Genomic DNA, 53,164 nt, shown 5'->3' with positions numbered 1-53,164 from the left:
ACGTCGAGCCCGTAGTGCATGTAGCAGGAGAAGGCGGCCAGCGCCTTGAGCGGCACCGGGACTCCCTTGGGCTCACCGGTGGTGCCGCTGGTGAACAGCCGGATCAGGGTCCCGCTCCCGCCGACGGCCGCGGCCTCGGCCAGCGGCGCGCAGCCGGTGACGAGCGCGTCGAGGTCCGGCCCGGTGACCAGCGCGGTCACGCCGTCCCGGAGCAGGCCCTCGATCTTCCCGTGCTGGCTCGGCTCGGTGACGATGAGCCGGACCCCGGCGGCCCTGACCCGCATCTCGATCGCCGGTGCGGCGAACGCGGTGAACAAGGGCATGTGCACCGCGCCCAGCCGCCAGATCGCCAGCAGCGTCACCACCAGCTCGGACCGCTTGCCCATCAGCACCGCGACGTTGTCTCCGGCGGCCACCCCGCGCGCCGCGAGCGCCGCGGCCAGCCGCTTGGACGCCTCGGCCAGTTCGCCGTAGGTGAGATCGCGAGCGCTCAGATCGGGCTCGACGAAGGTGAACGCGACGGCGGACGGGTCATGGCGGTCGCACAGCAGATGCGCCGCGCACGCCCCGGCCGCGTCGAAGTCGGCCAGCCAGGACTCGACCCGCGCGGCCGTCCGTGCGGCGGCGCCCGCCGAGTCCCCGCTGGTCTGTGATGTGTCATCCGATGTAGGCATAAGCCATACTCTGCGCTGTGGTGCGCGACACGCCTACCCTCCGAAGAGGGCATTGATGCCGCCTGCGCCTCCTCGGCGCCGGGACCCGGCACGAGGCGTGGTCATCGCCAGAAGGCAGGGCCTCCTTTCCTGAGCCGGCGACCGGCATCCGCCCACTGGGCCGGGCCGTCCTTTTTCTCGTTGCGCCGTCCGGGACGGCTTCGCGATGATCCGGAGATGGATCCGCATGTGATCGAAGCGGGATGGCTGCGGCTGCGGCCGTTCGTGCCGGCGGATATCCCGTGGGTTTACGAAGTGTCCCTGGACCCGGCGATGCAGCAGTTCGTGCAATTGCCGTCGCCCTACCGCATGGAGGACGCCGCGTTCTTCGTCGAGGAGATCGCCATAGCCGGCGGTACCACGGGACGGCGGCTGGAGCTTCTCGTCGAGGAGGCCGCCACCGGGGCTCCTCTGGGTCGGGTGGGGCTGGGATTGGGCCGGAAAGGGTCGTCCGAGATCGGCTACTGGGTCGCTCCTGAGGCACGTGGACGAGGGGTCGCCTGCGACGCGGTCCGGGCCGTCTGCCGGTGGGCCTTCGTCGAGCTGGACTTGGAGTTGATCGAGTGGCGTTGCGAGGTCGGCAATCTCGCTTCGCGCCGCGTCGCGGAGAAGGCCGGATTCCTGATCGAGGCCACGCTCCGCAAACGGCTCGTCCATCGGGGGACGAGGGTCGACGCCTGGTGCGGCTCCCTTCTCAGAGAGGAAGCCCTCTAACAGGCCGAGGCGGGCGCTGGGAGGCGTGCCCTGCCGACCGCTCGGGCATCGCGCCACGTCCCGGCCGCACCACCCGGGCAGGACGGCCCCGGCGACATCAGCGGCTATAACTTGTTCCGGGTGGTTTGGCCTGCACGGACGCGCCAACGCGTGCGGCCCGGCCACCGGAGGGCCTCCTCTGTTCGGCCACGCTGGCGGGCTGACTCTGAATCGCGTAGGGAGAACGGCATGCGGACGGGACCTGAGCCGGCGCCGGCGCTGTTGGACAGGCTGCCCGAGCGCGCGGCCCTCGACGGCCTGCTGGAGGATCTCCGGGCGGGGCGCGGGCGGGCGCTGGTGATGCGGGGCGAGGCCGGGGTCGGCAAGTCGGCGCTGCTGGAGTACGCGGTCGGCGCGGCGGCGGACATGCGGGTCGCCCGGGCGGCGGGGCTGGAATCGGAGATGGAGCTGACGTACGCCGGCCTGCACCTGCTGTGCGTGCCGCTGCTCGACCGGCTCGACGCCCTCCCCGGTCCGCAGCGCGACGCGCTGAGCGTCGCGTTCGGGCTGCGGGAGGGTCCCGCGCCGGCGCGGTTCCTCGTCGGCCTGGCGGTGCTGACGCTGCTGGCGGAGGCGGCGGAGGAACGACCGCTGCTGTGCGTGATCGACGACGTGCAGTGGCTGGACCGGGCGTCCGCGCAGGCGCTGGGGTTCGCGGCGCGGCGGCTGCTGGCCGAGCCGGTGGGGCTGATCTTCGCCGCCCGCGAGCCCGGCGAGGAGTACCGGGGGCTCACGGATCTGGAGGTGCGGGGGCTGCCGGACCAGCACGCCCGCATGCTGCTGCGGTCGGTCGTCCGGTTCCGGCTCGACGAGCCGGTCCAGGACCGGATCCTGGCCGAGACGAACGGCAACCCGCTGGCGCTGCTGGAGCTGCCGCGGGGGCTGGACCCGGCGCAGCTGGCGGGCGGGCTCGGGCCGGTCGGGGCGCAGCCGGTGCCGGAGCGGATCGAGCGCGGCTTCCGCCGCCGGCTGGAGGCGCTGCCGGCCGACACGCGGTCGCTGATGCTGGTCGCGGCGGTGGAGGCGGCCGGCGATCCGGCGCTGATCTGGCGGGCGGCCGGACGGCTCGGCGTCCCGGCGGCGGCCGCGGAGGCCGCCGAGGCCGACGGGCTGCTGCAGGCCGGGACGCTGGTCCGGTTCCGGCATCCGCTCGTGCGGTCGGCGGTGTACTCGGCGGCGTCGCCGTCGGAGCGGCGGGCGGCGCACCGGGCGCTGGCCGAGGTGACCGACCGCGACCGCGATCCGGACCGGTGGGCATGGCACCGGGCGGCGGCCACGTCCGGTCCCGACGACGAGGTGGCCGCGGAGCTCGAGCGGTCGGCGGACCGGGCGCAGGCCCGCGGCGGCGCGGCCGCGGCGGCGGCGTTCCTGCGGCGCGCGGTGGAGCTGACGGAGGAGCCTGTCCGGCGGTCCGAGCGCGCTTTGGAGGCGGCGCAGGCGAGTTTCCAGGCCGGCGGGCTGGGCGCCGCGGCGGAGCTGCTCGCCGTCGCGATGGCGGGTCCCCAGGACGAGCTCCAACAAGCCCGCGCGGCCCTGCTGCGCGGGCGGCTCGCGTTCGCGTCCGGCCGGGGCGGCGACGCTCCGGCGCTGCTGCTGAAGGCGGCCAAGCAGTTGGAGACGCTGGACGTCGCCCTCGCGCGGCAGACGTACCTCGACGCGTGGTTCGCCGCCGTCTACGCGGGCCGGTCAGCGGGCGCCGGGGACCTGCACGAGGTCTCGCAGGCCGCGCGGTCCGCCCCGTCGCCCGCGGGCGAGCCCCGCCCGCTGGACCTGCTGGTGGACGGGCTGTCCCTGCTCGTCACCGAGGGACGCGCGGAGGCGGCGCCGGTGCTGAGGGAGGCGGCGCGGGTCGTCGCCGAAGAGGACGTCCCCCTGGCGGAGCGCCTTCAGTGCAGCCGGGTGGCGCTGGCCGCAGCGGCACTGGTGTGGGACGAGGAGCACTGGCGCGCGATCCTGGCCCGCGACGTCCGGATCTGCCGGGAGACGGGCATGCTCACGCAGCTGGCGCTCTACCTGGGGCCGATGGCGGTGATGGCGATCTGGCGGGGCGATTTCGCGGCGGCCGTCTCGCTGGCCGCGGAGGAGAAGGAGCTCGCGGCGGCGACGGGCGCCGGCTTCGTCCGCCACGCGGCCCTGATCCTGGCCGGCTACCGGGGGGACGAGGCCGAGGACGCCTCGACGATCGAGGACGTGGCCGCCGCCGCCCAGGCCGCGGGCCAAGGGAGCGGCGTCCAGATGGCGCAGTGGATCTCCGCCGTCCTCCTCAACGGGCTCGGCGCCTACGAGGAAGCGCTGGTGAAGGCACGTCAGGCCGCGGAGCAGGCGCCTGAACTGTACGTCTCCATGTGGGCCCTCCCCGAGCTGATCGAGGCGGCCTGCCGGAGCGGGCGGCACGGGGCGGCCAGGGACGCGCTCGCCCGGCTCACCGAGGTGACCGCCGTCGCGGGAACCGACTGGGCGCAGGGGATCCACGCGCGGTCCCGGGCGCTGCTCGGCGAGGGCGAGGACGCCGAGCGCGGGTACCGCGAGGCGGTCGAGCGGCTCGGCCGTGCCGGGTTCCGGTCCGAGCAGGCCCGCGCGCACCTGCTGTACGGCGAGTGGCTGCGCCGCGAGGGGCGGCGGACCGACGCGCGGACGCACCTGCGTGAGGCCCACGACATGTTCACCGGCATCGGCATGCGGGCGTTCGCCCGGCGGGCCGGCCGCGAGCTGCTGGCCACCGGGGCGACCGCCCGCAGGCGCGGCGCGGACGCCCCCGGCGAGCTCACCGCCCAGGAGGCGCAGATCGCCCGGCTGGCCCGCGACGGCCTGTCCAACCCCGAGATCGCCGCCCAGTTGTTCATCAGCCCCCGGACGGTGGAGTACCACCTGAGCAAGGTCTTCGCCAAGCTCAACGTGAGCTCGCGCAAGCAGCTCGACGGCGTCCCGCTCAGCCGCCTCGTCGCGACCTAGCCCGGCGCACCGGGCCGGCGGCGGCTCGCGATTCCGCCCTCGTATGGCCTCGGAGATAGGCGGTTGTTCCTGACCGCTCGTTCCCGGGACGAGCTCCCGGACCTCGTGTTACTACTTTCGGTGTCGCCTACGGAACGGTGAGTGCCGATGAGTCGCGATGAGACCGTCAAACCGCACGACGAGGTGGTGTATCTGGCGGCGGGCGTCGCCGACGCGGTGCTGGACGGCGCGCGGAGCGTCCTGCGGCGGCTGCCGGGCCTGGGCGAGGTCCGCCGGGAGCTGCGGGCGCGCGGCGAGCTGGCGTGGGCCCGGACGGCGGCGAGGTCCGAGCCCCACATGGAGGTCCTGGCCCGGCGGGCCGGCGAACGCGGTGTTCCCGGCGAACGCGGTGGTCGCGGCGACCGGGGCGCGGCGCACGACCGGACCCGATGAACGAGCTGCGGGCCCGGGTCGACCTCGCGCTGGAGGAGTTCCTCGGTGCCGAGGTCGCCGAGCTGGTGGCGCTGGACGCGGACCTGGCGCCGGTCGCCGAGCAGGCGCGCCTGTCGGTGGCGGGCGGCAAGCGGATCCGTCCCGCGTTCTGCTACTGGGGGTGGCGGGCGGCCGGGCAGCCCGACGCCGAGTCGATGGTGCGGGCCGCCGCGGCACTGGAGCTGGTGCACGCGGCGGCGATCGTCCACGACGACATCATCGACCGGAGCCCGTTGCGGCGGGGCCGCACCACGGCCCACGAGCGGCTCGGCGACGGCCTGGCGATCATGGTCGGCGACCTGCTGCTGGGCTGGGCCGGGCATCTGTTCCACGCCTCGGGGCTGCCGCGCGCGTTCCTGGGACGTGCGGTGTCGATGTGGACGGCGATGGGCCGGGAGCTGATCGCCGGTGAGTGTCTGGAGCTGCTGAGCACCGACGGGCCTGCCGATGTCCGGCGGTCGCTGCGGATCGTCCGGTTCAAGACCGCCTCCTACACCGTGGAGTGGCCGCTGCGGATCGGCGCGGTGCTGGGCGGCGCCGCTCCGGCGACGCTGGAGGCGCTGGCCGGGTACACGCGTCCGCTGGGCGAGGCGTTCCAGCTCCGCGACGACCTGTGGGGCGTGTTCGGCGACCCGGACGTGACCGGCAAGTCCGACCTCGACGACCTGGCGGGCCGCAAGCCGACCGCGCTGCTGGCCCTCACCCTCGAACGCGCCGGCCGGGACGACCGCGAGGAGCTGCGGGAGTTGCTGCGCGGCCCGGTCGGCGGCGCCGAGGCCGACCGGGTCCGGCAGATCATGGGCCGCTCCGGTGCCGCCGACCAGGTGCGGCAGATGATCGGCGAACGGGCCGGCGCCGCGCGGGCGGCGCTGGCCCGCGTCCGGCTCGCGCCCGAGACGGCCCGCGCCCTGACCCTTCTGATCGATGAGGTGACCGCAGATGCCTGACGCCCCGGCCTCCCCCGACCCGGCGGACACCGGCCGCTACGACGACGCCTTCATGGACGCCCTGCGACTCCGGGGCGACGAGCTGGCCGACGCGACCGTGGAGGCGCTGTTCACCGCCGGCGACGTCGCGCGGTTCAACACGCTGATGCGCTGGTTCACCACGTCCGGGCAGCCGCTCCCCGACGGGCTGCCCGAGCCCGCCCGCGACTACCTGCACGCCACCGCCACCGCGCCCGACTGGGTCGACTGGGCGGTGATGGAAGAGGCCCGGCGGTTCTTCATCGACAACGACGTGCACATCTCCACCGCGCTGTCGTTCGCGTCGATGCCGGCCTGCTACATGGTCCCGCACGTGGCGAGGCTGCTGTCGGCGACGCACTCGCTCGACTACCCGTCCCGCCGCATGGCCGAGACCGGGCAGTTCACCGTCTACCTCATGCAGCCGGACGCCTTCGAGGCCGGCGGGCGGTTCCTGCCGTCCGCGCAGAAGGTGCGGCTGCTGCACGCCTCCATCCGCCGCCACCTGCGCGAGGCCGGCCGCTGGCCCGAGCCCGTGGCGATCTGCCAGGAGGACATGCTCGGCGGGCTGATGATGTTCAGCATCCAGGTCCTGGACGCCCTGCACCGCCTCGGCGTCCACATGACGCCGCAGGGCGCCGAGGCCTACTACTACGCCTGGCGCGTGGTCGGCGCGATGCTGGGCTGCGACCACGCCGCCATCCCGCCCGACCTGCAGGCCGCCCGCGAGTTCTCCGACCGCTACATGCTGCGCCACATGGGCCCCTCCGACGAGGGCGCGCACCTGACCCGCCGTCTGATCGGGCTGTACGAGGAGGTCGTCCCGGGCACCCTGCTGGACCCGGTCGTACCGGCTCTGATCCGCTTCCTGATCGGCGACACCGCCGCCGACTGGCTCCAGGTCCCCCGATCCCGCTGGGACGACGTCATCAAGGTCGCCCCCGCGCTGCTCGGCGTCATCGAGCGCTTCGAGGACCGGGGCCCGTGGGCCGCCCAGGCGTCCGACCGTCTCGGACGCCTCGTCACCCGCCTGGAACTGACGTCCCTCACGCGCGGCCGGGTCATGCACTACGCCCTCCCCGAAGACCTCAAACCCGCTCACGGCGTCCCCGCCACCAGCCGGTGGAGCCCGCCACCACCCATCACCACTCCTTGAGGTCGCGCCGTCCCCTTCCGCGATGACCAGGCGTCCTTCCGTCAACTGAACTCGGCGGCGTGGTCGACGGCCCACCTCGCGAAGGTGCCGGCGGGCCGGCCGGTGAGGCGCTCGACATGGTCGGTGACGCGGTTCGACTCCGGCCGGTGCAGCGAGGCGGCGATCAGCGCTTCCACCAGCCGCTCGGGACGGCCGTCCGCGAGCATCCGCGACCGCGCGAGGTCGGCGGTGACCGGATGGAACCGCAGACGGCGCCCGAGCGCGGCACCGAGGAGCGCCACCTGGTCGGCGCGGCTCAGCACCTCGGGGCCCGTCAGCAAGTACGGTTCGCGCCGGTCGTGGTGCCCGAGCAGCGCGGCCACCGCCGCATCGGCGACATCGCGCTCGTCGACGACGGCCGTGCGCGCGATCTCCGGGCCTGACACCACGTCACCCGCCCGCAACTGCGGCGCCCAGCCACGGGCGTTGGAGGCCAGCGTGTCGCTTCGCAGCACCGTGGGCCGCAGACCGGCATCGTGGAGCAGGACTTCCATGTCCGCGTGCACCTGGACGATGGGATCGCTCTGGCGAGCGGCCGCGTCGTCGATCGCCGTCGAGGACAGGTAGACGACGCGCGGCCCCGCCGCGCCGAGTTCCGCGATCATGGCCTCGGCAGGGGCCGAGTCGAGCAGCGGCCAGACCAGGAAGACGGCGTCGATCCCCGCGAGCGCCGCACGCATGGCGGCGGGGTCCGTGAGGTCGCCGACCGCCCACTCGACTCCGGGGCGCGGCCCGCCCTGGTCCCGCGCAAGGCCGCGTACACGCGCGCCGTGTGCTCGGAGACGCTCGACGACCTCACGGCCGAGGTTGCCGGTCGCGCCGGTGACCAGGATCGATGAACGGCATGCGGAGCCCGTGGGGCCGGTGGTGTCAGGCATGATCGAGACGCTAAGGGTTCAGGTCGACATGAAGGCAAGGCGCGCGTGGTGAAGACGATCGGGGAAGTGGCCGCGGAACTCGGAATCGAAGCGCACGTGCTGCGGCACTGGGAGGACGTCGGAGCGCTCACCGTGCGCCGCGACGGCAACGGCTACCGCGTCTACGACGACAACGCCGTGGAGCAGGCGCGCACGGTCCTGAAACTGCGGCGGGTCGGGCTCTCGCTGCCCGAGGTCACCGCCGCCATGGCGCCGAAGAAGTCGGCGGCGCAGGCGGTCGTGAAGGCGAAGATCGCCGAACTCGAAAGAGACATCGCCCAGAGGCGGCAGGCGATCACCTTCCTGCGGCACACCGCCGAGTGCCGGCATCGCTATCTCGACGACTGCCCGGACTGCGCGACCTTCGTCCGCGAAACCTGAGCGGCCACCCGCCGGAACCGAGCGGCTTCTTCAGGCACGGCCAGCGGCATGCCGACGCAGACCGCAGGCTTCGCCGCGCCGACCAGTGCGCTCCAGAAGCTCAGCAAGATTGAGCATGATGTCCGTGTTGGCCCGGTAGTCCTCGTCGTGGTCGTCGGGGTCCTCATGCGCGGCCATTTCCTCCAGGGCCGTCCGATACCAGGTCTCCGCCTCATCGTCGCGGCCCGTCAGTTCCAGCAGCAGGGCCAGCCGGTTGCGGCCCGCCGGAAAGTAGAGGCAATTGGCCGCATGCCGATACCAGTGCTCCGCCTCCTGCAGATTCCCGTCCTCCTCTAGGAAGACGCCCAGGTTGTATGCGGCGGTGGTCTGGGAGCCCGTTTCGGCCGCACGGCGCATCCAGACGACGGCCTCGGCTCGGTCGCCGTCCTCCAAGCAGAGCGCCAGATCGTTCATCGCCAGGGTGTCACCGCCCTCCGCGGCGACGCGCAGCCAGCGCACGGCCTCCTCCAGACGGCCGAGTTCTTGATAGCAACGCCCCAACCGGTACGGGGCGTGCGCATGCCCTTCCTCGGCAGCGCGGCGGAGTAAGGGTTCGGCCTCGGCATACTCCCCGCCGAAGTACAGGGCCTCGCCCTGTTCGTAGGTGTCCTGCACGATCGAATGCTGCCCCGATCTCGATCATCGAGCAATGCCGGCGGTACACCTGTCGGTGGCTCGGCGGTAGCTTCGAGACCTGTGGATCACGCGTTTTAGACTTCGCGGATGACCAGCGATTCTCTCTGTTTCACGGTCCTGGGTTGCGCTACGCCGTACCCGACTGTGGACAATCCCTGTTCGGGTTACCTGGTGTCCGGAGGAGGCGCTCAGGTGTGGGTGGACGCGGGCAGCGGGACGCTGGCTCAGTTGCAGCGGTACGTCCGGCTGGACGAGCTCGACGCGATCTGGATCTCGCATCTGCACGCCGATCACAGCGCGGACCTGCTCACCGCCTACTACGGCGCGCTCTACGCCGACATCGAACTCGCCGCTCCCATCCCCCTCTACGGCCCGCCGGGCATCGCCGATCGGCTGGCGCACTTCCTCACCAACACCTCCACCCGCAGCCCGGTCGAATCCGCATTCGCCATCGAGGAACTGCACAACGGGCACGAGGTGCGGGTCGGCGCGCTCACGCTGGCCAGCCGGGCGGTGGCGCACGGCATGCCGGCCTTCGGTCTGCGCGCGGAGGCCGAGGGCCGCTCGCTGGTGTACTCCGGGGACACGGCCCCCTGCCCTGGCCTGACGAGCCTGGCCGAGGGGTGCGACGTGCTGCTGTGCGAGGCCGAGAGCGCCCAGGCCCCGGCTGCGGGCGAGCAGGTGCACCACACGCCGGAGGACGCGGGTGACACCGCCCGTTCCGCCAAGGCGGGACGGCTGGTCGTCACGCACGTCGGGCGGTTCCTCACTCCGGAGCAGGCGGTGGCCCGTGCCTCGACACGCTTCGACGGTCCGATCGAACACGCCGCTCCTGGGGCCGCCTTCTCCGTCGGCTGAGCAGGGGAATCTCACCAAAGGTGATCGAATGACACGTGCCGGCGATCGGGGCTTCGACCATCGGTCGGGACCACACTGACCACATGGGTGAGCTGGAGGGAGGACCGCAGCGGACGTTTCCCGCGCTGCCGGAGAGTGCGGCACACGCCCGGGAATTCGTCCGGGACCGGCTGGCGGCAAGCGTCGCCCTGGACGTCGTGTGCACCGCCGAGTTGCTGGTCGGCGAGCTGGTGACCAACGCGGTACTCCATACGCGCACCGAGGTCGGGGTGTCGGCCCGGTCCGTGGACGGCACGGTCCACGCCCGGGTCGTCGACGGCGATCCGCGTCGCGGGCTGGTGCCGCGGCGCCGTCATCCGTACACCGATACCGGACGCGGCCTCTACCTTGTCGAGCGGCTGGCGTCCATCACCGCGCAGGTGGGCGGCGACTGGTGCGACGGTTTCGCCCTCCCGGACGGCGGCACCGCCGTGGTCATCGGGGACGTCACCGGCGGCGACATCGACGCGACCGCCACCATGAGCCGGCTGAGCAGCATGTTGCGCGGCATCTCGGTGGTCTGCCAGGAGCCGCCCGAAGAGGTCCTGCGCCACCTCGACATGGCGAACCGGACCCTGGTCCAGGAGGCGACCGGCACCAGCGTCTACGCCGTCGCCCACGGATCCCGAGCGACTGGGAGCTGTCCCGACGGCCTCATCGAACGCCGCGGCGAGCCTCTCGACCGCGGCTTGGACAGGCTCCGCGAGCACGCCGCCGCGCTCTCCCGCGCCCCTCTCGAGGTGTTCTGCGACGAGCTGCTCATCAGGCTGGGTTCCGACAGCGATGACGACATCGCCCTCCGCCCGACCCCACCGTGACAAGCTCCGGCCAGGATCACTCCGCTGAACCGGGGTGTTCGCGCTTCCTGGCATTGAAGCGCGCTTTCTTCTGACGGTTCCCGCACGTGTTCATGTCGCACCATTTGCGGGTGCGGCTCTGGCTGGTGTCGAAGAAGGCGGCTTGGCAGGTCGGTGACGCGCACAGGGCCAATTTCCCGTCCCGCTCGCCCGCGATGATCTCGATCGCATCGGCGGCGATGACGCTGAGCGCGTCTTCCACGCGGGAGGACGAGCCGAGCCGCCACTGCCGCTTGCCCTCGGGCGTCAGGATCGCCGCGGCCCGGCCCTGAACGCTGCGGTCGTTGATGACTTGGACGGCGGACGCGGGAAGAGCGTCCTGGAGCGCGGCCGCCGTCGCGGCGAGGTGGATCGACTCCCTCAGTTCCCGAGCGAGGTCGAGCTGGGCGGCGGTGCAGGAGTCCACGGCGAGGCCGTTCACCGCCAGCCAGTCGACGAGCCGCTGCGGTGTGGGAATGCGCTCCACGGCGTCGCCGCGGCGCTCCGTCAGGGTCGCCGTGAAGCTGGTGGCCAGCACGCTACCGAGGCGGAACTCAGGGAACCCAGCAGGCATGGAACCACCTTAGCCGGTTGCACGCCGGCGAGACGCCATGTTAGAACCGTCTTAGCCGGTTCCGCGATGGCCAGGAGGTCTCATGTCCCGTCCGACCAGCGACGTGCGAGCGTTCGAAGCCCGCGCGACCGACGCCGACCTCGACGATCTGCGTGCGCGACTGGCCGCGGCGCGGCTACCGGAGGCCGAGACGGTCCACCGCGGCGCGCCGGGCGCTGGCCGATGGGACCAGGGCGTTCCCCTCGCCGATCTCGCCGACCTCGTGAACTACTGGCGCACCGGGTACGAGTGGCGGTCCTTCGAAGAGCGCCTCAACCGGCTCGGCCAGTTCCGCACGACCATCGACGGCCTGGGAATTCATTTCCTGCACCGCCGATCAGCGCGCGCGGACGCCACTCCGCTGATCCTGACGCACGGCTGGCCGGGCAGCATTGCCGAGTTCGTCGATGTGGTGGACGAGCTGGCGGACCCGAAAGACGCGGACGCGCCGGCGTTCCACGTCGTGACCCCCTCACTGCCGGGCTTCGGCCACAGCGACAAACCGACCGCCACCGGATGGGGAACCGAAAGGATCGCGGCCGCATGGGTGGAACTGATGGAGAGGCTCGGCTACAGCGAGTTCCTCGCCCACGGCGGCGACTGGGGCGGCAATATCACCACGGTTCTCGGCGGCAGGTTCCCGGAGCACGTTATCGGCATCCACTCGACGTTCGCGGAGGCGCCGCCCGCGCTGGCGACGGACGGGCTGACGGCGGTCGAGCGCAGGTGGACCGAGGAAACCCGCGATTTCTGGCACCACCGCGCGGCGTACGCGAAGCAGCAGGCGACCCGGCCGCAGACCATCGGCTACTCGCTCGTCGACTCACCGGTCGGGCTTCTCGCCTGGATCCTCGACAAGTTCGCCGAATGGTCGGACACCGAGGACAGCCCGTTCGAGACGATTTCCAGAGACCGCGTTCTCGACGACGTCACCCTCTATTGGCTGACGCGGACCGGCGCATCGGCGGCCCGCATCTACTACGAGAGCCACAACTCGCTCGACCCCGAACTCCGGGTCGACGTCCCGTCGGCGATCACGATGTATCCCCGCGACATCGAGAAGTGTCCGCGACCCTGGGCGCAGGAACGGTACCGGCAGATCGTCCGATGGAGGTCGCCTGAAAGCGGGGGGCATTTCCCGTCGCTGGAGGTGCCCGAGTTCTTCGTCAAGGACCTTCAGGCGGGCCTCGGGGCAGTGCTGGCCGCTCATCGCTGAACGCAGGTCGGGCCGGAGAACCGCCTGAACGCTCGCGCCGCTCAAGCGCTGTGGTCCTCTGGTGGTGGCAGGTAGGGGCTGAAGTGGTCGGCGACGATGCCGGCGATGGCCGCGGCGTCGTGGGAGCCGTCGACCTCGATCACGCGGATGCCGAGGCGTTGGGCGCAGCGGACGGCGTCGTCGGCGACGAGGCGGTCCCGCTCCAGCCGGTTGCGTTGAGCCCGTTCCGGGTCGCTGACGTCGCTGCCCACGGTGGCGGCTCGCGGGAGGTCGCGGAGCTGGCGGTCACGGAAAGCGCGAGTGGGGACCATGACGACCATCCGCCGGGGAGAGTCGAGGATCGGGGCGACCAGCTCGGGGCGGAGCCCCCAGCCTTCGGCGATGATGGGGCGCCCTGACACCAGGCAACGGAGGTCGTCCAAGGCCCATTCGAACCGGACCGGGAAGCCGGCCAGCGTCTCGGCGGCCATGTCCTCCGGGGTGGTGTTCACCCACATCTGGTCGGGGTCCGGGTCGGCGGGAGATCGGCCGAGCTTGACGCGGCGGGCGATCCGGCGGTCGTTGTGACCGCGGGCGTCGTGGTGGTCGTAGTGGTAGACCGTCAGCCCGTACCGGAAGGCCAGCAACCGTGCGACGGTGGACTTACCGGCCCATTGCCCGCCGCTGATCCAGAGGACCCGGCGGAGGGTGCCGAAAGGGTCCCACGGCTGCTTTTCGGCGTCATTCCCGGTCACGAATCTCCTCGGGTGTGGCGGCGGGCATCTAGCGCCGACGATCCTCGGACGGCGCTTCGTAGCGTGCGGCGATCGCGGCGGCGCGGTCGTGCAGGGAGTCGCGCAGCCACTGCGGGGACAGTGCCTCCGCGTTCGCCGCGAGCTGCCACAACGCCCATTCGGCGTGTCTCGGATCTTGGAAGGTCACTTCCATGAGCAATCGGCCGTCCGAGTCGGCTTCCTCGGCGCGGACGGCCAGCGCGGTGGCCACCAGGTCCTCCCGCCGTGCCGGGTCCACCCGTAGCAGCACGGTGACCTGGTCGCCGCCGGTCCGGAACCGCGTGCTGCGTTCCTGCCAGGCCCGGTCCAGATCGACCCGGTCCGGTCGCTGCGCCGGTTCGGCGAGTTCCTCGGCGGCCCGGATCCGGGACAGCCGGTAGGTGCGGTCCTCGCCGGACCGCGTGGCCAGCAGGTAGCCCTGGCCGCGGACGGTGACCAGGCCGATCGGGTCCACCGTGCGCCACTTCGGGGCCTGGTCCACGGCCGCGTAGTGAAGGCGCAGCCTGTGCCCGGCGAACACCGCGCGCCGGACCTCGGCCACGACGGCGTCGGGCACCTCCTCGGCGGCCGGCCGCCGCGAGAGGAGGTCGGTCTCCGGGTCGACGAGCAGTCGCCGGGCCGCACCGGCCGCGATGTCCCGCTGGCCTTCGGGGAGCGCGTCGACCACCTTGAGCATGGCCGATGCGAGCGCCGAGCCGAGCCCGAACGCCTGCGCGCCGCGCCGCGATCCGGCGATCAGCAGGGCGAGGGCCTCGTCGTGGTTCAGTCCGGTGAGCTCCGTCTGGAAGCCGGGCAGCAACGCGAACCCGCCGTGCCGGCCGCGTTCGGCGTAGACGGGGACTCCGGCCGCCGACAGCGCCTCGATGTCGCGCAGGACGGTGCGGGTCGACACCTCCAGCTCGCGGGCCAGCGTGGCCGCGGACAGCCGACCGCGCCGGCGCAGCAGCAGCACCAGCGAGACCAACCGGTCGGCACGCATGCGCGAACCCTACTGAAATACACGACACAGGATGTCGTGATTCGTTGGGAGGCTCATCGGCACGGCGTCGAAGCTGGGCGGCCACCGGGCCGATCGACGTCCGGGTACTCGACGAAGCGAAGGGAGCCGATGTGGCAGTGGAGCGAACGGCGGTCAACCCGTGGCCGTGGTCGGTGGAGATGGGTTACAACCAAGGGGAGGTCGTCTCGGGGCACACCCGGACCCTGTACTGCTCCGGGCAGACCGCCATGAGCGGCGACGGCAAGCCCCAGCACGCCGGTGACATGGCGGCGCAGCTGGCGCTGAGCCTCGACAACCTGGAGGCCGTACTCGGCGAGGGCGGCATGTCGCTCGTGGACCCCGTCCGGCTGAACGTCTACACCACCGACGTCGATCTCCTGTTCCAGCACTACGGCGTGCTGGCGTCGCGGTTGGGCGCGGCCGGGGCGGCACCGTCCACGACGATGCTCGGGGTGACACGGCTGGCGATCCCCGAGCTGATGGTCGAACTCGAGGGGACCGCCGTGGCGTGATCCGGCCTCGCCGCCTCCGCTGCTCGTGCCGGTCGAACCGGCACGAGCAGCGGGAGTGCGGGACGGCAGGGCCGGTCGGCACGTGGCCGACTCGACGCGTGCCCCAGCGGGGCGGCCTCAGTTCGAGCGGCCCGTCCGCACGGTGAGGCGCCGGATGAGCTGCACGTCGGTTTGCGGTCCCGTGGACGCGGCGAAGCCGAGCTTGACGGTGTCCGGGACCGGCCGGGGCGCGGGGAACCGGAGCACCTGCCGAAAGCCCCGTCCGTCCTGAAAGTCGACGTCGACCGTCGCCGTCGGCTCCGGTGGCGGCGACACCCGGACGCGGACGGTCCTTTTCAGCGGTTCCAGCAGTTCTTCGGCCTCTTCGGGCGTCGCACCGGAAGGCATCCTCTTCAGATTGCCGTGGAGCCGGCCGGGAAGAGTCGACGGCCAGGAGCCGTCGGAAGTCGCGTTCCCCGTCGTGGCGGCGAGCAGGCAGTAGCCGTCGCTCCCGTTGCCGGGGCCGCGGGCGCTCACGACATTGGGGCCTGGAGCGGGTCGGCGGAACATCGTGCCGGCCGGAGAACGCCGCTCGCAGCCGTTTCCGCGCCTTTCTCCGTCGCCGAAGTAATCACCCAGCACGTCGAGCCCGATACCGAGATATCCGCCGTCGACCCCCGGGACGACCTGGCCCTCGCTGTTGTCGTCCGGCAGTTTCTGGGCGTAGCCGAGGCTTCCGCCGAAGGCGCCCGGTGTGGCGAGCCGCGCGGCGCCGTCGGTGAGGAAGAACGAGATCCCGTCCGCGGGCGCCCGCGTGGTGTTCCCGTACTGCCACTGCTCGAAGGTCACCTCCAGCCCTTCCCTGGCCGGGATCGGCGAGTCGAACAGCGCCGCGCCCGTCTGCTCGACATGGGCATCGGTGAGCTGCAGATACCCGTGCGGATCCGCGTCGCCCGGGGGCACGGGGCCGACCGGATCCCGGCGGCACCCTCCCAGAGGGTGGTTCGTGGCCTCCGCCGGTGCCTGTCCGCGCGGCGCGCCCGTCAGGCATGCCGCCCCGTATCCGATGAAACGCGGGTCGGCGCGCTCGCCGGTGAACGATTCGCCCACCAGTAGCGCCCCCGGCTCCCGGTGCACCGCCCAGCCATGCCCGTCGGACGCGGCTGCCGTCGCGGTCATGGCGACCGCGATCGACGCGACGACGCGAAGCGCCCCATTTCTCATATCGCCGACTCCCCTGTGCGAGTTTCGCACCGCCGCCTGCCACAGTCATGTGACCACGAATTCGCCCGGGAAGCCGCTCATTACCTCAGTCATGGAGATAGGCGCGACCGATCATGACGAAAACGCGTGTCGTGCCATGAGAAGGTCACCCGTTCGCCCTTACAGGTTGGAGGCGACGAGGCCCGCCAGGCAGACGCCGCCCAGCAGCGCCGCCGAGCCCGCCGTCAGGTAGCGCAGGGGCCGCCCCGGCCGGCGGCCGGCGAGCAGGTAGGTCAGCCCCAGGGGCATGGGGATCAGGAAGAGCAGGCCCAGTGCGGGCAGGATCAGCGCGGACAGGCGGCCCTTGAGGTCCGCGGGCCGCGCCCGCTCGCCATCGGGCTGGAGGCGGGCGCGGAAGCTCTCGCCCTCGTCCGACTCGGGAGGCAGCGCGACGGTGCGGGCGGCCGTCCCGCGGTCGTCGGGGACGAAGCGTCCGCGGCACTCGGTGCGCTCGTCCTCCCCCGAGCCGTAGTCGACGCACCGCTCCACCGTCGCCGTGCCGGGCGTGCCGGTGAGACCGAACGCCAGGCGCGCGTCCGAGAGGCCGTAGAGCAGGGGCAGGAGGGCTACGGCGAGCCAGACCACGATCGTGACGAGGGCGCCGGCAGGGCTCATTCTCCGCTGTGACATGCGTGTCCTTCGTGCGAGGGGAGCCCCGGCACCCGCTATGACGCGCATGGAAGGGATCCCGTTCGCACGAGAGCATCGCCGCATCCGGTCACCGGCCGGCCCAAGCGGCGCCACTGTCGGCTCGCGTCCCTTGCCGGCCCCCTCAAGACAGCAAAAAGCTGCGCAATGCGCAGCTTGTGACGGGACGGACGTCGTTTAGGAGGTCACGCGGTGCTCTCGGCCGCTCGCGGCGTCGGCGAGCCGCCGGGGCCGTGCCGGGCGAAGGATGGCGGCCGGTGCATGCCGAGAACGGCGCAGGCCGACGCCCGCGCCGTCCCGTGGTGTCAGGCTTCGGCCCGCTTCGGCAGCTTCCAGCCGGGGCGGGGGAAGTGGCACGTGTACCCGTTCGGGTACTTCTGCAGGTAGTCCTGGTGCTCCGGCTCGGCCTCCCAGAAGTCGCCGGCGGCGGTCACCTCGGTGACGACCTTGCCCGGCCACAGGCCGGACGCGTCGACGTCGGCGATGGTGTCCTCGGCGACCTTCCGCTGCTCGTCCGACGTGTAGAAGATCGCGGAGCGGTAGCTCGTGCCGATGTCGTTGCCCTGCCGGTTCAGGGTCGTGGGGTCGTGGATCTGGAAGAAGAATTCGAGCAGCGCCCGGAAGTCGGTCTGGTCGGGGTCGTAGACGACCTCGATCGTCTCGGCGTGGGACCCGTGGTTGCGGTAGGTGGCGTTGGGCACGTCGCCGCCGCTGTAGCCCACCCGCGTGGAGACCACTCCGGGCTGCCGGCGGAACAGCTCTTCCATTCCCCAGAAGCAGCCGCCCGCGAGCAGGGCCCTCTCGGTTGCCATGTTCTCTCCCTCGTGTCCTCTGTCGATGATTACAGCAGGCGGCGCGTGGACGTTATTCCAGTGGGGCCCCTGGTGGCCGACGGGCCCGCGGCCGCGCAGGACGGGGCGCTGACCAGCAGCGAACGCTTCACGCCGCCGCCCGGCAATAGCCGAATGTAAGGCGATCCACAACGAGGAGGATCATGACATCCGGTCCGGAAGACGCGGAGCTGATCGCCCGATCGCTCGACGGCGACGAGGACGCCTTCGTCGCGGTGGTCCAGCGCCATGAGGCGGCGGTCGGGGCCTATCTCGCGCGGCGGGTCGGCCGCGACGCGGCCGAGGACCTGCTCGGCGAGGTGTGGGTGGCGGCGCTCCGGTCCCGCGCGTCCTACGACCGCTCTTTCCCCGACGCCGGGCCGTGGCTGTTCGGCGTGGCGCACAACACGCTGCGGCGGCACTGGCGGTCCCGGCCGGTGGAGCGGCCGATGGCGGACGCGGCCGGGCTGGAGCCCGGATGGGACCCGTGGGCGGCCGTGGACGACCGCGTCGACGGCGAGTCGGTGCTGCGGCGCGCGCTGGCGCTGCTCGGGCCGCAGCAGCGGGAGATCCTGACCCTGGTCGTCTGGGAGGACCTGACCGTCGCCGACGCGGGGCGGGCGATCGGCATACCGCCCGGGACGGCCCGCCGCCACCTGCACGAGGCGCGCATGGCGCTGCGGGACGCGCCGGGGATGGCCGCGCTGCTGACCGAGCGCAACACGATCAAGGAGACCAGCTGATGATCGACGAGATGGACCTGCTGAAGGGGCTGGGGAACGCGGAGCCGCCGCGTCCGCGCGCCTACGAGGAGGCCAGGAGCGTGCTGCGGGCGGCGATGGCCGTTGAGGAGACGCCCGAGGCCGCGCCTGCACCGCGGTCCCGGTGGAGCAGGCGCCGTGCGGCGGGCCTTGGCGCCGCCGCCCTGGTCGCGGCGGCCGCGGCGGGAGTGCTGGTCGTCACGTCCACGTCGGCGCCCGGCAAGCCTCCCGTAAAGGCGGCGGCGGCGAACCCGGTCCTGGCCGAGCTGGCCGCGGACATCTCGCCCTTGCAGGCCAAGGCGCCGGGCAACGCGACGCTGGAGGTCCGCAACCAGTCCCCTACCAGCGCGGAGCTGGGCCGGGACGGCATCGGCCTCTACACCGACGACGGCACCTACTACTGGGGGAACGACAAGAGGGCGCTGCGGCGTGCTGTCATCAGGAAGGACGGCGGCGACGACCTGTTCAAGCGCGACATAGCGGCGGCCCTCTACGCCGTGAAGGGGGACCTCGGCGAGGCGCGCGCGCGGATGGCCGTTGCCAACATCGCCCCCGGGACGAACCCCGACCCCGATCGGGCCAGGATCGAGAAGCTCAAGGCCATCGCCAAGGCGCGCGGCGAGAAGTACGTGCCGCCGAAGCCGCCGACGGCCGCGCAGCAGAAGGAGATCACCGACAACCACATCTGGACGAACGCCGTCGACGCGCTCATCGCGGCGCCGGAGAACACGCAGGTCCGTGCGGGGGTGCTCCGCATCATGGCGTCGATGCCGAAGGTCAGGGTCACGAAGACCACCACCGCCGGGCAGCCCACGCTCACGCTGGCGGACGGCTGGCCCACCGCGGGCCGGTCGGCGGAGGAACTGGTGATCGACGCCGGGACGGGCCGTCCCATCGCCATGACCAGCAGCGGCTCGGGCGTCCGGCCGAGCACGATCTACTACCACACCTCCCGGGTCACGCTCGCCGACATCGAGGCCGGCAAGTTCTGACCCGCCCCCGGGGAACCGTGCGGGCCGCTCGCCAGCTGAGCGGCCCGCATGTCTCTGCGGCGACGGCTTCGGGGGTTCGGTGCTCAGGGTTCATGCAGGTGCGCCGAGCAGCGTCGCGGCGGCCGTGCGCGCGTGGCGGGCGGGGGCGGGATCGCCGGTGATGCCGGCGGTCACGATGGCCCCTTCGGCGAGCAGGAAGACCGGTTCGACGGCCGGCGATCCGGCGGCGCGGACCCACCCGGCGATCTGGTCATGGAAGGCCCGCTTGTGCGTCCGGACCTCGGCGAGCACCGCCGGGGACGAGGGGCCGAGCTCGCCGTGGGCGTTGATCCAGGCGCAGCCCCGGAAGCCCGGCTCGGCGAACCACTCGGCGAGCCAGTCGAAGACCGCGAGGACCCGCTCGCGCGGATCGGTGACCCCTTTCACGTGGGCGGCCAGGCTTCCCCTCCACCGCTGGTCGCGCCGCCTGAGCATCGCGACGACGAGGTCCTCCTTGGCGGCGAAGATCCGGTAGATCCGCTTGAGCGGCAGGCCGGAGGCGGCGCGGACGCCGTCCATCCCGACCGCCTGGATCCCCCGCTCGTAGAAGAGCCTCTCCGCCGCGTCGAGCAGGGCTTCACGGTCCGACCGCGTCTGCTCGGCGGTGATCGGGGCGGGCACCCGCGCCTCCTTGACATTGAGAACGATGGTTCTCTAGCGTAGCGCCCATCGATGGAGAACGCTCGTTCTCAACCAAGGGGGCAGCCATGCCGGAAGATCGTCCGCCCTACCCGCCCTTCACGCGGGAGACGGCCCTGCAGAAGGTCCAGGCGGCTGAAGACGCGTGGAACACCCGCGATCCCGAACGCGTCGCGTCGGCCTACACGCCGGACTCGGTGTGGCGGAACCGGGACGCCTTCATCAGCGGCCGCGACGAGATCATCGCGTTCCTGACCCGCAAATGGGAGCGCGAACTGGACTACGCGCTGCGCAAGAGCCTCTGGGGATTCCGCGAGAACCGGATGGCCGTCCGGTTCCAGTACGAGTGGCACGACGCGGAAGGCCGGTGGTGGCGCAGCTACGGCAACGAACTCTGGGAGTTCGACGACCACGGCCTCATGCGGCGCCGCGAGGCGAGCATCAACGACGTCGCCATCACCGAAGCCGACAGGCGCATTCACGGCCCGCGTCCCAAGAGCGAATACGGAATCGACATCCCGCTGCAGTAGCGCCCTGGACGTGTCGGCCGCTGACCTGTCTCCACCAGTGGCCGATGCGTCCGGCGTACCGGGCTCGATGGCTCTGCCTTGCGAAAATGCTCGTTAGGCCGATGATCTGTGCGCTCAGCGCTAATGACGGATGGCGTAAACGTATGGATAATCGGTGACGCGCCGTCCATGACGGCTGCCCTGTGCGCCGGCACGGGTCGGCGCGAACGGGTATTCATCGTTGACATCTTCGTGCTGAGGGCCGGTCCAGATGCAGTATGAGCAACCGACGCGAAGCGACACACCGCCGGCCGGAGATCGCCCCTTGTGGACGCTGATCGGCCCGGGACTGGCCACGATCGTCGGCCTGTTCCTGGTCACCGCGGCGTATGGGACGCATCGCTTCAGCGCCCCCGGCATGAAATCCGGATTGGTCTCCCCGATGGCTCCGGCCCTGGCCTTGAGCCAGGCGGATTTCTCTTCGGCGGTCATCGTCACCTACCTGGTCGCGGCCGTCCTGGCCCTTCCGGTGGGAGCTCTGCTCGGAGGCCGCTATCCGACGGCCGTGACCGCCCCCGCGATCGGCATCATGATCCTCGGCGCGCTGCTGGTCGCCTTCGCCAACGCCACCGGAATGCTGGCCGCGGGGCGTTCGCTGGGCGGGGTCGGCGCGGGCGCGACGGTAGGAGCGACCGCCATGCTGGTGGGGCGCCTCCGCGACCGGCGGTGGCCGGTCGCGGCGGTGATGGCGGCCGCCGGGTTCGTCGCGCTGCTCAGCGGCCCCTTCGTCGATCAGGCGATGGCGGACGCGCTCAGCTGGCGCTGGACGTTCCTGGCCGCGGAACCGCTCCTGCTCGCCGCGCTGGCGGCCAGCACCGTCGCCGGAATCGTGCTGCTCGCGACTCGCCGGCCCGTCCGTCCGGCCCCCTATGGCACGCCTTATATGCCGCCGCCCTACCCGCCGCCAGGACCCCGCCCTTGAGCTGCGGCCCCCGCCGGTGGAGGCGGGGGCCGTTCTTCGGCGGTCGAGGCTATGACCAGGGCAGTTGGAGGTTGAGGGTGACGTCCCCGTCGATGGTGAAGGTGCACGGAACGGTGGCGGCGGATCCCGGGCAGCGGCCGGTCGTCCAGTCGCCGGCCGGGTTCTCGTGGGGTTCCGGGGTGTGGACGTAGGTGACCTCGTCGCCGTCGTGCACCGGGAAGGTGCAGGTGGCCGGCGCGTCGCAGGTGCCCGCCGGGGTCCCGGCGACGGTGATGTCGAGGTAGCGGGTCGCGTCCCCGCCGCCCCCGGCGTCGAGGTTGATGGTCAGGGTGCGCGGCGCGGGCGGGCCGTCCCCGCCGTCCTGTCCTTGGCCGCCGTTCGGATCCTGACCGTTGTGGGGGTCCTGCTCGTTGTTGGGATTCTGGTCGTCGTCGTTCGGGTCCTGGCCATTGTTCGGGTCCTGGCCGTCGTTGCCGTTCGGGTCCTTGGGCGGTCGGTCGTCGCCCTTCTGCCCGTCTCCCGTCCGCGGCCGCCGGCTCGGCCCGGCCTTGGTCGTCTCGTGCTTCGGGGTGGGCGTTCTCCCCGCCTGCGGACGCCCGCTCTGGGGAAGAGGCCGCTCGTGCTCGGTGGCGGGCGAGGCGCCGGGCAGGGCGGGCAGGCGCGGCAACGCCTCCCGGACGGCGGGCGACCAGCGGCCCAGCGCGAGGCCCGCACCGACCAGGACCAGCAGGACGAACAGGGTGGTCAGCCCGCGGTCCCTGCGGCGAGGACGCGGCGTCCTCGGCCTGGGGACGGGGCGGCGGGACGGACGGGCCCGGGAAGGCCGGCGCCGCCTGCGCGGCGGTGGCTGCCGGTGAGTGCTCGCGGCCGATGCGAACGTCCGGGCCGAGACCAGCCGGATCCGTGCGTCCAGCCGTTCTGCGGCTCGCGGCGAAAGCAGGAACGGCAGCGCGCGGAGGGCGGCGAAGATGCGTCTGTCTTCCTGGTCCTTGCAGCGCGAACAGGTATGGAGATGTCTGGCGATCTCCTCCAGGGAGGTCGCGGACAACTGCCCGTTCTCGGTCCGCCTGTCCTCCGCCGCGTCGAGCAGCTCGCGCAGCGCGTCGCAGGCGGTGCCGGGGTCGAGTTCGCCGCGCAGCCTCACCCGAAGCGCGGCGATCACGTGGCGGAGTCCCCTGCTGCGGGCCTTGTAGACGGAGGCCGCGGTCCCGCCGGCCTTGGCGGGCGCTCCGGCGAGCTCGCGCAGCACCAGGTCCCGGACGATCTCCCGGGTCCGCGGCGTCAGCTGATCGACGGCTTCGTCGATCAGGGCCAGGGCACGGCCGTTCCATACCCGCCGGAACAGGTCGTCGAAGCCCGACGGATCGGCGGTATCGACGTCGTCCAGCGCGACGGGGGCCTGGCGGGCCGACGTGGTGTAGCGCATGCACGTGTTGATGGCCGTGGTCCGCGCGTACTTGCCGAAGTCGTCGATCGACTGCCGCTTGTCGCGTTTCTGCCGCAGGGCGTCCAGCAGCGCCAGCGCGATGTCCTGCATCGCGTCCTCGACGACACCGGGATGCCGCCGCAACCGGGTCCAGCAGATCCGCTCCAGGTCGGGACGGTGCCCCTGGAGCAGCTCGATGACGGCTTCGGGCGCGGTGATGCCCCCCGCGTCCCGGCCCTCGAGGATGACCGACAGGAGCAGCGACTCGCGCTCCCGGTCGAGCCGCCCGTCCCCGGAATTCCGCACGCTCATGAAACCCGCCCCCGCTCCGGCTCGTCGCACCGCCGCCCCGCGGACGCTGGCCCCGCGGCACCCGGCCGCCGGACGAGGCCCGGTCGCGGCGACCGCCTGACCAATCGCAAGAAGAGGTCGTGTCCCAGCTCCACCAGGAGACCGGACACGACCGACAGAACAAGCGCCTCGGTGAAACCAGCGCTCATCGTGACTTCCTCTCGGTTCCCGGCGCCGTTGTGGCGCCCACTCGACCAAGGAGGAGCGCCGCGCCACGTCGGATCTGACAATTCGCAGGTCACGGGCGCTTTCAAGCGGGGACGCCCGCCGCTCGGATCACCCTGCCCCGGTCTCACGCCGTGCCGGTCGGCCACACTTGAACGTTACGGACCCGCCCGTCCCGCGCCCGCCCGACGAGACAACGTGACCGGGAACGGACACGAGTGAGATCCGAATCCCGGACGTGATCGCAGGCCAAATACCGCCCATATTCCGCCACTCACACCAAAACGACCAGCGGCGAGAACTCGGGATTGCCGTGACGCTCAGTGGATGCCGCAGCCGGTCGTTCAATCCGGATCAGCCCGATGGGTGCGGACCGGTCACCCTCAATAGCGGGTCATTGAGGCTCGGGTTCGGGCCCAGCGTCCGGTCGAGACGAAGCCGAGCAGCACGGTCGTGACGCCGCAGCCGACCAGAACGGCCGAGGCGGTGCGGCTCGACGCGAGGAACCCGGCGGACCCGACCGCGACGATCGAGCCGCACACCGCCACGCCGATCGCGGCGCCGGTCTGGCGGCAGGTCGAGGCGATCGCTCCGGCGACCCCGGCCTGGTCGCGCGGCATCCCGGACAGGGCGGTGTTGGTGATCGGGGTGCCGACCAGGCCGAAGCCGGCACCGAAGAGCAGATAGGCGAGCACGAGGTACCAGGCCCCCGTCTCGCGCCCGGCGCCGAGAAGCAGGCACGCTCCCGCCGTCAGCAGCAGCCCGGCCAGCACGAGCGCCGGCCGGGGACCCCGGGCGGCCACGATGCGGCCCGAGATCATCGCGCATGCCGCCAGCGCGGCGGCCATCGGGATGGTGAGCAGGCCCGCGTGCAGCGCGCTGTAGCCGCGGACGTCCTGCAGGTAGAGGGTGTTGAGGAACAGGAATCCGCCCAGGGCCATGAAGGCGACCAGCGCGATGATCGCCGCGCCCGAGAACGCCGGGCTGCGGAAGAGCCGGACGTCCACCAGCGGCCCCGCGCGCCGGGACTCGGTCACGACCAGCGCGAACACCGAGACGGCGGCCAGGACGAACAGTCCGATGATGAACGGCGAACTCCAGCCGTGCCGGGGTCCCTCGATGACGGCGGCCGTGACCGGGCCGAGGAAGGTGACGACGAGCAACTGGCCGAGGGGGTCGAACCGCTTGCCGCGCGCCGCCTTGGACTCGGGGACGAACCGCTGGGTCAGGTAGATGGCCAGGGCGCCGATCGGCACGTTGACCCAGAAGATGGACCGCCATCCGAGACCGCTGACCAGCAGGCCCCCGAGCACGGGCCCGCCCGCCCCGCCCAGACCGGCCACCGCTCCCCAGGCGCCCACGGCGCGGGCGCGCTCCTTCGGGTCGGTGAAGGTGGTGGCGATGATCGACATCGCGACCGGGTTCAGCATCGAGCCGCCCACCGCCTGGAGCGCGCGGAAGGCGACCAGGGACCCGAGCGAGGGCGCGAGGCCGCACAGCAGGGACCCGAGCGAGAAGCACCCCAGCCCGACCTGGAACACCCGGCGCCGGCCGAACCGGTCGGCCAGCGAACCCGAGAACATCAGAAGGCACGCGATGACCAGCGTGTAGGCGTCGACCACCCATTGCAGGCCGCTGACCGGAGCGTGCAGCGCCTTCTGGATCGAAGGCAGCGCCACATTGGCGATCGTCGTGTCCAGCCCCGCCACGACCACGCTCAAGCAGCAGGTCAACAGCACGACGGTCCGCCCGCGCGGCGACAGCGCAGGTGGGGACTCGACGGAAAGGCCCGTGACCATTGCCGTCTAGATCTGCTTCTCTACAGCAATTGCCTTTGGCCGATGCGGCGACGTCGGGCCGCACGTACGCGGCCATATGCCTGTGCCGTCCCCGAACTCACCGAAAGCCGCTGATCGGCTGCACACCGGCACGTCGCGTCCCATGCGGCGACTGTAGGGAAGCCCAGGGACATTTCGATGACACACCCCTCACCGGAACCGGCTGCCTGGCCGGCTCGCCCGCCTACATCGCACCCGAGCGCATCAACGGCGAGCCCGCCACCGAAGCCGCCGACCTGTGGGCTCTCGGAGCCACCTTCTACACGCTCGCGGAAGGCCGTCCGCCTTTCACCCGCCCCGACGCCGTGGCCGTCTACGGTGCGATCCTTCACCGGGCTCGCGCTCATGCACTGCGTCCCGTCATCGAAGCGCTCCTGACCACAGTGCCGCGCCCGGCAGGAAGCAGGCGTGGCGGCGTCTCCCGGATGGCTCCCCTTTCGGCGGCACTCGGCACGGCGCGCCGGTGCTCCTCGCCGACCGACCGCCTAGGCCGGGCGGGCGTTCGCCGGGTCAGGAGCGCAGGTAGGTGAGGACGGCCAGGACGCGGCGGTGCACGTCGGCGTCGGGCGGGAGGTCGAGCTTGGCCAGGAGGCTGTTGATGTGCTTGCCGACGGCGGCGGGCGACACCGTGAGCGACTGGGCGATGGCCGCGTTGGAGTGGCCTTGGGCCATGAGGGCCAGCACCTCGCGTTCGCGCGGGGTGAGGCGCCGCAGCGGGTCGCGGCGGCGGCCCAGCAGGTGGCGGACCACCTCCGGGTCGATGACGGTGCCGCCCTCGGCGACCTGCCGCACGGCACCGGCGAAGTCGGTGACGTCGATGACGCGGTCCTTCAGCAGGTAGCCGACCGCGCGGGCGTCGGTGGAGTCGAGCAGTTCACCGGCCGACGCCGCCTCGATGTACTGGCTGAGGACCAGCACGGGCAGACCCGGGTCGCGCTCGCGCAGGGCGATCGCGGCGCGCAGGCCGTCGTCGGTCTGGGTCGGCGGCATGCGCACATCGGTGACGACGATGTCGGGCTCGTGCGCCTCGACCGCGGCGGTCAGCGCGGGCGCGTCCGCGACCGCCTCGACGACCTGGTGCCCGAACCGGGTGAGCACGGCGACCAGGCCGTCACGCATCAGGGCGCCGTCCTCGGCGAGGACGACGCGGAGGTGGCGGTCTCGCAGCATGGCAGCTCCACGGTCAGCAGGGTCGGGCCCCCGGGCGGGCTGGACAGGGTGAGGGTGCCGCCGACGACCGCGAGGCGGTCCGACAGGCCGGTGAGCCCGGTGCCGGCGGCCGGGTCGGCGCCGCCGACGCCGTCATCGCCGATCTCCAGGAGCAGGGTGTCGCCGCGCCGGCCGCCGGTGATCCATGCGCGGCCCGCCTCGCTGTGCCGGACGATGTTGGCCAGCGCCTCGCAGACGACGAAGTACCCGGTGGCCTCCACCGGTGCGGGCAGCCGGCCGGCGAGGTCCAGGTCGAGGTCCACCGGCACCGGGGAGCGGTCCGCGGCGTCCTGCACCGCGGCGGCGAGCCCGTGCTGGGTGAGGACCTGCGGATGGATGCCGTGGATCAGCTCGCGCAGCTCGGTGAGCGCCAGCCGGGCCTGCCCGTGGGCGTGCGCGACGTGGTCGGCGGCGGGCCCGGGCGGCAGGTCGAGCAGCGCCAGCCCGAGGCTGGTGGCGACCGCGACCAGCCGCTGCTGCGCACCGTCGTGCAGGTCGCGCTCGATGCGGCGGCGCTCGGCTTCGAAGGCGTTGACGAGCCGGGCGCGAGACCCGGCGACCTCCGCCAGCAGCCGCGCGGCCTCGTCCGGACGCGGCGCGAGCATGCGCCGGGTCAGCGCCGCCCGCGCGGCCGCCGCCCCGGTGAGCAGGTAGGCGCCGGCCACCAGCAGCACGACGCCCGCGGGCAGCGCCGCCAGCGCCTGGACGGGGGTGTGGATCGCCACGCCCGGCCACAGCCCGCGGCGGCCGCCCGACAGCACGGGCATCCAGGCGGTGAGCAGCGCGACGGGCAGCGCGACTCCGACGGCGGCCACGGCCAGGTCGAGCGGCCACAGCACGGTGGCCAGCAGGGCGGCGAAGCCCAGTTCCCGCCAGGTCGCGGCCTCCCGCACCCGGGTGGCCAGCCAGCCGCCCACGCCCGGACGGTCCGGCGGGCGGTGCGGGTCGGCGATCGGCCCGGAGTCCACCAGGCGCAGCCGCCACCGCTCGAACGCGGCGACGGGCACGCCCGCGAACGCCAGCGCCGCCAGCATCGGCAGCCCGACGGCGACCGAGGCCAGCGTCCCGCCGACGAGGAGCACGGCCACGACCACCGTCAGCACGAGCGCACCGGGAACCGAGCTGGTCACCAGGTACGCCAGGCTCCGCCACGGCCGGGCCGACGCCAGGAGACCCCGCCGCCGCAGTGCCGTGATCGCCTCCATCGCGCCAGAATAGAGGCGGTTTTCGGGAGCCGCCCATCCGGCTGGGGTGAGGGCCGGGGGTAAGGACAGGCATACCCCGAACACGGTGGCACGGCTGATCGACCCGGGCACCGCCGCACCGGTTGCCTGGAGCCATGGACATCGTTCGGCTCACCGCGGTGAGCAAGACCTATGGGATGGGCCCCGGCGCCGTCACCGCCCTGGACGGGGTCACGCTGGGCTTGGCGGAAGGGTCGTTCACCGCCGTCATGGGCGCGTCGGGGTCGGGCAAGTCGACGCTGCTGCAATGCGCCGCCGGGCTGGAGCGGCCGACGGCGGGCGCGGTCTCGCTGGACGGCAGGGACCTGTCGCGGCTGCGCGAGTCCGCGCTGACCAGGCTGCGGCGCGAGACGATCGGGTTCGTCTTCCAGTCGTACAACCTGCTGCCCGCGCTGACCGCCGAGCAGAACGTCGGGCTGCCGCTGCGGCTCGCCGGGCACCGCCCCGACCGGCGCGCCGTGCGGGCCGCGCTGGAGGCCGTCGGCCTCGGGGACCGGGCGCGGCACCGTCCCGCCGAGCTGTCGGGCGGCCAGCAGCAGCGCGTCGCGATCGCCCGCGCGCTCGTCACCGCGCCGCGCGTGCTGTTCGCCGACGAGCCGACCGGAGCCCTGGACAGCGCGGCGTCGCGCACCGTGCTCGGCGTCCTGCGGACGCTGGTCGCCGAGCACGGCCAGACGATCGTCATGGTCAGCCACGACCCGGTCGCCGCCGCGCACGCCGACCGCGTCGTGTTCCTGGCCGACGGCCGTATCGCCGGCACGCTGGACGATCCCGACGCGGTGACCGTCGCCGGGCGCCTGGCCCGGCTGGAGGAGGCGGCGGGCGCGGCGGGCGCGGCGGCCGGGGAGGCGATGGCATGCTGAGCGTCGCCGCCGCGGGCCTGCGCGCCCGCTGGACGTCCCTCGCCGGGCCGCTGGCCGCGCTCACCCTCGGCGTCGCGGTGATCGCCACGATGGCGCTGGTGCTGGGGGCCGCCTCCGACGACCCGCACCGGCTGCCGCGGCGGTTCGCCGCCGCCCCCGCCGTCGTCCAGGCCGACCCGAACCTGCGGCTCCGGGACCGCTACGGGACGCCGACCGCCGTCCCGTTCGCCGAGCAGCCCGCCCTGCCCGCCGCGGCCCTGGCCGCCTTCCCCGGCGCCGCGCTGGACCGCACGTTCCCCGCCCGGCTGCCCGGCGGCCCGTCCGACCAGGTCGGCCACGGCTGGTCCTCGGCCGCCTTCGCCCCCTACACCCTGGCCTCCGGCCGCGCGCCCGCGCGTCCCGGCGAGATCGTCACGACCGCCGGCGGGCGGCCGGGGCAGCGGGTCCTCGTGCACGCCGCCGACCGGGACGGCTTCTACACCGTCGTGGGGACCGCGCGGGCTCCCGCCGGCGCGGCCGAGGTCGAGCACGCCGTCTTCTTCTCCGACGCCGAGGCGGCCCGGCTGTCGCCCCCGGTCGACGCGCTGGTGCCCGCCGGCCAGGCCGCCGCCCGGCGCGCCGCCGGCCTCCCCGGCGTGCGGCTCCTGACCGGCCGCGACCGGGCCCTCGCCGATCCCGGCGCGCTCCGCGACCGCGCCGACCTGGCCTCGCTGACCTCCTTCCTCGGCATCGCCGCACTGCTCTCGGCCTCGGTCTCGCTGTACGTCACCGCCGGCGCCTTCGGACTGTCGGTCGCGCGCCGCCGGCGCGAGCTGGCGCTGCTGCGCACCCTCGGCGCGACACCGCTCCAGGTCGTCCGGTCGGTCGGCGTCGAGGCGGTGCTCATCGGGGTCGCGGGATCGGCCGCCGGATGCGTGCTCGGCCTGGGCGGCGGGCCGCTGCTCGCCCGGTGGCTCGCCCGCCACGCCATGGCCCCGTCCTGGTTCACCGTCCCGCGCACCACCGCGTGCGCGGTGCCGCTGACGCTCGCGTTCGCCGCCGGTGTCGCGGTGGCGGTGCTGGCCGTGGTCGCCGCCTCCGTCCGGGCCGCGACCATCCGCCCGGCCGAGGCCCTGCGCGCGGCGGACGCCGAACCTCGCGGATCGGGGCTGCCCCGGCGGCTGCTGGGCCTGGCCGCGCTCGGCTTCGGCGCGGTGCTGCTGCTCGCGGTGGTGACGGCGGCGCCGGACGCCGTCCTGGACCCCAAGACCGACGTCGAGCTGGCGCTGCTGATCGTCGGCGGCGCGGTGCTGCTGGCCCCCGTCTTCCTTCCACCGCTGATCAGGGCGCTCACCTGGCCGCTCACCCGCGGTGCCGGGCCCGGCGGCCTGCTGGCCCGCGAACGGGTGGCCGCCGGCTCCCGCCAGGCCGCCGCCACGGTCGCCCCCGTGATGATCACGCTGGGGCTCGGGCTGGCCGTCCTCGGGACGACGGGCACCGTCCAGGCGGCCGAGGACCGCGGCCTGCATCGCCAGGCCGCGCCCGCCGACCTGGTCGTCCTGCCCTCCGGGGCCGCCGGGCTGCCGGCGTCGCTGGTCGCCCGCGTCCGCGCCGTGCCGGGCGCGGCGGCGACCGCCGTCACCGACACCAGCGTGCTCGCTCGCGAACCCGCCCTGACCCCGTTCCACCTGGAAGCACCCGCGCCGGTCCCGTTCCCCGCCATCGCCGTCGACTCCCCTGCGGTGCTCGGGCTGCGCGTTCGCCAGGGCTCGCTGGACGGCTTGAACGACGCGACCGTGGCGCTCGACCGCTCCTGGCACAAGCGGGTCGGGCAGACCGTCCGCCTGTGGCTCGCCGACGGCACCCCGGCGACCCTGCGGATCAACGCCGTGTTCGACGCCGAACCCGGCGGCCCGCGACTCGTCCTGGGACCGCACCGTGCCGGCGGCGCCGGGCCCACGCGCGTCTACGTGCGCGGCGGCTCCACCGCCCTCACCGCCGTGAAGGCCGCGCTGGGTCATGACCACCGGGCCGACGCCGAGGCCACGGCCGTGCCCGCCGCCCGCTGGGCCGGCGGCGTCACCGACCGGCAGGCGGACCAGACCCGCGTCGGCCTGCTGGTGATGATCGGCATCGCCGCCGCCTACGGCGCGATCGGCGCCGTCACCACGGCCGCAACGGCGATCTCGGGCCGGCGCGGCGAGCTGGCCCTGCTCCGCAGGATCGGGACGACCCGGCGGCAGGCGTTCGCGTTCGTCTGCCAGGAGTACGCGCTGCTGGTGGCGGCCGGGGCGCTGACGGCGGCGGGCGCCGCGGGCATCGTGCTGGCCGGCGTGAGCCTGGCGGCCTGACCGCTCATCGGTCCCGCTGTGCCGGCCGGTCCCGCTGTGCGGGGCGGTGGTGCGGTGCGGGCCGATGGTGCGGCCCTGCCTGATGGACCACGATCGCCGTCTCGACCGAGGGGTAGATCGGGATGATCCGGGTGAAGCCGCTGGTCCGCAGGACCTGGCGGACGCGCTGGTTCACCGCCGCGACGGCGAGCACGCCCCCATCGGCGCCGTGCTCGTCCGTCTCCGGCCGCGGCGGGGACCGCAGGAGGCGGTGAACGCCGGCCAGCACGCCGAGGCCGTTGGAGTCGACGAACTCGACCCGGGCGAAGTCCAGGATGAGGTGGCCGGCGCCGTCGCCGATCAGCGCGGCCAGGTGACCGCGCAGCTCGGCCGCGGAGGCGACGTCCAGCTCGCCGGCCAGGGTCACGACCGCCAGGCCGCCGTCCGCCGGCGGGAACCGGCTCTCCACGATCAAACCCACGGCCGTCACTCCCCGGGTTCCCTGCTAAGCGCGTGCTGCCTGGCCGTTTACCCGCTACCGGCCGGAGCACACACGGCCGGCACAGAGAAGCCCAAGGTGTGATCTACGAAACTCTGTAGTGAACGAGGTAGATTTTCGAGAGAGCGGCGGGTAGTGTTCCTGTCATCGAAGAGAGACGAGTCCATGAGAAGCGGCAGAGAACGAACTGCCGGACGGTATGGATGACACCGGCCGGGCGTGCCGGGGCCAACGCAGTGCAAGGGGCTCCGGCAGCCGGCCGGACCGGCGACCAACGGGCCGCCGGGAGCGACACAACGCAAGAAAAAGCAGTACGCAAGGAAACACGCAGTACCGAGAAACGCAGTACAGGTAGTGATGTCGAGGAAAGGAGGGTTCGACGCCATCGGGATCGCCCGCTGCAGGCTCCAGTCACGCCGCGCGGGTACCGCAGTTCCACGGATTGGAAGGTGGTCTACGGTCACGCATCCGCGATCCCCGCGGTCCCACGGTCATCAGAGTGGCACACGCGGAAGACCGGCTCTTCAGAGCCGGTAGATGGTGTTGTACCTTCGGGCCCCGGCGCCGCACTCTGGCGCCGGGGCCCCCGTTTGTCGTCGCTGCCGACCAAGGGCAGTACGGAAGGTTCATGAAGGCATCCCAGCCGGCCGAGGCCGGCGACCGGCACGACCGGCACGACCGGCACCACCCCGAGACCCCCGGGCAGGACGACCCCGCCGGCCTCGAGGACAAGTTCGACGACGAGGACTACCCCGCCTACAGCATGGGCCGCGCCGCCGAGATGCTGGGCGTCACCCCCGCGTTCCTGCGCAGCCTCGACAACGCCCGGCTGTTCGTCCCGCAGCGCTCGTCCGGCGGCCACCGCCGCTACTCCCGCTACCAGCTGCGGCTGGCGCAGCGCGCCCGCGACCTGGTCGACGAGGGGACCGCGCTCGAGGCCGCCTGCCGCATCATCGTCCTCGAGGACCAGCTCGCCGAAGCCCAGCGCATCAACGCCCGGCTCATGCGGGACCGCGACTCGCAGAACCCTCCCCCGCCCCCCGGATGATCCGGCCGGTGCCGGCGGCCTGAGGTGACGGCGTCCGATGCCACGCGGGTGCGGGACTATCTACTATCGCTATAGTAGGTAGCCGTGAACGGTCGACGGGACACGTTTGCACCCGGCTGAGCAGCGCATATCCAGGCTGTGAACGCAGAGGACGCCGCGCGTGCCGACGGTCCGCCGGCCGGTCGCGTCCGGCCGGAGAGCCGGCCGGACGACCGTCGTCACCAGGGACCGGCGATGCCCCCACCCGAGACCACGCCCCGCTCCGACTCCCCCGTCCTCAGCGTCATCGTGCCCGTCTACGGGGTCGAGGGGTATGTCCGCCAGTGCCTCGAATCGATCCTCGACCCGGCCGCCGCCGGAATCGAGGTCATCGCGGTGGACGACCGCTCCCCCGACAACTGCGGCGCGATCCTGGACGAGATGGCCGCGGCCGACCCCCGGCTCCGCGTCCGCCACCTGGACCGCAACGGCGGGCTCGGGCAGGCCCGCAACATCGGGCTCGACATGGCGGCGGGCGAGTACGTCTGGTTCTTCGACAGCGACGACCACGCGACCGAGGGCGCGGTCCGCGCGGTCCTGGACCGGCTGGCGAAGACCCGGCCCGACGTGCTGCTCGTCGACCACGAGCGCGAGCTGTGGGACGGCACCCGCGTGCCGAACTCCGGCGGCCGCCACTTCCGGGACCCGCCCGCGCCGGACTCCTTCCGGTGCGCGGACCGGCCGGACGTCCTGCGGATCATGATGGCGGCCTGGAACAAGGTGATCCGCCGCGAGTACCTGCTCGGCCTCGGGCTCCGCTTCAGCCCCGGCTACTACGAGGACCTCAACGTCACGTTCCCGCTGCTGATGGCGGCCGAGCGGCTGAGCCTGCTGGACCGGGTCTGCTACGTCTACCGGCAGCGCCGCTCCGGCGGCATCACGAGCAGCGCGAGCCGCCGCCACTTCGACGCCTTCGACCAGTACGAGCGGATCTTCGAGTTCATGGACGCCCGTCCCGGCACCGAGCCGTTCCGCGGCCTGATGTTCGACCGGGTGATCGGCCACGCGCTGATGATCCTGGAGCGGCAGGACCGGATCTCCCCGCCCGACCGCCGCGAGTTCTTCGGCCGGATCACCGAGTTCTCCCGGCGGCGCCGGCCGTCCGGGCGGCGCGTTTCCGGCGGGCGGCTGAAGGCCGTGAAGTACCGGCTGATCGACAGGGGCGCCTACGCGCCGTACCGGCTGGCCGTCACGCTGGCCAAGGCGCGGCGGCGCGGCGGCGCGCTGCCACGGACGGCCGTGCGGTTCGCGCGGCGCGGCAGGCGCACGGGCAGGCGGCTGCTCGGCCGCCTCTACTACCGCGTGCAACTGCGCATGCCCATCGACGAGAACCTGGTGGTGTACGCCGCGTACTGGTACCGCGGCGTCGCCTGCAACCCGGCCGCCATCTACGGGAAGGCCGCGGAGATGGCACCGCACCTGCACGGCGTCTGGGTGGTGAAGCCCGGAGCCGCAGGGCCCGTGCCGGACGGCGTGGACACCGTGGCGCCCGGCACGCTGCGGTATCTGAGGGTGCTGGCCCGGGCGAAGTACCTCGTCAACAACGTCACGTTCCCGAACGCGGTCATCAAGCGTCCCGGGCAGGTGCACGTGATGACCCAGCACGGCACCCCGCTGAAGAAGATGGGGCTGGACCAGATGGCGTTCCCCGTCGGCGCCAAGGGCCTCGACTTCAAGGCCCAGATCGCCCGCGCGGACCGCTGGGACTTCCTGCTGTCGTCCAACCCGCTGTCCAGCGAGGCCTGGCAGCGCGGGTTCCCCTGCCGCTACGAGCTGCTGGAGATCGGCTATCCGCGCAACGACCGGCTCGCCACGGCGACCCAGGACGAGCGGGCCCGGCTGCGCGCCCGGCTCGGTGTCCCCGAGGGCAAGAAGGCGGTCCTGTACGCCCCGACGCACCGGGAGTACCGCGACGGCTACCGGCCCATGTTCGACATCGACCGGTTCGCGCGCGAGCTCGGCGACGAGTACGTCCTGCTCCTTCGCCCGCACTACTACTATCCGGCGGCGGACGACGGCGGGGGCGACGACCGGGTCATGGACGTCTCCGGCCACCCGTCGGTCGAGGACCTCTGCATCGCCTCCGACGTGCTGCTGACCGACTATTCCTCGATCATGTTCGACTACGCCGTCCTGGAGGACCGGCCGATCGTCGTCCTCGCCAACGACTGGGAGACCTACCGGCTCACCAGGGGCGTCAACCTCGACATCACCGCCGCGCCGCCCGGCGTCCTCGCCCGCACCGAGGACGAGATGATCGAGGCGTTCCGGACCGGCGCGCCGTGGAGCGACACGGCGGCCAAGGCCCGCGACGCCTTCCGCGCCCGGTTCTGCCCCTGGGACGACGGCCGCGCGGCGGAGCGCGCCGTGGAGAGGATCTTCCTCAGCGGGACGTGACCCCCGCCGCCCGCGTCGCCGCCGCCTGACCGCCTTGGGAGCGGGCCTTAATGTGGCCGGATGGGGTTCGAGGATCGGCTGGAAGCGCACCGGGTGGAGCTGACCGCCCACTGCTATCGGATGCTCGCCTGCGCGGCCGAGGCCGAGGACGCCGTCCAGGAGACCTTCGTGCGCGCCTGGAAGAACGCCGGCCGGTTCGACGAGGGCCGGGCCGCCCTGCGCACCTGGCTGTACCGGATCGCCACCAACGTCTGCCTCGACATGGCCCGCGCCGTCCAGCGGCGCGCGCTCGCGATGGATCTCGGCCCGGCCGCGCAGGTCGGGAGCGCTCTCGGCGCGCCGCTGGATCCCGGCGCGTTCGTGCGGCCGGTGCCCGACCGGCTCGTGCTGCCGTCCGGCGGCGACCCGGCCGAGCTCGCCGTCCAGCGCGACGCGGTCAGGCTGGCGTTCGTCGCCGCCCTGCAGTCCCTGCCGCCGCGCCAGCGGGCGGTCCTCATCCTGCGCGAGGTGCTGAGCTGGTCGGCCGAGGAGACGGCCGCGCTGCTCGGCAGCAGTACCGCGGCGGTCAACAGCGCCCTGCAACGCGCGCGGGCGGCCTTGTCCGCACGGCGCCCGCCGGCCGGGGGCGGCGAGATCGACGAGGAGCTGCTCGACCGGTACGTCACGGCGTTCACCTCCTACGACGTCGACGGCCTGGTGGCGCTGCTCCACCGGGACGCCACCATGTCGATGCCGCCGTTCGCCTGGTGGCTCGGCGGCCGGGACGCGATCCGCACGGCCCTGCTCGGGGCGGGCGGAGCGTGCGCCGGCGACCGCCTGGTCCGCGCCGCGGCCAACGGGTCGGCCGCCTTCGCGCAGTACCGGGACGGGCGGGCGTTCGGCCTGGTCGTCATCGACGTCCGGGACGGGCTGATCGCCGCCATGACCACCTATCTCGACGCCTCGCTGTTCCCGGTGTTCGGGCTGCCGATGACTCCGGAGCCGCCGTCCCGTATGTAGTGCATGACCGACACCGTTCACATGTGGCATGCCGAGTACGGCACGGGCGCCCCCGTGGTCCTGCTGCACGGCGGGATGACCGACGGCCGCTGCTTCACCGGCAACCTCGACGGCCTCGCCGACGCCTTCCACCTCTACCTGCCCGACCGGCGCGGCCACGGCCGCACGCCCGACGCGCCCGGCCCGATCACCATCGAGATCATGGCGCGCGACACGATCGCGTTCCTGGACCGGGTGGTCGGCGGCCCCGCCCGCCTGGTGGGCTACAGCGCCGGCGGCAGCGTGGCGCTGCGGACCGCGATGCTCCGTCCCGACCTGGTCGAACGCCTCGTCCTGATCAGCACGGCCTACGACCTCGACGGGATGGTCTTCAGACCGTCGGCGGACGGGCCGATGCCGCCGCCGATCGTCGACGCCTACGCCGAGGTGTCCCCGGACGGCCGCGACCACTTCCCCGTCGTCGTCCGGAAGATCGCGGACGCGGCCGCGACCGAACCGGCCCCCGACCCGTCCGACCTGCGCGCGGTGAAGGCCCGCACGCTGGTCCTGGCGGGCGACGACGACCTCGTCACCCTCGACCACACGATCGCGCTCTACCGGGCGCTGCCCGCAGCCGAACTGGCCGTCCTGCCGAACGCCAGCCACCTGCTGCTGATGGAGCACCCCGAAACGGTGCGCGCCATGGTCCGGACCTTCCTGACCACCGACCCCGCGCCGACCTACATGCCCATCTCCCGCGCGGGCCACGCCCCGACGGCGTAGATGACGTGGCGGCCCGGCGCGGCGGCGGCTAGGAGACGGCTTCCAGCGGCAGGTCGCTGCCGCGCCAGGTGGCCGCCAGCTCCTCGATCGGCACGCCGAGCGCCTCGCCGAGGCGGACGATCGTGCCGAATCCGGGGGACGGCAGCCGTCCGGTCTCGATCTTGCGCAGGGTCTCCGGCGAGATGCCGGCCGCGTCCGCGACCTCCGCGAGGTCGCGTCCCCCTCGCGCGTGGCGCAGCAGGGCGCCGAGACGCCTGCCGGCTTCGATCTGCTCCGGTGTGAGCGGTTGGCGGACCATGCCCCCAGGATAGGGTTGGTATTACTATACCGGCAAGTGCTAAGGTTTCGGTATAGTAATACCAGCACCCTGGGACGTGAGGTACTCGTGATCGAACTGAAGACGCCGGCGGAGATCGAACGGATGCACGTGGCCGGGCGCTTCGTCGCCGAGGTGCTCTCCGAGATCGGCCGCGTCGCCGACGTGGGCGTGAACCTGCTGGACCTGGAGCAGCACGCGCGCGGCATGATCAAGCGGCGCGGCGCGGAGTCGTGCTACTGGGACTACGCGCCGTCCTTCGGCCGCGGCCCGTTCCGCAACGTCATCTGCCTGTCGGTCAACGACGCCGTCCTGCACGGCCTCCCCCACGACTACACGCTGCGCGACGGGGACGTGCTCAGCGCGGACATCGCCGTCGGCATCGACGGCTGGGTGGCCGACTCCGCGCGCACCGTCATCGTCGGCACCCCCGCCGAGGAGGACCTGCGGATCGTCCGCGCCACCGAGGAGGCGCTGGAGGCGGCGATCGAGATGGCGCGTCCGGGCAACCGCCTGGGCGACATCTCCGCCGCCATCTGGAAGGTGGCCAGCGACTACGGCTACCCGGTGAACACCGAGTTCGGCGGCCACGGCATCGGCCGCACCATGCACGAGGAGCCCCACGTCTCCAACAAGGGCCGGGCGGGCCGCGGCATGACGCTCCGGCCGGGGCTGACCCTCGCACTCGAACCCTGGCTCGCGCGGACGACCGACCGCATCGTCTACGACCCCGACGGCTGGACCATCCGGTCGGCCGACGGCTCGCGCACCGCCCACTCCGAGCACACGGTCGCCATCACCGAGGACGCTCCCCTCGTGCTCACCCGGCGCGAATCGGAGAACCCGGGCGGCTGATCCCGCCGGGCGGCCGCGAAGGGCCGCCGTGATCGACACCGGGCGAGGACGAGCGCGCAAGCCGATGCCGGCGTCCCTCCGCCCGCCATGGGGGAAGATGGCGGGTATGCGATCACCGACGGCCGCCGACGGCACCGGCGAGGACGACGCCGGCCGGTACCGGCGGCGCACCGCCCGCGTGCTGCTCGTGGACGACGCCGAACGCGTGCTGCTCTTCCGGTTCCCGCGCGTGCACCGCAGGCGGTTCCCGCCCGTGCACCGCAGGCCCAAGGCGGGCCACTGCTGGATCACCCCCGGCGGCGGCGTCGACGACGGCGAGACCCTCGCGGAGGCCGCCGCCCGCGAACTCCTCGAGGAGACCGGCCTGGTGGCCGCGCCCGGCGACCTGGGCCCCACCGTCGCCTTCTCGTCCGGGTACGCCGACTTCCCCGGATGGGTGCGCGGCATGTTCCGCGACGACTACTTCCTGTACCGGACGGCCGCGACCGACATCGACACCACCGGGTTCACCGACGTGGAGCGCCGCAGCATCAGCGAGTACCGCTGGTGGCCGATCGCCGAACTGGAGAACGCGCCCGAACCCGTCTACCCGCTGCGGCTGGCGGCCCTGCTCACCGCGCTGCTCACCGGCCCCGGCGGCGGCGAGCCCACGCAGCTCCCCTGGCACCACCCGTAGCCGGGGCTCGGCGAGCGCCCGGTGCACCGCGCCATGGCGCGTCCGGTCACTCGGATCCGGGAGCGGCCGGGCCTCCTCGCTCGCCGCCGGCCGGACGGACGAGGCCGTGGCCGTAGGCGAAGACGACCGCTTGGATCCGGTCGCGCAGGCCGAGCTTGGCGAGGATCCGCTTGACGTGGGTCGTGACGGTGGCCTCGGCGGCGTGGATCCGTCCGGCGATCTCCGCGTTCGACCGCCCGCGGGCCAGGTGGAGCAGCACCTCGTGCTCGCGCGCGGTGAGGCGGTCGAGGCGCCGCCGGACAGGGTCTCCGGCGGGCTGCGCTTGAGCAGGAATCCGCTGGCCCCGGCGCGCACGGCGGGGAAGACGTACTCGTCCAGCTCGAAGGTGGTCAGGACCAGCACGCGGGCCGGCAGGCCCCGGGCGGTGATCTCCGCGGTGGCCGTGACGCCGTCCTTGATCGGCATGCGGACGTCCATCAGCACGATGTCGGCGACCACGATGTCCTCCCGGTCCCGCAGCAGCCGCACGCGCACCGAGGTGGCCCACGCTCTACCGCGCGTCCGTTACCGCCTTCCTTACCGGCCGCCCCTTCCCGCGCCGGCCCGAAGGAGGCCGCCCGGCCGAGGGCCCGATGCCTCGGAAGGCATAGCGTCATAGCAATATTGATCTTCGACAGCATGCTCTGAACGTCATAGCGTTCCTGCTGTGCGCAGCCGCACATCCAGCGAAGGAGAGGCCGACATGCTGACACCCACGCAACGCGAGGCCGAAGAGGCCGAGATCCGAGGGCAGATCGACAAGATCATCGACGGGCTCCGCGCGAAGGATCTCGAAGCGCTGAAGCGGCCCTACGCGCCGGGCGTCGTGTCCTTCGACATCGAGCCGCCGCTGCAGCATCTGGGGGTTGAGGCCAAGCTCGAGAACTGGGCGAGAGTGTTCGCGGTCTTCGGCGACGTGACGTACGAGGTTCGCGATCTGGCGCTCACCGTCGGCGACGGGCTGGCGTTCGGGCACGCCTTCGCCCGTCTCAGCGGCACGCTCAAGGACGGGACGGCGGTGGACGGCATGTGGGTGCGGGTCACCTACTGCCTTCAGAAGATCGACGGGACCTGGCTGATCGTGCACGATCAGGTCTCGGTGCCGCTCGACGTCCCGACCGGCAGGGGCGTGGTCGACCTCGAACCCTGACCGCCCGCATCGGCGCACTCGCCGGCCCGGGACGGGCTGCGGCGTTCGAGGAGGACGACGTCGCGCCAGCGGCCGTGGTGGCGCCCGATCCGTTCCCGGACGCCGACCGCGCGGAAACCGGCCCGGGTGTGCAGGCGAAGGCTGGCGGTGTTCTCGGGGAAGACGCCGGACTGGACGGTCCAGATGCCGGCGCTCTCGGTGGAGTCGACGAAGGCGCGCAGCAGCGCCGAGGCGAGACCGCGGCCCCGGTGGTCGGGGTGGACGTAGACGCTGTGCTCGACGACCCCGGCGTACACGCACCGGTCGGAGACGGCGGAGGCGGCGATCCATCCCAGCACCGCCCCCGCCGTGGCGTCGGCCACGACATACCGGTGGCCGGGCAGCTTCGCGCGGTCGAAACGCTCCCAGCTCGGTGCGCTGGTCTCGAAGCTCGCGTCGCCGGTGTCGAGACCGGCCTGATAGATCGCCAGGACGCCGGCGGCGTCTTCGGAGCGCATGGGGCGGATGAGCGTGCCGGGCGGGGACGCCGGCTTCCCGGCCCGCACGATCGCCGAGTGCAGACCGGGCGCCGCCTGATGGTTCACCGTGACGGTGATCGTCGTGAATCCCGCGGCGAGCAGGTGGCGGCGGTACTCCTCGACGGTCAGGGTGCCCGCGGGGCAGCCGGCGTCCTGTTCGACGGCCGCGCGCCGGCCGGGGTCGAGGCCGGGCTCGGCGATGATGTCGCTGACGCCGAGGCGGCCGCCGGGGCGCAGGACGCGGAAGGCCTCCGCGAGCACGCGGGCCTTGTCGGCGGCGAGGTTGATGACGCAGTTGGAGATGACCACGTCCACGTCGGCGTCGTCGAGCGGGACGTGCTCGATGCGCCCGTGCAGGAAGCGGGCGTTGCCGACGCCGGCCTTGCGGGCGTTGGCGCGGGCGAGGGCGAGCATGTCCTCGCTGGCGTCCAGGCCGTAGGCGGTCCCGGCCGGGCCGACGCGGCGGGCCGACAGCAGCACGTCCAGGCCGCCGCCCGACCCGAGGTCGAGCACGGTCTCGCCGGGACGGAGGTCGGCGACGGCGAGGGGGTTGCCGCAGCCCAGGCTGGCGCGCAGCGCCGCCTCGGGCACTTCGTCCTCGGCCTGGTAGGCGGCGGCGCCGAAGCACGAATCGCCGCTCCCGCAGTCGTCCTGTGGTGTGTCACCGGCCAGAGCGGCTCGGGCGCGAGCGGAGTAACGAGCGACGATGGCGTCGGTGGCGGGCGTGCCGCCGGTGCCGGAATCGGGCATCAGTCGTCTCCCTCGGGCGGCTCTTCCTCGGGCGGGCAGGTCGGCGCGGCCGGTGCGGGACGTCCCATGACCAGGTCGGCGGCGGTGGGGAAGCACTCCACGCACGCGGTGTTGATCCGGTAGAAGCGGGCGGTGCCGTGCCGGTCGACCAGCACGAACCGGACCTCGGCCAGCACCTTGAGGTGCGCGGACACGGTCGACTGGCCGACGTGGACGGCGTCGACGATCTCGCCGACGTTCATCGGCCGTCCCTGCCGGGCGAGCAGGGACACGATCTGGACGCGGGTCGGGTCCGCCAGCGCCTTGAACCAGGACGCGTACTCGGTCGCCGTCGGCCGATCGAGCGGCCCGTTCGCCTCTTTCATCGTTAATCGACGATAGACGATGAAAGCGCCGCGGGAAAGAGGCGTGCGGCGGATACTCCCGGGCTCGCTCGACCGCGGCGCCTACCCGGGAGGCGGCTGGGCCGAGGTACGGCGGCGCAGGATCACCCATCGTCCTGCCAGGCCGATCGCGAACATGCCCACCCCGGCCACGACCGACGGCCAGGGCAGGGTGGCGACCAGGACGAGGCATCCGCCGGCGCCGAGCAGGTTGAGCGGGCGCGGCCAGCGGCGGTCGGACGCCGGCTGGGTGAACGCCGAGGCGTTCGCGATCGCGTAGTAGACGAGGACGCCGAAGGAGGAGAAGCCGATCACGCCGCGCAGGTCGGCGGTGGCCACCAGCACGCCGACCACGGCCGCCACGGCGACCTCGGCGCGGTGCGGGACCCGGTGGCGGGGATGGACGGCGGCGAGCCGGCCCGGCAGGTCGCGGTGGCGGGCCATGGCCAGGACGGTGCGTCCGATGCCGGCGATCAGCGCCAGCAGCGCGCCGAGCGCCGCCAGTGCGCCGCCCACCCGCACCACCGGCGCCAGACCGCCGGCGCCCGCGGTGTCGATGGCGGTGGCCAGCGGCGCGGTCGCGGAGGCGAGCCGGTGCGGCCCGGCGGCCAGCAGCGCCGCGGTCCCGACGGCCAGATAGACCGCCACGGTGATGAACAGCGCGATCGGGATCGCGCGGGGAATGGTGCGGCGCGGGTCGCGGACCTCCTCGCCCAGGGTGGCGATGCGGGCGTACCCGGCGAAGGCGAAGAACAGCAGGCCGGCGGCCTGAAGAACGCCGTAGGCGCCGCCGGAGCCCAGCGACGACCAGCCGCCCAGCCGCGCGGTGCCGGCGTGGCCGCCCACCGCGATCCCCGCGACCACGACGGCGAGGGCGATCAGGCTGGTGGCGACGAGCACGCGAGTGAGCAGGACGGTCTTTGTCACTCCGTGGTAGTTGAGCGCGGCCAGCCCCAGCACGGCCGCGACGGCCACGGCGCGCTGCGTCCACCAGGGACCGGGCACCGCGTAGGAGGCGAAGGTGAGCGCCATCGCGGCGCACGAGGCGGTCTTGCCGACCACGAAGCCCCACCCGGCGGTGAAGCCCCACCAGTCGCCGAGGCGTTCGCGGCCGTAGACGTACGTGCCGCCGGACGTCGGGTAGGCCGCCGCCAGCTGCGCGGAGGCGACCGCGTTGCAGTAGGCGATCACCGCGGCGATCACCAGCCCGATCAGCAGCCCCGTCCCGGCGGCGCGCGCGGCGGGGCCGAACGCGGCGAACACCCCCGCCCCGATCATCGACCCGAGCCCGATCACCACCGCGTCCCCGGTCCCCAGCCGGCGCGCGAGGGCACCGCCGCCGGGCGGTGCCGCCGACGTCCCGGCGGTCCCGGGCCCCGGGAGTGGTCCAGACGGCATCGCCGGCTCCAACCGCTATTCCATCAAACTGGTTTGATGTATCGTGCCGAGCATGCGGTCACCGAGTCAAGCCGTCCCGGGGCACGGCGCGCCCGGCGCGGGCGGAGCGGGCGGAGCGGGTCACGACGTGCCGGAGTTCGTGCGCCTGGCCGCCCACCCGGTGCGCTGGCGGCTGCTGACCGCACTCGCCACCGGCGACCTGCGGGTTCGGGAACTCATGGCGCGGGCCGACGCACCGCAGAACCTGGTGTCCTACCACCTGCGGCTGCTGCGCGAGGGCGGCCTCGTCACCGCGACCCGCAGCAGTTTCGACGGCCGCGACAGCTACTACCGCCTCGACCTGGACCGCTGCGCGCACGCCCTCGCCGCGACCGGGGCCGCCCTGCATCCGGCGCTGCGCGGCCTCGTCGCGCCCCCGACGCTCCCGGACGCGCGGCACCACCGGCCCCCGTGCGAAGTGCTGGTGGTGTGCACGGGCAACAGCGCCCGCTCACCGATCGCCGAAGCGCTGCTGCGCCACCACTCCGCCGGACGCGTGAACGCGATCAGCGCCGGCACCCGCCCCAAGGCCGCCCTGCATCCCGGCGCGGTGCGGGTCCTCCGCGAGAAGTACGGCATCGACATCGCCGGCCAGCGGCCCCGGCACCTGGACGCCCTGCACGGCCGCCGGTTCGACTATGTGATCACCCTGTGCGACAAGGCCCGGGAGGTCTGTCCCGAGTTCGACGGCCTTACGCGGCGGATCCACTGGAGCATCCCCGATCCCGCCACTCCACCCGATCCCACTGCTTCGTCCGATCCCACCGGTCCGGACGACCGGGGCCGCGAGGCCGAGGAGGCCGCCTTCGCCCGCGCGGCCGCCGACATCGACACGCGCGTCCGCTACCTGCTGCCCGTCCTCGCCCTCGCATCGGAGGCCCGCCCATGACGGCGACCGACCAGTACGCCAGCGTCCGCTACCTCGTCGACGACGTCCAAGCGGCCGTCGACTTCTATACCGGCCACCTCGGCTTCGCCCTCCGCCACAGCGCCGCGCCCGCCTTCGCCGACGTGGTGCGCGGACCGCTGCGGCTGCTGCTGTCCGGCCCCGCCAGCTCCGGCGCCCGCGCCACTCCCGCCGACACCGCCGACGCCGGCCGCAACCGCATCCACCTGATCGTCGACGACCTGGACACCGAGATCGCCCGCCTCCGCGCGGCGGGCGTCGCGTTCCGCGGCGACGTCGTCTCCGGCCCGGGCGGACGCCAGATCCTGCTCAGCGACCCGGCGGGCAATCTCGTCGAGGTGTTCCAACCCGCCGCACGGCCCGCCGCGTCGCGCCCCTAGCCCGTCGCGGCGGCCATCGGCGGCGTGCGGCGCCGCCGGGCGGCGGCTCTGCACGTCACGGCGACTCCGCCGGAAGGAGTTCGGTGAGCAGGGCGCGCACCCGCGCGTCGATCTCGTCGCGGATCGGCCGCACCTGCTCGACCGGCCGCCCGGCGGGATCGTCGAGCCGCCAGTCGAGGTAGCGCTTGCCGGGGAAGACGGGGCAGACGTCGCCGCAGCCCATGGTGATGACGACGTCGGCGGCCCGGACGGCGTCGCCGGTCAACGGCTTCGGGAACTCCGTGGACAGGTCGAGACCGATCTCGGCCATCGCCTCGGCGACGGCGGGATCGACGGCGCCGGCGGGCGCGGACCCGGCCGAGCGGACGCGGACGCGCCCGGCGGCGTGGTGGTCCAGCAGGGCGGCGGCCATCTGGGAACGCCCGGCGTTGTGAACGCACACGAACAGCACCTCGGGCACGCCGGCGGCCTCGGTCACGGGGCCTCCCCCGAGGCGGGGCGGCGGCCCGGTCCGGTGCCGGTCACGAGACGGCCGCCGCGGTGGCGCGCGGCCCGAGGATCGCCGACAGCCGTTCCAGGACGCCGGGGTTGAGCCAGTAGTAGACCCAGGTCCCGCGCCGCTCGGAGCCGATCAGACCGGCCTGCCTGAGGACCTTCAGGTGGTGGCTGATCGTGGGCGCCGTGAGGTCGAACGCCGCGGTCAGGTCGCACACGCACGCCTCGCCGCCCTCGTGGCAGGCGATCAACGACAGCAGCCGCAGCCGGACGGGGTCGGCGACCGCCTTGAACAGCGGCGCCAGCTCGGCCGCCTCGGTCTCGCTCAACGGCTCGCGGACCAGGGGCGCGCAGCACGCCCCCTCGGCGTCGGCGGGGTTCACGATCGGCAACCGCTGCTTGGACATGCATCTAATTTGACATCCATCTATTCAGAGATGCAAACTCGGCCCGTCGGCTACTTAGATGCTCATCTAAACAGCGTTCACCGGGGCGCCCGCCGACCGGCGGGCGGCCGGCACCGCCCACGACCCGAGGGGAACCGCATGTCCCGCGTCCAGCTCGCCCTGCGCGTGTCCGACCTGGAGGGCTCGATCGCCTTCTACTCCAAGCTGTTCGGCGCCGAGCCGGCCAAGCTCCGGCCCGGCTACGCCAACTTCGCCATCGCCGAGCCGCCGCTCAAGCTCGTCCTGATCGAGGGCGAGGACGGCGAGCCGACCCGCATGGACCACCTCGGCGTCGAGGTCGAGGACTCCGGGCTCGTCAACGACGCGGCACGGCGGCTCGCCGGCGCCGGGCTCGCCACGCTGGAGGAGAACGGCACCTCGTGCTGCTACGCGCTCCAGGACAAGGTCTGGGTCCACGGCCCCGGCGGCGAACCCTGGGAGGTCTACACGGTCAAGGCCGACGCCGGCACCCTCGCCAAGGCCGGTGACTCCGCCTGCTGCACGACCGGCGAGAAGGCGGGCGACGACGAGCCTTCCCGGTCCGCCACCGGGTCGAGTTGTTGCTGAATCCCCGGTCAGGCGGTCGGCCGCGGCAGGCCGCTCCGGTCGCGCGGCCCGGCCGCAGCCGGGCCACTGCCGGGCCACTGCCGGGCCACTGCCGGGCCACTGCCGGGCCACTGCCGGGCCACTGCCGGGCCGCGGTCATCCGTTGCCCGGCCGGTGGGCGGTGCCGAGGATCTGCGGAGCGGCGGGGAACGGCATGCCGGTGTCGGAGTGCTGGAGCGTTTCGAGGTCGTCGATGACGAAGCCCGCGTTCGCGATCGCCGCCGCGGTGTCGCGGCTCGTGTGGCAACCGCCGCTGACGATCGGCCACACGGTGGCGTCCGCGAGGCGCTGCATGCGCCGGCGGGCGGGCTCGCCGGCCTGGACGTGCTCGAAGAACCGGAGCTGCCCGCCGGGCCGCACGACACGGAAGAGCTCGGCGAGGGCGTTCGCCGGGTCGGGCACCGTGCACAGCACCAGGCAGGCCACGACGGCGTCGCAGGACCGGTCGTCGGCGGGCAGCCGGTCGGCGAGGCCGTCGACGACCTCCACCGGCACCGGTGCCCGCCGTGCGGCGGTGGTGGCCACCCGCCGCAGCCGGGCCTCCGGTTCGACGGCCAGGACGCCGGTGACCTCGGCCGGATAGTGATCGAAGTTGGCGCCGGCGCCGGCCCCGACCTCCAGGACGCGTCCGGAGAGGCCGTGCAGGAGCCTCGTCCGGTACCGGCCGAGGCCGCGTTCCATCAGCGGTGACATGCGCGCGTAGAACCGCGCGAAGATCGGATGCCGCACAGGCGGCGGCGCTCCCGGTCCGGACATCGTTCGCTCCCCCTCGAGTCCTCGCTGAACGACCCCGTCCTTCCTCACTATGCCGGGTGCCGTTCGGCGCGGCGCCTCCGCGTCTACTCGGCGGGCGGGGCGATTCCGGTGAAGGCGAGGTCGACGATGGCGTTGATGTGGTCGGTGTCGGCGGCGCGGGGGGTGAGCAGCCGGCGGTAGTAGGCGGCGCCGTAGAGCAGTTCGGTGACCAGGTCCGGATCGGCGTCGGCCCGGACCTGGCCTTCGCGCTGCGCGATCCTGATGCGGTCGGCGGCGGCGCCCGCCAGGTGGCCGATGAAGCTGTCCCACAGGGCCCGGTGGATCTCGGGATCGTGCTGGGCCTCGCCGATCAGCGCGCGGTAGTGGGGGAAGACGTCCGGGTCCCCGAGGATGCGCGAGGCCGCCGCCATCTGCGTCTTGATGTCGGCGACGAAGTCGCCGGTGTCCGGGAACGTCGCGTCCGTCCTCCAGGTGGTCAGCAGCCCGTCCAGCAGCACGGCGGCCTTGGACGGCCACCAGCGGTAGATCGTGTTCTTGCCGACGCCGGCGCGGGCGGCGATGCCCTCGATGCTGAGTTTGCGGTACCCCACCTCCTGACACAGCTCCATGGCGGCCTGGACGACGGCTTTGGCCGCCTCTTCACTGCGGCGATCGGGACGTCTCGGGGACATGGGCCCAGCATACCGTCTAGGCGATACGGAACGTTCCGTGTTGACTTGGTTCGCGGGCCCCGGCATCCTGAAGCGGCACGGAACGATCCGTGCCGCCAGTAAAGGACAAGGCCGATGAAGGTTGAGATCACCCACGACATCGCCTGCAGCTGGTCGGCGCTCGGCTACGCCCGCTTCCGCCGGGCCGCCGAGGAGCACCGGGCCGGCGGCGGCGCGTTGACGGTGGTCTTCAGGCCGTACCAGACCGCCGTCCGTTCAGCGGGGACGCCGCTGGACGGCGGCCCGTCCCCGCTCGCCCCCACCGCGCGCGCCGAGCAGATCGCGCGGGCGGCGGCCGCCGACGGGCTGGTGATGAGGACGGACCGGATCGTGCCCGCCGACACCTCCCGCGCCCATCGGCTCATCGCGCTGGCGGCCGCGCACGGCAGGGCGGAGGAGATGGCCGCCCGCCTGTACCGCGCCCACTTCACCGACGGTCTGGACATCGCGGACGCGGGCGTGCTGCGGAGCCTGGCATGCGCCGTCGGCGTGCCCTGGGACGCCGGGAAGGACGGCGAGCGGCCCCGTGCGGATCTCGCGCCGTCCGGCCCGCCGGTGCCGGTCTTCCGGTTCCCGGACGGGACCCTCCTCGTCGGAGCCGTGTCGCTCGCGGCGCTGCGGGGCGAACTGAAGCGGGCGGCCCTGCGCACCGCCGCCGCCTGATCCCCGAACGGCCCGGCGCAGCCGTGGCCGGAAAAAAATCTCAGATCGCCCCGATCCGACCGATGAGTTCGCTCGGCATGCCCGGTCTCTCCTACGAACACAGCGCCTCGTACAAAGACGAAAGGGCAAGCAGATGAGCATCACCGGCTACACCACCGCTCCGTCGACGACCGCCACGACCTCGCCCCGCGCCGTCGCGCTGTGGCGCACCGGCGGGCTCGCCGCCGTCGCCGCCGCGGTGGCCACGACGGGCATCGCCGCCGTCGCCGACGCCGCCGGGATCTCCCTGGACGTCGACGGCGAGCCGATCCCGCTGCTCGGCTTCACCCAGCTGACCCTGGTGTGCTCCGCGATCGGCATCGTCCTGGCCGTGGCGCTGCGGCGCTGGGCCGCGACGCCCAAGCGCACGTTCCTGGTGGCCACCGCCGCTCTCACGGCGCTGTCGTTCGCGCCCGACCTCCTCGTCCCGGCGGCGCCGTCGACCCGGGCCGTCCTCATGCTGACCCACCTGGTGGCCGCGGCGATCGTCGTCCCGCTCGTCGCCGGCCGCCTGCCCGCCGCCCGCACCCGCTGACCCCGCGGAGGGACGCCGCGTCCGCGACCCGGACCCCACAGCCCCATCACCCGGCAGGGAGATGGGGCCCGCGGCCGTGACCGGGCGGCCGGGGCCCGCCCTGACGGGTCAGTGCCCGGGGATCAGTCCGGCGACGACGTCGATGTGCTCGACGGTGGGCGGCTCCGCGAACAGGTCCGCGCCGGCGGCTCGCAGGGCCGGCAGGTTGGCCTCCAGATGGGCCCGGCGGTCGGCGTCGTCGGCGAACGCGTCGTAGATCGCGAACGTCGTCGGTCCGAGCCGTAGCGCGAACCAGACGACGGCTTTCCCCTCCTCGCGCACGATCTCCACCACGTCCTTGAACCTCGCCTCCACCTCGTCGACCTTGTCCGGCCTGGCCTCGACGCGGATGAACAGTCCCACGGTGACCATCGGGGCGCCCCTCACTTCTGTAGTGATCGTTTGAAAAGTACGCTACCCCACATCTGTATCGATCGCTATAGAATGTCGGGCATGAGGACGGGACGCCCCCGGTCGTTCGACCGCGACCGGGCACTGGAGGACGCGATCGCCGTGTTCTGGGAGCACGGCTACGACGCCACGTCGGTCGCCATGCTCACCAAGGCGCTCGGCATCGGCGCGCCGAGCCTCTACGCGGCCTTCGGCGACAAGCGCGCCCTGTTCCTGGAGGCCCTCGACCGCTACCTGGGCACCTACGCCGCGTTCACCCGGCGCGCGCTCGCCGAGGAGACCGGCGCCCGCGACGCCGTCCGGCGCCTGCTGCACGAGGCGGCCGCCGCCTACACCCGGCCCGGCCTCCCGCACGGCTGCATGCTGATCAGCGCGGCCACCAACTGCTCTCCGCAGTCCGCCGACGTCGCCGCGCACCTGCGCGATCTGCGCGAAGCGGGCACCCGCGCGCTCGAAGACGTACTCCGGGCCGCCGTCCGGACCGGCGAACTCCCCGCGCACACCGACGCCCGCGGGCTTGCCTCCTTCTACGCCGCCGTCATGCAAGGCATGTCCGCCCGGGCCCGTGACGGCGCCGCGCAGAGCGAGCTGGAGCAGATCGCCGAGACGGCCCTCCGGGCGTGGCCCGACGCCCGCCGATCCTGACGGCGGGGACGACCACGATCGTGACGGCGGGGACGCCCGCGTCGGTCAACGTACCGAGGCGCGACGGGCCACCCCGCTCACCTTTTCTCCGTTTCGGTAGGACTACCGAAACGGAGAAAAGGGCTCAGAAGTGCGCTGAATGCCGGGTTACAGTCGCGTTGCCACGAGAATCGAACGGCAAGGGGGCTTCGCCGGATCTCGCGAGCGGGCACCATGACCACGAATTCACGCAGCGGGGGGAAACATGCTGGGTCGTGAATACAGCGGTGAACAGGGCGGTCTCACCGCGGAGCAAATCGCGTCGCTGACGATAGAGGGGCGGGGCGGCCAGCCACGGGAGGCGGGGAATCCCGGCGTCGTTCTCGGAGCGTCCGTTCACGAGGGCGTGTGGGTATCGGCGAAGACCGGGCAGCCGATCCACATGCGCATGGACCTGGCGGACTCCGCCACCGGCGCCCTCATGCCGCGTCCCACCATGCGGGTGTTCACGGGCGTCGCCGCCGCCACCGACGTCGTCGCGCTCACGACCGCCGACGGCGCGGCATGGCTCGCGGTCGCCCGCGGCCCGGGCGCCCCGACCCGCTTCGGGTTCACGATCGCACTGCCCGAGGGGCTGGCGCTGGAGCCGATGCCGTCCGGCGGGCTCGACTTCATGCACCCGCATTACGGCGCGACCGTCGGCAGGCTCTACAGGCCGTGGGCGAGCGACGCGATGTACCGCCCGTTGCCCGCGGAGTACCACGTCCGGGAACCGGCGGCCCTGACGGTGAGCGTGGACTCCGCCGGTGCCGCGTACCCGTTCGTCGTCGGCGTCGTCTACGGCAGCTCTCCGCGCTGATCAGGGTCGGCCGGCGGCCGCGGCCGGGCGGGACGGCATGAACAGCGCGCTGACGTTGGCGATGACGCGCCCGCCGGCCGCGAACGTCGCCGTCCCCGCGGCGAGCCGCCGTCCGGTACGCGTCGGGACGACGGCTATGTCGACCCAGTCGCCCTCCCTGGCGGTCCCGACCATGTCGCAGGACAGGTTGACGGTGATGAGCGGTGTCGGCGGGTCCGTCCGGACGGCCAGGGCGTGCCCGATCACCACGTCGCCGACGGAGGCGATCACCCCGCCGTGCAGCAGCCCGCGGGCGTTGGTCTTGGGGCCCTCGACGAGGAATCGGGCGCGCAGCGGGTCGTCGCGGTGGCGCAGGAAGCCGCCGATGGCGGTGAGCAGCGGGCTCGGCCGGTCGTAGGGGACGAAGTCGGGGCGTGCGTCGGTCACGGTGCCTCCTCGGCGGCGGCACGGGGGTCGCGGGACGCGGTCGCGGCGAGGCCGCGCAGCGTCGCGGTGACCGTCAGGCGGAAGCGCCGGTCGGCCGCCTCCGGACCGCCGCCCAGCAGTCCGGAGGAGTCCAGGGCCAGCAGCCCCTGGACCGTCGCGAACAGGCCGATGGCCGCGTCCCGGGCCGAGCCGGGGGCGCGGTCGGGCCCGAGGACGGCCGCGACCCGGCCGACGACGATCGCGTGGATCTCCTCGGCGGCGCGGGCGTCGGACGCGCCGGGGCGGAACTCGGCGAACGGCCGGGAGAACATCACCTCGTGCAGGTGCGGGGCGCGGCGGGCGAACGACCGGACGGCGAGCGCCAGTTCGAGCACGTCCGCCTCGGGGTCGCCGGTGGGCTCCAGGGCGCGCAGGTCCGCCGCCAGCCGCGCGAAGCCGTCGGCGAACAGCGCGCGGGCCAGTCCGGCCTTGCCGCCGAACAGCTCGTTCACCGCCGCCAGCGACGTTCCCGCCCCGGCGGCGACCGCCCGGGTGGTCACCGCTCCGGCGCCGCCCGTCTCCAGCAGCCGCCCGGCGGCCGCCAGCACGTCGCCGCGCATCGCCTCGGTCCGCGTCTTCCGCCGTCCCACGCCGCCACCCTACCTCTTTTCGGATCAGTGATCCGAAAAGCGCGGGGCCCGGACGGGGGGTTCACCAGGAGCCGCCTCCCCCGCCGCCGTCACCGCCGCCGACCCCTCCCCCGCCTCCATCGCCGCCGAAACCGCCGATGGGGCCGTGGCTCGACCCGCCCCATCCGGACCTGGTCCGCCGGGTCGGGGAGAGCGTCCGGGGCAGCGTCCCCTGGGTGCGCTTCGCCTTCCGCGCGGACGCGTCGACGAACACCGTCGCGACCTCGGCGAAGCGGTCCTGGAGTCCCTTCTCCGGGCCGTCGTCGGTGTACCACTCGGGTGGGCCGCCCCGTCGCGCGACGTACCTGCGGAGGATCCCCGCGTATCGCCGCGCCACCGCGAACGGGAGGTCCTCGGCGTCCGGCACGTCCTTGATCACGAGGCCCCCGGTGTAGCGGTCCGCCTCGTCCCTGAGCTGCTGAGCACGGCGGGTGAAGAGGTCGATGCGCCGCGAGCGCACCCAGACGACCGGGGCCGCCACGAGCAGGGCCGCGCCCCAGGCCGTCACGTCCGTCACGGCGCCGCCGACGACCGGGCCGTAGACCAGGCACAGGACCCCGGCCACACCCAGCAGCACCGACGCGAACCGCAGCAGGGGCACGCCCGCCGACCAGGGCCGCCGCCAGCCGTGCGCGTCGACGGCATCCTCCACCAGCGGACGCAGGCGCCGGGCCAGCCCGAGACCGTCGACGTCCTCGGCGGCGGCCTCGTCGCCGCCGGAGAACACCTCGTCGAGGAACGCCTTCTCGTAAGGCCGCAGGTCCGCGCCGTCGCGGGGGCCGGTCAGCCGGAGCCGCGGCCCGCCGCCGGCCGGCCGGGTGATCCTCAGGTGCCCGCGAGCGGCGAGGTCCACGGCGATGCTCGCGCCGAGGTCGGCTCCGCCGGCCTCGGCGGCCCAGTCGGTGCACAGGACGGTGAGTTCCGCGGGCACGGCGGCGGGGACCGCCGCGGCGGAGTCCATGCCCGCCCAGTGGAGGGGGCGCAGGAACACCACCACCTCGGCCGCGACGGCGAGCAACGCCGCCGGGACCGCGAGCCAGCCGAGCGCGCCGACCCGCCAGCCGCCCTCCCCGGACGGCTGCGGCCGCACCGCGCCGTGCGGCAGCACTGCCCGGACGGTGATGCCCTGCCCCGCTTCCAGCCGCTGCCCGAAGGCCGCGCTGCCCTGCCCGGTGTTCCACGCGCCGGCGCACGGCGCGGTCGAACCGCGGGGCCCGGCGTAGCAGGCCAGGGACCGGTAGGCGGCCGGCGCCCGGAGCAGGACGGTCGCCACGTCGATCGGGACCTTCCATTCGGTGCCGACCGCGTTCCAGTCCAGGACGTCCGACCGGACGGCGTGCTTCGCGGTGTAGTCGAGCGTGTAGGTGTGCACGCCGGTGACCAGCGTGGACGGGTCGCCGATCCGCACGTCCACGGCGCCCTTGGAGCGGGTGACGGACCGTCCGGCCGGCGCGTCGGGGCTGCCGGTGCGCACGTTCCCGATCGACGCGCGACCGGTCCGGATGCGCCGCTCGATGCCGTGCCGGCGCGCGCCCCCGAAGTCGTAGACGATCCTCTCCTGGACATGGAGGACACCGTCCCGGTCCACCGCCAGATCGACCGCGTACGACCGGATGCGCTCCTGCACGGGCGCCGCCGACGCCGCCGGGGCGAGGAAGAGGAGCGCGAGGCAGGCCGCCGCCGCGCCGAGCAAGATCCGCCGCATACGTCGTACGACTCCGGAAACGGGCGCCCGGTTCTGCCCGGCCCTACCCGGCGGCCCGGTCCGCTCCGCCCGCACGCCCGGGCCGTCCATCCGGCCTATGACGGAACGCGT

58 protein-coding genes and 1 pseudogene (1 of these 59 only partly in view) are annotated in these 53,164 nt (G+C 73.3%); 31 read left to right on the top strand and 28 right to left on the bottom strand.

Going from position 1 to position 53,164, the window contains the following annotated elements:
* On the bottom strand, positions 1-674 hold the start of the coding sequence (locus amrb99_RS02790; RefSeq protein ID WP_190851804.1) for an AMP-binding protein. 919 nt of this gene lie to the left of the window's left edge; only the first 674 of its 1,593 coding nucleotides appear in the window; its start codon is at positions 672-674; the stop codon falls past the left edge of the window.
* A gap of 216 nt (positions 675-890) precedes the next feature.
* Between amrb99_RS02790 and amrb99_RS02785 the strand changes: the two genes are divergently transcribed.
* From amrb99_RS02785 to amrb99_RS02765, 5 genes are all read left to right on the top strand, one after another.
* The gene (locus amrb99_RS02785; protein ID WP_190851801.1) at positions 891-1,427 is read left to right on the top strand and encodes a GNAT family N-acetyltransferase; all 537 of its coding nucleotides are present in this window, start codon (positions 891-893) and stop codon (positions 1,425-1,427) included.
* A gap of 228 nt (positions 1,428-1,655) precedes the next feature.
* The gene (locus amrb99_RS02780; RefSeq protein ID WP_190851799.1) at positions 1,656-4,418 is read left to right on the top strand and encodes a helix-turn-helix transcriptional regulator; all 2,763 of its coding nucleotides are present in this window, start codon (positions 1,656-1,658) and stop codon (positions 4,416-4,418) included.
* A gap of 147 nt (positions 4,419-4,565) precedes the next feature.
* On the top strand, positions 4,566-4,850 hold the full coding sequence (locus amrb99_RS02775; protein ID WP_190851797.1) for a hypothetical protein: 285 nt from the start codon (positions 4,566-4,568) through the stop codon (positions 4,848-4,850).
* Positions 4,847-5,836, top strand: a complete 990-nt coding sequence (locus amrb99_RS02770) for a polyprenyl synthetase family protein (RefSeq protein ID WP_190851795.1) — start codon at positions 4,847-4,849, stop codon at positions 5,834-5,836. Before amrb99_RS02775 ends, amrb99_RS02770 begins: the two co-directional genes overlap by 4 nt.
* Entirely contained in the window at positions 5,829-7,010 is a 1,182-nt protein-coding gene (locus amrb99_RS02765; RefSeq protein WP_241755173.1) for an oxygenase MpaB family protein, read from the top strand. The genes amrb99_RS02770 and amrb99_RS02765 overlap by 8 nt, the downstream gene beginning before the upstream one ends.
* Before the next feature lie 41 nt (positions 7,011-7,051).
* Here amrb99_RS02765 and amrb99_RS02760 read toward each other — a convergent pair whose 3' ends face one another.
* Positions 7,052-7,927: an NAD(P)H-binding protein gene (locus tag amrb99_RS02760; RefSeq protein ID WP_190851793.1), complete on the bottom strand. Its 876-nt coding sequence runs from the start codon at positions 7,925-7,927 to the stop codon at positions 7,052-7,054.
* 45 nt (positions 7,928-7,972) lie between these two features.
* On the opposite strand from amrb99_RS02760, the gene amrb99_RS02755 reads away from it, so the two are divergent.
* The gene (locus tag amrb99_RS02755; RefSeq protein ID WP_206699763.1) at positions 7,973-8,347 is read left to right on the top strand and encodes a MerR family transcriptional regulator; all 375 of its coding nucleotides are present in this window, start codon (positions 7,973-7,975) and stop codon (positions 8,345-8,347) included.
* A 30-nt stretch (positions 8,348-8,377) separates the two neighbouring features.
* Here amrb99_RS02755 and amrb99_RS52950 read toward each other — a convergent pair whose 3' ends face one another.
* The gene (locus amrb99_RS52950) at positions 8,378-9,001 is read right to left on the bottom strand and encodes a tetratricopeptide repeat protein (protein WP_190851791.1); all 624 of its coding nucleotides are present in this window, start codon (positions 8,999-9,001) and stop codon (positions 8,378-8,380) included.
* A 108-nt stretch (positions 9,002-9,109) separates the two neighbouring features.
* Here amrb99_RS52950 and amrb99_RS02745 point away from each other — a divergent pair, with 108 nt between their 5' ends.
* Together amrb99_RS02745 and amrb99_RS02740 are read left to right on the top strand one after the other, a co-directional pair.
* A complete protein-coding gene (locus tag amrb99_RS02745; RefSeq protein WP_190851788.1) occupies positions 9,110-9,880 on the top strand; it encodes an MBL fold metallo-hydrolase in 771 nt (256 codons plus the stop codon).
* An 83-nt stretch (positions 9,881-9,963) separates the two neighbouring features.
* Positions 9,964-10,737 (top strand): SpoIIE family protein phosphatase, encoded by a 774-nt coding sequence (locus tag amrb99_RS02740; RefSeq protein WP_190851785.1) that lies wholly within the window; start codon positions 9,964-9,966, stop codon positions 10,735-10,737.
* A gap of 16 nt (positions 10,738-10,753) precedes the next feature.
* On the opposite strand, the gene amrb99_RS02735 is transcribed toward amrb99_RS02740, so the two are convergent.
* A complete protein-coding gene (locus amrb99_RS02735) occupies positions 10,754-11,329 on the bottom strand; it encodes a CGNR zinc finger domain-containing protein (protein WP_190851783.1) in 576 nt (191 codons plus the stop codon).
* Positions 11,330-11,411: 82 nt separating this feature from the next.
* On the opposite strand from amrb99_RS02735, the gene amrb99_RS02730 reads away from it, so the two are divergent.
* The gene (locus tag amrb99_RS02730; protein WP_190851780.1) at positions 11,412-12,584 is read left to right on the top strand and encodes an epoxide hydrolase family protein; all 1,173 of its coding nucleotides are present in this window, start codon (positions 11,412-11,414) and stop codon (positions 12,582-12,584) included.
* 41 nt (positions 12,585-12,625) lie between these two features.
* On the opposite strand, the gene amrb99_RS02725 is transcribed toward amrb99_RS02730, so the two are convergent.
* Positions 12,626-13,318 carry a hypothetical protein gene (locus amrb99_RS02725; RefSeq protein WP_190851772.1) on the bottom strand — a complete coding sequence of 231 codons (693 nt, stop codon included), beginning with the start codon at positions 13,316-13,318 and terminating at the stop codon, positions 12,626-12,628.
* Between the two features lie 28 nt (positions 13,319-13,346).
* Positions 13,347-14,336: a WYL domain-containing protein gene (locus tag amrb99_RS02720; protein WP_190851770.1), complete on the bottom strand. Its 990-nt coding sequence runs from the start codon at positions 14,334-14,336 to the stop codon at positions 13,347-13,349.
* Positions 14,337-14,473: 137 nt separating this feature from the next.
* Here amrb99_RS02720 and amrb99_RS02715 point away from each other — a divergent pair, with 137 nt between their 5' ends.
* Positions 14,474-14,869 (top strand): Rid family hydrolase, encoded by a 396-nt coding sequence (locus amrb99_RS02715; RefSeq protein WP_190852165.1) that lies wholly within the window; start codon positions 14,474-14,476, stop codon positions 14,867-14,869.
* A gap of 117 nt (positions 14,870-14,986) precedes the next feature.
* On the opposite strand, the gene amrb99_RS02710 is transcribed toward amrb99_RS02715, so the two are convergent.
* The 3 genes from amrb99_RS02710 to msrA all read right to left on the bottom strand — a co-directional run bounded on the left by amrb99_RS02710 (position 14,987) and on the right by msrA (position 17,571).
* Positions 14,987-16,027 carry a hypothetical protein gene (locus amrb99_RS02710; RefSeq protein ID WP_190851759.1) on the bottom strand — a complete coding sequence of 347 codons (1,041 nt, stop codon included), beginning with the start codon at positions 16,025-16,027 and terminating at the stop codon, positions 14,987-14,989.
* A 204-nt stretch (positions 16,028-16,231) separates the two neighbouring features.
* Positions 16,232-16,741: a hypothetical protein gene (locus tag amrb99_RS02705; protein WP_190851756.1), complete on the bottom strand. Its 510-nt coding sequence runs from the start codon at positions 16,739-16,741 to the stop codon at positions 16,232-16,234.
* A gap of 323 nt (positions 16,742-17,064) precedes the next feature.
* Positions 17,065-17,571: a peptide-methionine (S)-S-oxide reductase MsrA gene (msrA, locus tag amrb99_RS02700; RefSeq protein ID WP_190851752.1), complete on the bottom strand. Its 507-nt coding sequence runs from the start codon at positions 17,569-17,571 to the stop codon at positions 17,065-17,067.
* Positions 17,572-17,753: 182 nt separating this feature from the next.
* Here msrA and amrb99_RS02695 point away from each other — a divergent pair, with 182 nt between their 5' ends.
* Together amrb99_RS02695 and amrb99_RS02690 are read left to right on the top strand one after the other, a co-directional pair.
* Positions 17,754-18,332: an RNA polymerase sigma factor gene (locus amrb99_RS02695; RefSeq protein ID WP_190851750.1), complete on the top strand. Its 579-nt coding sequence runs from the start codon at positions 17,754-17,756 to the stop codon at positions 18,330-18,332.
* Positions 18,332-19,342: a hypothetical protein gene (locus tag amrb99_RS02690; RefSeq protein ID WP_190851747.1), complete on the top strand. Its 1,011-nt coding sequence runs from the start codon at positions 18,332-18,334 to the stop codon at positions 19,340-19,342. The genes amrb99_RS02695 and amrb99_RS02690 overlap by 1 nt, the downstream gene beginning before the upstream one ends.
* A 90-nt stretch (positions 19,343-19,432) precedes the next feature.
* Here the strand turns inward: amrb99_RS02690 and amrb99_RS02685 are convergent, their stop codons facing one another.
* Positions 19,433-20,002, bottom strand: a complete 570-nt coding sequence (locus tag amrb99_RS02685; protein ID WP_190851744.1) for a TetR family transcriptional regulator — start codon at positions 20,000-20,002, stop codon at positions 19,433-19,435.
* An 86-nt stretch (positions 20,003-20,088) separates the two neighbouring features.
* Here amrb99_RS02685 and amrb99_RS02680 point away from each other — a divergent pair, with 86 nt between their 5' ends.
* Positions 20,089-20,550, top strand: coding sequence for a nuclear transport factor 2 family protein (locus amrb99_RS02680; RefSeq protein WP_190851742.1), 462 nt, complete (start codon positions 20,089-20,091; stop codon positions 20,548-20,550).
* A 304-nt stretch (positions 20,551-20,854) separates the two neighbouring features.
* A complete protein-coding gene (locus amrb99_RS02675) occupies positions 20,855-21,511 on the top strand; it encodes an MFS transporter (protein ID WP_190851740.1) in 657 nt (218 codons plus the stop codon).
* A gap of 49 nt (positions 21,512-21,560) precedes the next feature.
* On the opposite strand, the gene amrb99_RS02670 is transcribed toward amrb99_RS02675, so the two are convergent.
* Both amrb99_RS02670 and amrb99_RS02665 read right to left on the bottom strand, forming a co-directional pair.
* Positions 21,561-23,249 (bottom strand): sigma-70 family RNA polymerase sigma factor, encoded by a 1,689-nt coding sequence (locus tag amrb99_RS02670; RefSeq protein ID WP_190851738.1) that lies wholly within the window; start codon positions 23,247-23,249, stop codon positions 21,561-21,563.
* A 587-nt stretch (positions 23,250-23,836) separates the two neighbouring features.
* Positions 23,837-25,252, bottom strand: a complete 1,416-nt coding sequence (locus amrb99_RS02665) for a DHA2 family efflux MFS transporter permease subunit (RefSeq protein WP_190851736.1) — start codon at positions 25,250-25,252, stop codon at positions 23,837-23,839.
* On the opposite strand from amrb99_RS02665, the gene amrb99_RS02660 reads away from it, so the two are divergent.
* Positions 25,252-25,821: a hypothetical protein gene (locus amrb99_RS02660; protein ID WP_190851734.1), complete on the top strand. Its 570-nt coding sequence runs from the start codon at positions 25,252-25,254 to the stop codon at positions 25,819-25,821. The two genes, amrb99_RS02665 and amrb99_RS02660, sit on opposite strands and share 1 nt — an antisense overlap.
* On the opposite strand, the gene amrb99_RS02655 is transcribed toward amrb99_RS02660, so the two are convergent.
* Both amrb99_RS02655 and amrb99_RS02650 read right to left on the bottom strand, forming a co-directional pair.
* Entirely contained in the window at positions 25,802-26,461 is a 660-nt protein-coding gene (locus amrb99_RS02655; protein ID WP_190851732.1) for a response regulator transcription factor, read from the bottom strand. The two genes, amrb99_RS02660 and amrb99_RS02655, sit on opposite strands and share 20 nt — an antisense overlap.
* On the bottom strand, positions 26,410-27,705 hold the full coding sequence (locus tag amrb99_RS02650; RefSeq protein ID WP_190851729.1) for a sensor histidine kinase: 1,296 nt from the start codon (positions 27,703-27,705) through the stop codon (positions 26,410-26,412). Before amrb99_RS02650 ends, amrb99_RS02655 begins: the two co-directional genes overlap by 52 nt.
* 134 nt (positions 27,706-27,839) lie before the next feature.
* Between amrb99_RS02650 and amrb99_RS02645 the strand changes: the two genes are divergently transcribed.
* Both amrb99_RS02645 and amrb99_RS02640 read left to right on the top strand, forming a co-directional pair.
* The gene (locus amrb99_RS02645; protein ID WP_190851727.1) at positions 27,840-28,607 is read left to right on the top strand and encodes an ABC transporter ATP-binding protein; all 768 of its coding nucleotides are present in this window, start codon (positions 27,840-27,842) and stop codon (positions 28,605-28,607) included.
* Entirely contained in the window at positions 28,601-30,937 is a 2,337-nt protein-coding gene (locus amrb99_RS02640) for an FtsX-like permease family protein (protein ID WP_190851725.1), read from the top strand. The genes amrb99_RS02645 and amrb99_RS02640 overlap by 7 nt, the downstream gene beginning before the upstream one ends.
* 4 nt (positions 30,938-30,941) lie before the next feature.
* On the opposite strand, the gene amrb99_RS02635 is transcribed toward amrb99_RS02640, so the two are convergent.
* Positions 30,942-31,397, bottom strand: coding sequence for an STAS domain-containing protein (locus amrb99_RS02635; protein WP_190851723.1), 456 nt, complete (start codon positions 31,395-31,397; stop codon positions 30,942-30,944).
* 781 nt (positions 31,398-32,178) lie between these two features.
* Between amrb99_RS02635 and amrb99_RS02630 the strand changes: the two genes are divergently transcribed.
* From amrb99_RS02630 to amrb99_RS02615, 4 genes are all read left to right on the top strand, one after another.
* Complete coding sequence (locus tag amrb99_RS02630; RefSeq protein ID WP_241755192.1) at positions 32,179-32,463, top strand: MerR family transcriptional regulator; 285 nt, start codon at positions 32,179-32,181, stop codon at positions 32,461-32,463.
* 234 nt (positions 32,464-32,697) lie between these two features.
* Entirely contained in the window at positions 32,698-34,899 is a 2,202-nt protein-coding gene (locus amrb99_RS02625; RefSeq protein ID WP_190851719.1) for a bifunctional glycosyltransferase family 2 protein/CDP-glycerol:glycerophosphate glycerophosphotransferase, read from the top strand.
* 60 nt (positions 34,900-34,959) lie between these two features.
* Positions 34,960-35,898: an RNA polymerase subunit sigma-70 gene (locus tag amrb99_RS02620; RefSeq protein ID WP_190851716.1), complete on the top strand. Its 939-nt coding sequence runs from the start codon at positions 34,960-34,962 to the stop codon at positions 35,896-35,898.
* A gap of 3 nt (positions 35,899-35,901) precedes the next feature.
* Complete coding sequence (locus tag amrb99_RS02615) at positions 35,902-36,660, top strand: alpha/beta hydrolase (protein WP_190851714.1); 759 nt, start codon at positions 35,902-35,904, stop codon at positions 36,658-36,660.
* 28 nt (positions 36,661-36,688) lie between these two features.
* Here amrb99_RS02615 and amrb99_RS02610 read toward each other — a convergent pair whose 3' ends face one another.
* Positions 36,689-36,958 carry a helix-turn-helix transcriptional regulator gene (locus tag amrb99_RS02610; protein ID WP_190851711.1) on the bottom strand — a complete coding sequence of 90 codons (270 nt, stop codon included), beginning with the start codon at positions 36,956-36,958 and terminating at the stop codon, positions 36,689-36,691.
* An 87-nt stretch (positions 36,959-37,045) separates the two neighbouring features.
* On the opposite strand from amrb99_RS02610, the gene map reads away from it, so the two are divergent.
* Together map and amrb99_RS02600 are read left to right on the top strand one after the other, a co-directional pair.
* Positions 37,046-37,831: a type I methionyl aminopeptidase gene (gene map, locus amrb99_RS02605; protein ID WP_190851709.1), complete on the top strand. Its 786-nt coding sequence runs from the start codon at positions 37,046-37,048 to the stop codon at positions 37,829-37,831.
* Positions 37,832-37,937: 106 nt separating this feature from the next.
* Positions 37,938-38,507, top strand: a complete 570-nt coding sequence (locus amrb99_RS02600; RefSeq protein WP_190851707.1) for an NUDIX domain-containing protein — start codon at positions 37,938-37,940, stop codon at positions 38,505-38,507.
* Between the two features lie 46 nt (positions 38,508-38,553).
* Here the strand turns inward: amrb99_RS02600 and amrb99_RS02595 are convergent.
* A pseudogene (locus tag amrb99_RS02595) lies at positions 38,554-39,041 on the bottom strand (response regulator transcription factor).
* A 208-nt stretch (positions 39,042-39,249) separates the two neighbouring features.
* On the opposite strand from amrb99_RS02595, the gene amrb99_RS02590 reads away from it, so the two are divergent.
* Positions 39,250-39,696 carry a nuclear transport factor 2 family protein gene (locus amrb99_RS02590; RefSeq protein ID WP_190851705.1) on the top strand — a complete coding sequence of 149 codons (447 nt, stop codon included), beginning with the start codon at positions 39,250-39,252 and terminating at the stop codon, positions 39,694-39,696.
* Here amrb99_RS02590 and amrb99_RS02585 read toward each other — a convergent pair.
* The 3 genes from amrb99_RS02585 to amrb99_RS02575 all read right to left on the bottom strand — a co-directional run bounded on the left by amrb99_RS02585 (position 39,636) and on the right by amrb99_RS02575 (position 42,745).
* A complete protein-coding gene (locus amrb99_RS02585; protein ID WP_190851703.1) occupies positions 39,636-40,964 on the bottom strand; it encodes a GNAT family N-acetyltransferase in 1,329 nt (442 codons plus the stop codon). The two genes, amrb99_RS02590 and amrb99_RS02585, sit on opposite strands and share 61 nt — an antisense overlap.
* A complete protein-coding gene (locus amrb99_RS02580; RefSeq protein WP_190851701.1) occupies positions 40,964-41,329 on the bottom strand; it encodes a metalloregulator ArsR/SmtB family transcription factor in 366 nt (121 codons plus the stop codon). The genes amrb99_RS02585 and amrb99_RS02580 overlap by 1 nt, the downstream gene beginning before the upstream one ends.
* 81 nt (positions 41,330-41,410) lie before the next feature.
* The gene (locus amrb99_RS02575; RefSeq protein ID WP_190851698.1) at positions 41,411-42,745 is read right to left on the bottom strand and encodes an APC family permease; all 1,335 of its coding nucleotides are present in this window, start codon (positions 42,743-42,745) and stop codon (positions 41,411-41,413) included.
* 52 nt (positions 42,746-42,797) lie between these two features.
* Here amrb99_RS02575 and amrb99_RS02570 point away from each other — a divergent pair, with 52 nt between their 5' ends.
* Both amrb99_RS02570 and amrb99_RS02565 read left to right on the top strand, forming a co-directional pair.
* Complete coding sequence (locus amrb99_RS02570; protein WP_190851696.1) at positions 42,798-43,673, top strand: ArsR family transcriptional regulator; 876 nt, start codon at positions 42,798-42,800, stop codon at positions 43,671-43,673.
* The gene (locus amrb99_RS02565; RefSeq protein WP_190851693.1) at positions 43,670-44,071 is read left to right on the top strand and encodes a VOC family protein; all 402 of its coding nucleotides are present in this window, start codon (positions 43,670-43,672) and stop codon (positions 44,069-44,071) included. Before amrb99_RS02570 ends, amrb99_RS02565 begins: the two co-directional genes overlap by 4 nt.
* A gap of 55 nt (positions 44,072-44,126) precedes the next feature.
* Here the strand turns inward: amrb99_RS02565 and amrb99_RS02560 are convergent, their stop codons facing one another.
* Both amrb99_RS02560 and amrb99_RS02555 read right to left on the bottom strand, forming a co-directional pair.
* Positions 44,127-44,549 carry an arsenate reductase ArsC gene (locus amrb99_RS02560; protein ID WP_347256501.1) on the bottom strand — a complete coding sequence of 141 codons (423 nt, stop codon included), beginning with the start codon at positions 44,547-44,549 and terminating at the stop codon, positions 44,127-44,129.
* Between the two features lie 43 nt (positions 44,550-44,592).
* A complete protein-coding gene (locus tag amrb99_RS02555; protein WP_190851691.1) occupies positions 44,593-44,973 on the bottom strand; it encodes a metalloregulator ArsR/SmtB family transcription factor in 381 nt (126 codons plus the stop codon).
* A gap of 138 nt (positions 44,974-45,111) precedes the next feature.
* On the opposite strand from amrb99_RS02555, the gene amrb99_RS02550 reads away from it, so the two are divergent.
* Positions 45,112-45,579: an ArsI/CadI family heavy metal resistance metalloenzyme gene (locus amrb99_RS02550; protein ID WP_190851688.1), complete on the top strand. Its 468-nt coding sequence runs from the start codon at positions 45,112-45,114 to the stop codon at positions 45,577-45,579.
* A 135-nt stretch (positions 45,580-45,714) separates the two neighbouring features.
* Here the strand turns inward: amrb99_RS02550 and amrb99_RS02545 are convergent, their stop codons facing one another.
* Entirely contained in the window at positions 45,715-46,374 is a 660-nt protein-coding gene (locus amrb99_RS02545; RefSeq protein WP_190851686.1) for a class I SAM-dependent methyltransferase, read from the bottom strand.
* A gap of 83 nt (positions 46,375-46,457) precedes the next feature.
* Positions 46,458-47,045, bottom strand: a complete 588-nt coding sequence (locus amrb99_RS02540; RefSeq protein WP_190851685.1) for a TetR/AcrR family transcriptional regulator — start codon at positions 47,043-47,045, stop codon at positions 46,458-46,460.
* 114 nt (positions 47,046-47,159) lie between these two features.
* Between amrb99_RS02540 and amrb99_RS02535 the strand changes: the two genes are divergently transcribed.
* Both amrb99_RS02535 and amrb99_RS02530 read left to right on the top strand, forming a co-directional pair.
* Positions 47,160-47,747 carry a DsbA family protein gene (locus amrb99_RS02535; RefSeq protein ID WP_190851683.1) on the top strand — a complete coding sequence of 196 codons (588 nt, stop codon included), beginning with the start codon at positions 47,160-47,162 and terminating at the stop codon, positions 47,745-47,747.
* 133 nt (positions 47,748-47,880) lie between these two features.
* Positions 47,881-48,321: a DUF6069 family protein gene (locus amrb99_RS02530; RefSeq protein WP_190851675.1), complete on the top strand. Its 441-nt coding sequence runs from the start codon at positions 47,881-47,883 to the stop codon at positions 48,319-48,321.
* 108 nt (positions 48,322-48,429) lie between these two features.
* On the opposite strand, the gene amrb99_RS02525 is transcribed toward amrb99_RS02530, so the two are convergent.
* A complete protein-coding gene (locus amrb99_RS02525; RefSeq protein ID WP_190851673.1) occupies positions 48,430-48,732 on the bottom strand; it encodes an antibiotic biosynthesis monooxygenase in 303 nt (100 codons plus the stop codon).
* An 81-nt stretch (positions 48,733-48,813) separates the two neighbouring features.
* Between amrb99_RS02525 and amrb99_RS02520 the strand changes: the two genes are divergently transcribed.
* Positions 48,814-49,416, top strand: coding sequence for a TetR/AcrR family transcriptional regulator (locus amrb99_RS02520; protein WP_241755171.1), 603 nt, complete (start codon positions 48,814-48,816; stop codon positions 49,414-49,416).
* A gap of 427 nt (positions 49,417-49,843) precedes the next feature.
* Positions 49,844-50,254 (top strand): hypothetical protein, encoded by a 411-nt coding sequence (locus amrb99_RS02515; protein WP_190851670.1) that lies wholly within the window; start codon positions 49,844-49,846, stop codon positions 50,252-50,254.
* Here the strand turns inward: amrb99_RS02515 and amrb99_RS02510 are convergent, their stop codons facing one another.
* From amrb99_RS02510 to amrb99_RS02500, 3 genes are all read right to left on the bottom strand, one after another.
* Positions 50,255-50,680, bottom strand: a complete 426-nt coding sequence (locus amrb99_RS02510) for a PaaI family thioesterase (RefSeq protein ID WP_190851668.1) — start codon at positions 50,678-50,680, stop codon at positions 50,255-50,257.
* A complete protein-coding gene (locus tag amrb99_RS02505; protein WP_190851666.1) occupies positions 50,677-51,309 on the bottom strand; it encodes a TetR/AcrR family transcriptional regulator in 633 nt (210 codons plus the stop codon). The genes amrb99_RS02510 and amrb99_RS02505 overlap by 4 nt, the downstream gene beginning before the upstream one ends.
* A gap of 61 nt (positions 51,310-51,370) precedes the next feature.
* The gene (locus amrb99_RS02500) at positions 51,371-53,053 is read right to left on the bottom strand and encodes a DUF2207 domain-containing protein (RefSeq protein ID WP_190851664.1); all 1,683 of its coding nucleotides are present in this window, start codon (positions 53,051-53,053) and stop codon (positions 51,371-51,373) included.
* Between the last annotated feature and the right edge of the window lie 111 nt (positions 53,054-53,164).

Source organism: Actinomadura sp. RB99 (assembly GCF_014706005.1).
Taxonomy (GTDB): Bacteria; Actinomycetota; Actinomycetes; order Streptosporangiales; family Streptosporangiaceae; genus Spirillospora.
Note: the sequence above shows the minus strand (reverse complement) of the source record. Positions and strands in the feature narration are given on the sequence as shown.

Bases quoted from the DNA above. Each gene is read 5' to 3' on its own strand.
- amrb99_RS02785 (WP_190851801.1), top strand. From the start codon at position 891: ATGGATCCGCATGTGATCGAAGCGGGATGGCTGCGGCTGCGGCCGTTC.
- amrb99_RS02780 (WP_190851799.1), top strand. From the start codon at position 1,656: ATGCGGACGGGACCTGAGCCGGCGCCGGCGCTGTTGGACAGGCTGCCC.
- amrb99_RS02775 (WP_190851797.1), top strand. From the start codon at position 4,566: ATGAGTCGCGATGAGACCGTCAAACCGCACGACGAGGTGGTGTATCTG.
- amrb99_RS02770 (WP_190851795.1), top strand. From the start codon at position 4,847: ATGAACGAGCTGCGGGCCCGGGTCGACCTCGCGCTGGAGGAGTTCCTC.
- amrb99_RS02765 (WP_241755173.1), top strand. From the start codon at position 5,829: ATGCCTGACGCCCCGGCCTCCCCCGACCCGGCGGACACCGGCCGCTAC.
- amrb99_RS02760 (WP_190851793.1), bottom strand. From the start codon at position 7,927: ATGCCTGACACCACCGGCCCCACGGGCTCCGCATGCCGTTCATCGATC.
- amrb99_RS02745 (WP_190851788.1), top strand. From the start codon at position 9,110: ATGACCAGCGATTCTCTCTGTTTCACGGTCCTGGGTTGCGCTACGCCG.
- amrb99_RS02740 (WP_190851785.1), top strand. From the start codon at position 9,964: ATGGGTGAGCTGGAGGGAGGACCGCAGCGGACGTTTCCCGCGCTGCCG.
- amrb99_RS02735 (WP_190851783.1), bottom strand. From the start codon at position 11,329: ATGCCTGCTGGGTTCCCTGAGTTCCGCCTCGGTAGCGTGCTGGCCACC.
- amrb99_RS02730 (WP_190851780.1), top strand. From the start codon at position 11,412: ATGTCCCGTCCGACCAGCGACGTGCGAGCGTTCGAAGCCCGCGCGACC.
- amrb99_RS02720 (WP_190851770.1), bottom strand. From the start codon at position 14,336: ATGCGTGCCGACCGGTTGGTCTCGCTGGTGCTGCTGCTGCGCCGGCGC.
- amrb99_RS02710 (WP_190851759.1), bottom strand. From the start codon at position 16,027: ATGACCGCGACGGCAGCCGCGTCCGACGGGCATGGCTGGGCGGTGCAC.
- amrb99_RS02705 (WP_190851756.1), bottom strand. From the start codon at position 16,741: ATGTCACAGCGGAGAATGAGCCCTGCCGGCGCCCTCGTCACGATCGTG.
- msrA (WP_190851752.1), bottom strand. From the start codon at position 17,571: ATGGCAACCGAGAGGGCCCTGCTCGCGGGCGGCTGCTTCTGGGGAATG.
- amrb99_RS02695 (WP_190851750.1), top strand. From the start codon at position 17,754: ATGACATCCGGTCCGGAAGACGCGGAGCTGATCGCCCGATCGCTCGAC.
- amrb99_RS02690 (WP_190851747.1), top strand. From the start codon at position 18,332: ATGATCGACGAGATGGACCTGCTGAAGGGGCTGGGGAACGCGGAGCCG.
- amrb99_RS02680 (WP_190851742.1), top strand. From the start codon at position 20,089: ATGCCGGAAGATCGTCCGCCCTACCCGCCCTTCACGCGGGAGACGGCC.
- amrb99_RS02670 (WP_190851738.1), bottom strand. From the start codon at position 23,249: ATGAGCGTGCGGAATTCCGGGGACGGGCGGCTCGACCGGGAGCGCGAG.
- amrb99_RS02665 (WP_190851736.1), bottom strand. From the start codon at position 25,252: ATGGTCACGGGCCTTTCCGTCGAGTCCCCACCTGCGCTGTCGCCGCGC.
- amrb99_RS02655 (WP_190851732.1), bottom strand. From the start codon at position 26,461: ATGCTGCGAGACCGCCACCTCCGCGTCGTCCTCGCCGAGGACGGCGCC.
- amrb99_RS02650 (WP_190851729.1), bottom strand. From the start codon at position 27,705: ATGGAGGCGATCACGGCACTGCGGCGGCGGGGTCTCCTGGCGTCGGCC.
- amrb99_RS02645 (WP_190851727.1), top strand. From the start codon at position 27,840: ATGGACATCGTTCGGCTCACCGCGGTGAGCAAGACCTATGGGATGGGC.
- amrb99_RS02640 (WP_190851725.1), top strand. From the start codon at position 28,601: ATGCTGAGCGTCGCCGCCGCGGGCCTGCGCGCCCGCTGGACGTCCCTC.
- amrb99_RS02630 (WP_241755192.1), top strand. From the start codon at position 32,179: ATGGGCCGCGCCGCCGAGATGCTGGGCGTCACCCCCGCGTTCCTGCGC.
- amrb99_RS02625 (WP_190851719.1), top strand. From the start codon at position 32,698: ATGCCCCCACCCGAGACCACGCCCCGCTCCGACTCCCCCGTCCTCAGC.
- amrb99_RS02620 (WP_190851716.1), top strand. From the start codon at position 34,960: ATGGGGTTCGAGGATCGGCTGGAAGCGCACCGGGTGGAGCTGACCGCC.
- amrb99_RS02615 (WP_190851714.1), top strand. From the start codon at position 35,902: ATGACCGACACCGTTCACATGTGGCATGCCGAGTACGGCACGGGCGCC.
- amrb99_RS02610 (WP_190851711.1), bottom strand. From the start codon at position 36,958: ATGGTCCGCCAACCGCTCACACCGGAGCAGATCGAAGCCGGCAGGCGT.
- amrb99_RS02600 (WP_190851707.1), top strand. From the start codon at position 37,938: ATGCGATCACCGACGGCCGCCGACGGCACCGGCGAGGACGACGCCGGC.
- amrb99_RS02590 (WP_190851705.1), top strand. From the start codon at position 39,250: ATGCTGACACCCACGCAACGCGAGGCCGAAGAGGCCGAGATCCGAGGG.
- amrb99_RS02585 (WP_190851703.1), bottom strand. From the start codon at position 40,964: ATGCCCGATTCCGGCACCGGCGGCACGCCCGCCACCGACGCCATCGTC.
- amrb99_RS02580 (WP_190851701.1), bottom strand. From the start codon at position 41,329: ATGAAAGAGGCGAACGGGCCGCTCGATCGGCCGACGGCGACCGAGTAC.
- amrb99_RS02575 (WP_190851698.1), bottom strand. From the start codon at position 42,745: ATGCCGTCTGGACCACTCCCGGGGCCCGGGACCGCCGGGACGTCGGCG.
- amrb99_RS02570 (WP_190851696.1), top strand. From the start codon at position 42,798: ATGCGGTCACCGAGTCAAGCCGTCCCGGGGCACGGCGCGCCCGGCGCG.
- amrb99_RS02565 (WP_190851693.1), top strand. From the start codon at position 43,670: ATGACGGCGACCGACCAGTACGCCAGCGTCCGCTACCTCGTCGACGAC.
- amrb99_RS02555 (WP_190851691.1), bottom strand. From the start codon at position 44,973: ATGTCCAAGCAGCGGTTGCCGATCGTGAACCCCGCCGACGCCGAGGGG.
- amrb99_RS02550 (WP_190851688.1), top strand. From the start codon at position 45,112: ATGTCCCGCGTCCAGCTCGCCCTGCGCGTGTCCGACCTGGAGGGCTCG.
- amrb99_RS02545 (WP_190851686.1), bottom strand. From the start codon at position 46,374: ATGTCCGGACCGGGAGCGCCGCCGCCTGTGCGGCATCCGATCTTCGCG.
- amrb99_RS02540 (WP_190851685.1), bottom strand. From the start codon at position 47,045: ATGTCCCCGAGACGTCCCGATCGCCGCAGTGAAGAGGCGGCCAAAGCC.
- amrb99_RS02535 (WP_190851683.1), top strand. From the start codon at position 47,160: ATGAAGGTTGAGATCACCCACGACATCGCCTGCAGCTGGTCGGCGCTC.
- amrb99_RS02530 (WP_190851675.1), top strand. From the start codon at position 47,881: ATGAGCATCACCGGCTACACCACCGCTCCGTCGACGACCGCCACGACC.
- amrb99_RS02525 (WP_190851673.1), bottom strand. From the start codon at position 48,732: ATGGTCACCGTGGGACTGTTCATCCGCGTCGAGGCCAGGCCGGACAAG.
- amrb99_RS02520 (WP_241755171.1), top strand. From the start codon at position 48,814: ATGAGGACGGGACGCCCCCGGTCGTTCGACCGCGACCGGGCACTGGAG.
- amrb99_RS02515 (WP_190851670.1), top strand. From the start codon at position 49,844: ATGGACCTGGCGGACTCCGCCACCGGCGCCCTCATGCCGCGTCCCACC.
- amrb99_RS02500 (WP_190851664.1), bottom strand. From the start codon at position 53,053: ATGCGGCGGATCTTGCTCGGCGCGGCGGCGGCCTGCCTCGCGCTCCTC.